Below are 57,671 nucleotides of genomic sequence, written 5' to 3' on the forward strand. Positions count from 1 at the left end.
GCAATGTTCTGGGAGTTGTCCTGACCTGCCTCAGCCTGGAAGTGCCTGAGGAAAAGATTGTCGGAAACATTAAAAACTATAAGGGAATCCCCGGAAGGACCAACAAGAGAATAATGGGAAATTCCATAATCATCGAGGAGATAAATCCCGGATTGAACACCCAAGCAATAAAAGAGTCCATCAACATGATCGACGACATTGACGATTACTACATATCTATCGGAGGGGACTATGGAATCACCTGTGAGGAGATTGATGAGGAAAAGCTGTCTGAATTCCTAAACACCCTCAACAGGAACATCATACTGACAGGGGATTTGGGGCTCTCACTATCCAAAAAACTCGATGTCAGTCATGATTATTTCAAAGACTATCATGAAGCCTATGACATGGCCCTGAAAAACGATAAGAATCTTCTTTTCATATATCGTTCAGACTACCGCAAAGTTTCACAACGATGATTTTTTTAGAAAAATTGAAACATTTAATAAATATTACTTGTAAAAATTAATAATGTAACAAAATGTTGTAAGTTAGAACTTACAATATTATTTTTAAAACTTGGAGACATTAGATGATTGTTGGAACACGCGGAAGTCAATTAGCTTTAGCGCAAACAAAGCAAGTTTGTGCAGATTTATCCAAAATAACTGGCGAATCAATAGATGTGGAAATTATCAAGACCAAAGGAGATAAGATCACCACATCACAACTATACAACATGGATTCAAAGGGCCTTTTCACAAAAGAGCTTGACATTGCTCTTCTTGAAGAGGAAGTTGATTTTACAGTGCATAGCTTTAAGGATTTGCCTACCGAATTGGACGAAGACTTGGAAATTGTAGCTGTTCCAAAACGTGAAGCTCCAAATGAAGTTTTAATCTCTAAAAAAGACTGGAATGAACTTGGACCCGGGTCAAAACTTGGAACAAGCAGTCTTAGAAGAGAAGCTTTTTGTAATCATTACAATAAGGAATTTGAACTCAAGCCTATCAGAGGAAACATTGAAACCAGAATTCAAAAAGCCTTGGAAAGTGATCTTGATGCCACAATCATGGCACAGGCAGGCCTTAAAAGATTGAATCTGACAAAATACATCAAGAATGTATTTCCGCTGGATTACATTACCCCTCCTGCAGGTCAGGGGGCATTGGCCATCATAACAAGGAAGGACTCTGATATCAAGGGAGTCATTTCCAAATTAAATGATTACGTCTCAATGCAGGAAGTGCTTGCAGAGAAAAAAGTGCTGGAAGAGCTCGGAGTTGGCTGTCAATGGCCGATTGGAGCGATAGCACGCATGAATGATAATGAATTTAATATTTATTCAATATTATTAACCAAAGAAGGTGAAATCCTTAAAGAGCAAACCGAAAAGGGCTCCATCAGAAATGCAGTTGAACTTGGAGGTCGTATCGGAAAGCTTTTCGGTGATTATGTTTAAACGGAGGAATCAAATTGAGAACTATTAACGTAGGAGTTGTCGGAGTAGGAGCGATGGGTGAAAACCATGTTCGTGTCTACCATAAAATGGAAGAAGCAAATTTAGTTGCTGTAAGTGACGTAAGCGAAAGAGCGCTTAAAAAAATCGAGAAGAAATATGGCGCTAAAGGTTTCACAGAATATAGTGATCTGCTCGAAGATCCAGAAATCGAAGCTGTGAGCGTATGTGTGCCAACCACATTCCACCACGCTGTGGTAATGGAAGCCATCAAACATGGAAAACATGTTTTAGTTGAAAAGCCAATAGCATTCACAGTCAGTGAAGCTGAAGAAATGATTGCTGCAGCTAAGGAAGCTGGAGTGTTGCTTGCAACCGGACACGTTGAAAGATTTAATCCTGCTGTTCAAAAGGCTAAAGAACTTGTTGACGACGGAGTCATTGGAGACATCGTATCCGCATTCGCTAAAAGGGTAGGTCCTCTCCCACCAAGAATAAAAGACGTCGGTGTATCAATAGATTTAGCTATTCACGATTTAGATATCATGAACTACCTGTTTGAAGAGGAAGTCACTCAGGTTTACGGTTCAATGAACTGTAGTTTTGATGACAGCGAATTTGAAGACCACGCTGAAATCATGGTTAATTTCAACAACGAATCCACAGGAATCGTTGAAGTTAACTGGTTAACCCCTTACAAACGTAGAGAACTCGAACTTACCGGTACCGCAGGAATCATCTCTGTCGACTACATCAAGCAAAGCATTGAGGTATACGGTAAATTTGCTCAAGACATCCAAATCAAACATGAAGAACCTCTTAAAGGTGAATTGAAATCCTTCTTAAATGCAGTGATGAAAGGAGAAGAGCCAGAAATTACTGGTGAAGATGGACTTAAAGCTCTTAAAATGGTTATCGCTGCAAACAAATCATCCCAAGAACATAAACCAATTAGTTTTGAAGAACTTGAATAGGTGATAATGTGAAACAAAAATTAATTGCAAAGGCTCAAGAACTCAGACAACATGGATTTACCACCGGTGAAATCGCTGACGAACTTAACGTCAGTATGGACACCGCCAGATGGTTAACACTCCAGAAAGCAACTGAAGAAAAAACTGAAGCACCGGTTGATTTTGCTATCAACTGGAAAAGTATCGGTGGAAATGCAACCCGTTTAAGTTACGTTTCCGGCGCTTTAAGCGACATGGCATTATCACATGGGGAAGTTGATACTGTAGTTGGTATTGCGGTTAGCGGAGTGCCGTTTGCAACAGTGATGGCTGATTTCATTGAAGACATGACCGGATTGGACACTTCCATAGCAATCTTCCACCCAAACAAGCATAGGAAAGATGCTGACTCAACAGATGACGAAGGTACCATCAGTACCAATTTCGGAAGCGTTGAAGGCAAGAAAGTGGTCATTGTCGATGACGTTATCACAAGTGGAAAAACCGCAAAAGAGGTTATCCATACCGTAAAAGACCTTGGCGGAGAGCCAACTTGTGTTGTCGTATTGATTGACAAAGCAGGACTCTCTGAAATTGAAGGAATTCCTGTAGAATCATTAATTAAAGTTAGTAGATTATAAATCTACTATAATTTCTTATTTTTTACCAATCAACCATTTTGAAAAATACCTAATTTTAAATAGTTCAACACACAAAATATGCACAAGGTGATAATTTTGTATATAACAGTACTTGCATCCAACAAACTTCACGGACAAAAACCATTGGCAATAGACGGCATTGTCAAGTTAGTAAAGGAACCAGAGAACAAATATGATACAGAAGCGATAGCCTGTGAAATGAGATATTTTGGAAAGATAGGCTATGTTGCAAACAGCACTCATACTGTAGTTAAAGGATGCATGAGTGCAGGAAGAGTTTACGATAAAATCAACGATGAATACTTTGCAAAAATCAAATTCATCAAGGACACAATTGCAATAGCAAAGATACTGGATTCCGATGAATTCATAGCTGAAATAGAAGATCCTGAAAGTGATGTGCATTACCTAAGTGAAAATCCATCAGAACTTAAATTCAACTACTGAGGGGATTGAAAATGATAACTCTTGGAAACGATGTAACTATTAACCCAAACATAGAACTGTTATCTCCGCAAACACACAAGAACATAACTGTCATACCATTAAAGACAGAAAGGACTTATATCGATATTCTGACACTTAAAAAAGGCCTGGAACTGGGTCTTGTCAAAGTCAGTGAATGCCCCCAATCACAGGTGAACACACTTGTCGTCACAAACGCCTCCGTAACCCCACTAATCCTGATTGACGGGGAGGAGATAGTTGGAGGAGACCAGAACAGGATAGTCAATTCGACAGTAGTGATTGATGCTCGAAGCAAAATGAAAATTTCTGTAAGCTGCACTGAAAAAAACAGGTGGGCATACAAAAGCGAATTCAAGCAATCCGATTACATGGCAAACCACAGGACTCGGGTGGCAAAGGAATATGCCTCCAGAGACTCCGAACATTTCCAGAATGTGATCTGGTCATCCATCGATAGGTTGGAACATGAAAATTCATTCTCATCACCTACAGCGGCAATGGAAGAAAGCTATGAAAACCTTAAGATTAACCACAACAAGATTATTAAGGAATTTGACATAGTCAAAGACCAAAACGGCATTATAGTAATCATTGACGGCAAGATTGAAGGTTTTGAAGTCTTTCTAAGCTCAGAAATCTATAAGGAATTTCACGAAAAGATACTGAAGAGCTATCTCATTGATGCCGAAATCAATGAAAACCAATATCCTGTAAACATTGATGCTGCACAGGATGCCCTTGATAATGCATATGATTCCTCATTTACCGAAAAGGAAACTAAAGGACTTGAAAAGGCATATACATTTGAGAACCAGGACGGCCTTGGAACCTTATACGCATACAATGACAAAATAATACATTGGTCCTACTTTAAAAAAATGGAAGAAATAATAAAGGATGAAATCATTGAGAATACAGCATTAGAATCTGATATCTAACTCTTTCATCATTTTTTCAATTTTCAGATTGAGATTTTCAATATTCTCATCTATTTCTCTTTTTTCAACTGTCAGATCATCCAATCTGATGAAGTCTTCCTCAAAAGTATCGACATAACGGGATACAGATAAATTGAAATCATTCTGAGCAATTTCATCTAATTTTATGACATTCGAAAACTTGCTGATGGTCAGCTTGTTGATGAACACGTCCTTCATCTTGTTAATTGTTTCATTGGCCAAAATGAGATTTCTTCTAAAGAGTCCAGGAAACAGTTTAGCGCTTTTTTGTGTCTTGAACTGTTTTGATATGTCAATGAAAAGGATGTCGTCGTCAGTTCTGTTCTTCTTAAACACTATTACGACTTCGGGCCTTCTTCTGCCCAATTCCTCAGGAATGCTTATTATTGTATCGATGTAGTTTTTCTCATGGGTCAGGTATTTCCTGAGTGTCTGAAGGGAATTCTTGTATAGGAAGTTCTGTGAAATGCTGACAGCCATTATTCCGTCATCCTTGAGTGAATCAACAAGATTGATCAGGAATAAAAATTCGTTGTCCTTTAGAGATCCGTATTCTCCTGTGAACTCCTCGTTCGAATCCTCCTCAACATCGATTTTCTGAAGGAGATTTTCCATCGCAATGTTCCAGTCTGCATCCTGTGATAATGAATCGCTCTTGATTCCGAACTTTTCAATCAGCACATCCTCCAGTTCGCCACGTTTGCTTCTTTTGGCAATCTCGAAGCTTTGGTTCTTATTGGCTGAATGATAGTTCTTTATGGACACCGGAATTTCAGACAGGATTGCATCGAATGACGCGCCCTCAATATCGATTGATTGGGTCGCATCCTCATTTTTAAAGACCACATGATCAAGATAGAAGATATTTATGAAGAATCTGGCTATGGTGTAGAGATAGGTCAACTTGTCCTCTTCCTTGCCGTAATATGTCACTCCTGTCTCGCAAAGGTCTGATAATTTCATCAGGGATGTTCCGTCCTTCATGAACGGATCATATGCGCTTTTAATGGAGGTCTTTTCACAGGATATCAATGTTGAGAGTATCTGTGAGACATATTCCGGATTGGACTCGACATTCATCAGTCTTGAGTATGAAATCACATCAAAAACCCTTCTGAATTCAAAGGCATTGTCAAAAAGGTCCAACTTGGAAATGGAAAAGATTATTTCCTTTATGGCAAGATTCATCTCGTTGTCAAATTCAAAATCCTTAACGGATATCTCCTCACGTATTGTCTTGAACAGTAACTTGAAGTATTCCCTGTCCTTGCTTTTTTCATCGAATGTGATGTTATCCGGAAAGACCCTGAAGAAATCTGTCAGGAAAAATCTGTCGGAATAGTTCTTGTTTATTACCTCGTCGATGAATGCCTCAGGGTTTTCGAAATGGTATCCGAACAGATGCATTGCATCTTCTCTCAGCGATTCGCGGTAATATCCGTCACGGTATGCCTCATCCAGTGTGATTTCCTTATCCTGGATTGCCATTAGAAAATGATCCTTAAGGCTGTCGGAACAATATTTGTATAAAAAAGTGTAAATGATTACATAATCTATTTGGGGCGGAAGGTTGAATCTCCTTGACTTTGATATGAGGTTTCTCAGGATCTTATAATTTGTTGAATCATATTTCATCGGCGTCCCCCCATAGGTCGTTCAATATCGCTTCCTTGAGATTGCGGTCATACTCGACCTGACGCAGGTCCTCATGAATCTTATGGTTGATGGTGTTCAGCAGTTCCCCGTATTTTACTTGAGTATCAAAATCAGGCACTATCAGTTCAAGCTGCTTTATTTCCTTAAGGGATGTGTGAGGTATCTTCTCGCTGCTTCCCAGTTCATAAAGCTGTTTTCTTATATGAGCATTGGTGAGTAAATGTGTTATAAAGTTAGGGTCATAGCCTTTTCTAAGCCGTATAATGGCTATTCTGTCACTTACGACCAATCCCTCTTCTTTAACACACACTACATCATAAGGATAGGGCATTTTCATCAATACATCATTTTCTCTTGTGAAAAATCTTTCTTTAATGTTGCTTTTAAGGCTCAGTTCTTCAAAATCGGACAATATTCCATCTTTTTTTATGGATCTTTGAACTACAACCTTAAACATGTCTCCATTATCATCCAAATAGCGTCTATAGGATAATCCGGAGAATATTTCAGCCATATCTCCTAATTTTACTTTTTTCATTTTAATCCCCTTAAAAAGAAGGTTTGGCTTTGTTAAAAGCCATGTTCAATTGTTATGTATGGTGGGTGGAATGAGCATTAGTTTTTGGTGGTGAGCCAAAAACTAACTATTGGTATAGGCCTGCAACATCGTCGAGAAGTGCGGGTTCGTCTGGAATTTCTGATGGGTCAACCTTTTCTGCGGAAACTCCACCGATTACTCCAACGCTTTGGATGTTGTCTTTCAAGACGGCGGTTGAGGTTATTCCAGGTCCTTGCGGTGAAAGGACAAACAGGTCTAAAAACAATTCATCTTCGCCAACAATAAATGCAGGTTCGATAGGTTCTGCAGATTTTGTTTGGACCTTGATTAGAATATGTTTTGCCTCATTATCATCATCAATACCAATTTCTTGTCTGATAGTTTTATCTAAATCTTTTACTTTTTCGCTCCAATTGATTTTTCCGTTCATATTATTACCTCTCTATTCTTTTTTCACCTTAAAATACAATGGTGTGGATTTTTAGTGAGTGCATTTTTTTAAAGATTATGCACATTTGCAATCTTATTTTAGATTTAATAGTATATAAACTTAACTGTTTTATTTATCTTTTCTAAAAAATTACAAGTAACCGACTGCAAATAACTATTTATTTTAGGTATTATATAAATGTTTTGTATTTTTTAAAAAAATACAAAAAAGCAGAAATGTGCGAAGGTCCTCCCGCACTGACTTTCAAAAACATCAAACAAAAAAAGTCGCCCATATACAACAGGCAAAAAACAGCAATTAAAAAAAAATAAATAAGCTGAGACAGAATTATGCCTCAGATTCCTCTTCTTCTTTCTTCTCGTCAGCAATAACCAATTTTTGGTTTTCCTCATCGACTTCCATAACAATAGGATCTTCTTCAAGAGCTCCAGGGTCCTTTTCCACACATTCGTTGATTTTTGATTGAATTGCTCCAATGTCCTCTGTATCAATCAAATCAACAATCTCCAATTGTTGCTGGAATCTTTCAATACCTTCAAGAGGAACATTCTCTACGAAAGGAATAGCACCGGTTGCGCCGATGATTTTTTTCTTATCAGGGTCTGCGCCGTTATCATATAACGCCTGAATGCTCTGACCGGTAATGTGGCCTTGCACTTCTGCGCCAGCCAATATCAAGAATCTTATATTCGGATTGGATATGATATTCGCAACTACCTTTTCGATACCTAGGTTTTCTGTCTTACATGGTCCTGCAATAGCTGCTCCAGACAATTCCGCCTCGATGTGGGAAGCAAGAGTAGTTACTGCAACTGGACTTTCCGGATCCCCCACAATATAGTCCCCACTGATTACGGGCCAACCATCTGCAGGAGCTTTTTTATCAGCCATACTTGATTCCTCCTAATGTTTAATTAAGATTATATATAAAAGTTATTTAAATATTTTGTCTAATAATACAGTTCTGAAGGTTTACCGATGTATTCAAAATCATCCTTGTTCTTCAGATACTTGACGCCTATCACCTTGCCATCCGGGAACTTGGTGACAACGCTCATGCCGTCAGTCACATCAATGACAATCAGTTTTGTGTTCTTTTCTCCAACGGTCTCGATTTTTATAATCTCATCATTTTGAAGAAGTTCAGCATCCTCAAATTCATTGCTGACGTCTGTTGAGTACCAGTGCTGAGGCAACTTCACTCTTATACCGAAATAATCCAATATGTCTTTAACATGCATTTTCTTTCCCTCTGCTAATCTATAATAAAAGTTTATTTAAATGACATATAAACATTCTGTAACTTCTCAAGGGTGTTAAGTGACTAAACGAGAAAATGAATCTTGGTTTTGTCTATGTCGTCCATGGTGTGCGGACTTGGAATGTCATCGGAATGGCCCAATGCAAGGATTCCAACAATCCTATAGTGGTCATCTATTTTCAGTATGTCCCTGACGACTCCTTCTGAATCAGTGCCGTCCCTGCTTCTTAGGTGTATCTGTACCCAGCAGCTGCCCAAGCCCAATTCGGTTGCCATAAGATGCATGTATGTCATGGCGATTGATGAATCCTCAATCCATGTGTCGGCAATTAGAGTGTCAGCAATGACAACAATCGCCTTGTCGGCACCATTTATCAATTCTGCGCCATGGTCCTTTGATCTTGACAGCTCCTCCAAGGTCTCCTTTCTCTCAACGACCATGAAGTTGCATGGCTTTCTGTTCATGCTGGTTGGCGCCAGGAGCGCCGCAGCCAATATCTTATCCAGTTCAGATTTGGATACCGGCTCATCGTTGAATTTTCTTGTACTTCTTCTTTCAAGCATCACGTCTAAAAGTTCCATTTCAATCACTGGAATTATCTTTATCGTAAGAAATATTTAAAAAATAGCATACCTATGTAGATTTGCCGATTCTGTTTTTATGAAAAATGACAGGTATTGAAAAATTAAAAAGATGCGAACAAATAAAAGAGATGAAACATTGGAAAATGTCATTTAATTGGAGATCCATTTAAGATAATGAAAGAAAAAATCATTGCAAAAAATCAGTGAAATTTCTGCCCACATAATTGTTTACACTCGCAACAATCAGTAATGTATAAAAAAATTCGAAGCCACGGCAGTGAAACTTCGAATTGACTTTTTTTCACGACTTGTTAATTAGTCACTTAATAATTATTACGTTCATAGTTTATAAAGTAAATGGTTTCATTAGGATTACACAAAAAATCAAAGCAAATCAAAACAATTATTTTTAAAAATTACCAACTATTTAACAATATTTTAATCCAAGGAACTACTAAAAAGATTACAGATTGAAATGAAAGGAAATATGACTGTGAAACGACAAGCAGTACATTTTTTCAAATCACTTGATTGACCTGCCAAAATGAAAAAAGTAATACGCCTGACCATCACAAAAACAATATTCAATTCAGCTTAAATCACCAACAGACCAATATGATTTTTGCATCAATTAAATACATAGATTTAAAAACGAATAATCCAATATGAACTAATCAACAAAGATTAGGAGAAAAAATATGCAATCTAAAAGCAATATTGATGCTAAAAATATTATCCGAATGATGGAAATAGCTGAAATCTATGCCCTGACCAAACAAACCCAAAAATCCGAAAGATACCATCAAATCATAATCCTGATTTGCGACAGATATCCGAAAAACGAAATGATGCTGATTTTTAAATTGGAATCTCTTAATTGCCTGAACAGGACATACAAATCACTGGAAACAACAAATGACCTGTTAAACCTGAATCCTTACAGTTCAGCAGCATTGATTAACATTGCAAATCATTTGAAAGAGGAGAAACATGCTTTTTAAGAACAGATTTGATAAACTTCAAAAAAGGGCGGCACGTGCGGTTAAGAACAGGGAATACGTAAAGGCTCAGAACACATATCTGGAATGCCTTGCATTGGATCCCAAGGATATCGGTACGGTGAATAACCTTGCACAGCTTTCCCATGTCCTGGGAGAGGATGATAAGGCAAGAGGATATAACGAGATGCTCCTGGAGGCTTGCGATGAACGGCTGAAAAATGAAAGGACAGAAGAGCTTTTGATTTTAAAATCGAATGCACTTGTTTCACTTAAAAGAAACGATGAGGCCATCGAAGTGATTGATGAACTTCTGGAAATATCTCCAGACCATGTTCTTGGACTCTTTCACAAGGCACAGTACCTGGAATCGAATGGAGAATATGAAAAATCGCTGCACTACATCAATCGTGTTCTGGCCAATGACTATTGCAATGTTCCGGCATTACTTTCAAAAGGTAGAGTTTTAACTGAATTGGACCAATTTGAAAGGGCCAGAAACTGCTATGATTTTGTTTTCAAGCTTGAGACAAAAAACAAGGCGGCGATAAACTTGAAATCCCAATTGATTAAAAAACAGAACGGCTACGTGATCACATCACATGACCTGATGCTTAAGGCAATCGAGTCCTGGGACAGGGAGGACCTCAAATCCGCTGAAAAATACTTTAAAAAGGCATTGGACATCGATTCCAGTCATGATGAAATCTGGTTTGCCCAGGGAGAGCTGTTCATCAGGATGGGCAAAATCACCGATGCGATAAGCTCATTTGAAAAAGCGTTTGAATTGAATTCCATAAGCGGAGGAATATCCAAGAAAAAGGAGTTCTTCAAGATGTTGAAGGTTATGTTAAAAATAAATAGGTTATTGGGATATGAAAAAGAGTGATGGACTCTTTTCTATAATTTAAACCCAGTCCCAATGAATTGGGCGATGTCACGTCCTGTGTCATCTGAAATATCGACATTGACAATGGAGGATGTCCTGCCACTTTTGCGGCATGTCGCCTTGGCTATCAATCTGTCACCTTTCGGAGCGGAGAGATAGTGAATGTCAACTTGCTGTGCAACGGTCAACTGATGAATCTGGTTGGAAAGAACAGCGAATGCGAAATCGGCCAATGTAAATATTACGCCTCCCATCACGCCGCCATAGGCATTTCTATGTTCATCTGTCAGGTCCAGGGAACAGATTGCCTCATCTTCAGTTAATTCATCCAATGTTATTCCTGTGTTTACCGCAAATTTGTCCTTGTAAAAAAATTCTCTTGCACTTTCTAGTGAATCAAAATTAACCATAATATCAACCTAATTAAAGGTTAACCCTAATAGAATATAAAGTATTCTAAAGCCTGATTACTCGTTTTTACAACAGCCGAAAAAGAAGTTTTTGACTTTCATCTTTTTGGATTTGCTGTCTTTTTTGCGTTGCTCTTCCCTTTCATGCATATGTCTTCTAGCTTCCGCCATATCACTCATAATTATCACCTTTTCATAACTATGAATATCATTATGACTTGAGAGAATATAAAACTTTCGAAAAATTAAGGTATGCCTAAAAATTAGTGCATCTGCAATATGCCGTGAAATTATTTGTCTTTAAGATAGCCGTTTTCCCTGAAATGCTCTTCCATTTTAGTATAGAACTCATCGATTGTGAAATCAAAATTGGTGTTGAAGGACTTATGCGCCAATTCGCAGTCCTTTTTCAAATTAAATCTGAAATCGGGACAGGTCTTGAAAAACTTTTCAAAATTGATCTTGGAATTTTCAGGGAACGGAACCTCCTCAAAGGGAATCTTTTCTATTGACATAGTCATTGCGCATGAGAGAACAGTCAGCTGGATAGCAGAAGCATAGGCATCATAATACTGACCATAATCAAGATTGACATTGAAGTATATCATGAAATTGAGCATCACATGGGAAACCCAAATTAGAGAATTGGGTTCAAACTTTTCAAGCTGCAAATCGGTGAACTTGAAAATCTTATCCTCAAAATTCCCTTCATCACTCTCCTGACAGAAATCCGCAAACTCCTCGAATGCATAATTAGTCAAATATTTGGTGTAAGCATCCTTGATTTCATCATCGCAGGGATATTTGGAAATCTTTTTCAAATCTTTTTGCCTTAAAACTCTTGGATAGGAAAACATCAAAATCAATTAATATATTGGATTTCATTAAATTAATAATTTCCTAAATGTTAAAAGTGAAATCAATTTATATATCAAATTAAAATGAATGGCATCTATTTTATACTATAATGGACAAAAATTAAAAATGTATAAAAAAATGGAGGAAAAATATTGAAATTTCTTAAGATAAGCATAGTCTTTCTATTCTTATTGATAATGACAATGGGAGTTGCCTGTGCTGAAGATGCAAATCAGACAGTTTCAGACACATTGGAACTCGACGACACACAGGACGTTATTTCCGACGCTTCCGAACTATCATATGATGATTTATCAAAAAATATAAGCGAATCATCTGGTTCAATAACGTTAGAAAGCGATTATAAATATAAGGATACTGACAGTGTCAAGCATATAGAGTTTACAAAAAAAGTTTTCACCATTGATGGGAACAATCATGTAATCGATGCCGACGGAAAAACCGTCATATTTAAAGTGAATGGCGGAAACATAACATTGAAAAATCTTGTATTGAAAAACACCAATGACACCGCAATAGACGTGAGGAACGGTGTATTGAACACTATCAACGTCACATTCATAAATGCCAATTCTCAGGACTACGGAGGCGCCGTATATCTCGGCAACAATAGTAAATATTACAGTACAAACGATAAATTTACCGACAATTCCGCTAAAACTGCCGGATCATCAATATTCACATTATCTTCAACAATAGATATAAAAAATGCAACATTTACAAACAGGAATCCTATAAGATGGGGCCTGATTTATGGATCAGATAGTATTATTAATGTTTCAGACACCACTTTTGCAAACGCCACCTCAAGATATGCAACAGCAATATATAATTTAGGAATCACACAAATCACAAGATCAAAATTCATTAACTTAAGGGCAAATGCAACTGGAGGAGCCATTGCAGTAAAAGGAGAAGATGAAAAAGGATTTGCCGAATTATTAATTACTGACTGCGAATTTACAAACGTCAGCGCCGGAAGAAACGGCGGAGCCATCTTTGCAGATATCGCAGCCGACAGTGATACCCGAGGCGAAGGAAAGGTTATAATCACTAATACTGCATTCAACAAAAACACCGCCGAATTTGGAGGGGCAATACTCCAGCTTGGAGGAACACTTGCCCTGATTAACTCCACTTTCACTAACAATACCTCATCTGAAAACGGTGGAGCCGTCTACACATCAAGGGCAAATGTAGTCATTTTACCTGGCACATTTACAAACAACCGTGCACAAGAAACTAACGGATACGGTGGAGCCCTATATCTTGATCATGGAGAGGCAATTATTGTCAATTCCACATTTACAGATAATTCTGCAGACAACGGCGAAGCCATTTACTGTTATGAGATGATGTACATAATCAAAAATACACCGTTCAAAAACAATACAATCTACACAAGATTCGATGATGAAGGAAGCAGCATAACAAACTGCGGAGAATACACCGGCAAAATTAACGACACCAATATGACTTATGTCATAAGATACAACGGTGAAGAAATCATATTAAACCCACAGCATATTGATGGCTCCGCTAAAGATTCATACTTCAATCTGAATGATTTGGGATTGGTTACTCGTGTTAAAAACCAGGGCTCAATGGGTTCATGCTGGGCATTTGGAGCAGCAGGAGCATTTGAATCATCATACCTAATTGCAACAGGAATAGAACTGGACGTTTCCGAAAACAATATTAAAAGCCTCTGTCTGCCTTATTCAGAATACGGGCAAACCAGCACAACCGAGGCTGGAAACATGGTTATCACTGCCGCATACTTTGTAAGCTGGTTAGGGGCAATCAACACAACCGATGATATTTACGATGAGCTAGGAAAAGTTTCTGGCCTACAATATGGTCCTGATGCAGTCCGCACAGTAAATGCCGTTTTCATAAACATAAAGGACAAAAATGCCATCAAGGAATATCTGACAACACATGGTGCAATGAACATGTTCCTATATGGTGCAGATTCAAGGGATCCATCCTACAGTCAAATATACAAATCAGTGTACAACAACAAGTACGGGGGAAACCATTACGTGACATTAGTCGGATGGAATGATAGCTTTTCAAAAAACCATTTCTCTACTCCGGCTCCCGGCAACGGCGCATGGATCTGTAAAAACAGTTGGGGAAGCGAATGGGGAGACGGAGGATACTTCTATGTCTCCTACTACGACAAATCATTAGTTGCAAATGCTGTGGGATTCACATTTGACAATGTGGAGCACTACGAGAAACTTTATCAGAATGGAATCATCGGAATGCACGAATTTGACGACGACTACGATACATACGGACAGATATTTACCAGCGAAAACGGAGACATAATTGCCGCTGCTGGAACCTACTTTGAAACTGCAGGCAGCCCATATACCATTTCAGTGTATGTCGATGGCCGTATGGTCTACAGCCAAAGTGGAAAATCAAGCCATGCAGGATATGAAACAGTTAAATTGAATAGATACATTGCAGTGGATGCAAACAGAACATTTGAAATCAGAATAAAATCCGCTTCAGTGCCTATTGTTAAAAATTCAAGAAGCATTACCCAAAAAGATGTGAATTACGTAATAAGTGAAGGTAAAAAAATTGACCTCGGAAGCAGAAATTATTATGCACCAATTAAGGCGTACACCTATCACAACAGCGAGATTACCAAAAACGTTGTAAACTATTATGATAACGCAACTGAAACAATATTTACAGTTTACAATATTCTTGAAGGCGATACCATTCAAGCCAACTTCAACAATAAAAATTACACCATACAACTCAACAATCATACAGGCAGCATTTCATTGGGAATTTTACCTACCGGAGAATACATTGTAACCCTAACCTACAACAATATGACTCTCTCAACTCCTGTATTGATAAAAACAACCATTTTCAGCGATGACCAAAAAGATATGACTTTGGCATACAATGCAGGCGGATCTTTTGCAGTGCAGTTCCTTGATTCAAATGGAAAACCTCTCGCAAATACTAAAGTTTCTGCCAAATTTGATAATCAAGAACTTTCCGGTGCAATAACAAACGAAGAAGGAATATTGAGTATCAACATCCATCCTACTAATCCAATCGGAAAACACTACATTGACTATGTAAATCCAAAAAATGGTGAAACATTAAGAGTTACCATCAATATCGTTTCAAGATTCTCTGGAAATGCAAACGTCAACATGTACTATTACGACGGACACACATACAAGGTACGTGTAAAAGGCAACGATGGCAAATTTGTGGAGGAAGATCAAATTGTAACCATTAAAATCGGCAAACACACCTTCAAGGTAAAAACCGATGAGGATGGATATGCAATCCTGAAAATACCTTCTAAAATCACTCCAGGAAAATACACAATTTCTGCAACATACAAAGGCCAAACCGTTAAAAACACATTAACAGTGAAACAGGTCTTGAAAACCAAAAAATCAGTTAAAGTCAAAAAGTCCGCCAAAAAACTTGTATTGAAAGCTACCCTCAAGAAAGGAAAAACAGCTCTTAAAGGTAAAGTCATCAAATTCAAGGTCAAAGGCAAGACTTACAAGGCAAAAACCAACAAGAAAGGTATTGCTAAGGTAACCATCAAAAAATCAGTCATCAAAAAACTCAAAGCAGGCAAGAAATACACAATCAAAGTGAGCTACTTGAGTGATGTTGTAAAAGCAACCTTAAAAGTTAGACGTTAGAGATTTAATCTCTAACCACTTATTTTTTTATATTTTTAACCAATCGATTAAAAAAAACATGTAAATCTATACGAGTCCATGTGCGGAAAACATGAGATGCCATTATACTTTTTAAGAAAAAAATTAATCCCATTTTTTATAGATGGCTCTTCTAGGGCCGATGTCAATTATTTCAACCTCTTTAGTTGATTCCTTAATGAAATATATAATTCTATAATTTCCCACTCTTGTTTTTTTACATTTGGGACATTTTCTACTTTTAAATGAACTTTCTGCTTCATTATATGGATCACAAGCCAACAGACAATATTTGTTATAAATTCTCCTAAGCAACTTTTCATCATCAGAATGTTTATCCATGAATTTTATTGCCCGTTTATCCTCAAAAAGTTCATAGTTGACATTAAGACTATTTGATGGCATCTAAATCAATTTTTCTTGTGCCTCTATAGTCCCCGTTTTCAAAATGTCTGATTCTTTCATTATAGTAATCTGCATCTTCATCACTTAATTCTTCAAAATACATTCTTTCATACACCTCAATTAATCTAGCTATAATATCATTGTATGTTTCGGATTTTAAACCTAAATGAGCTAGTTTTGTATGAACTTCTTCAGTAACACGAATTGTTTTCATTGCCATAGTGAACACTCCAGTATATTAAAGTTAATTAGATACATTTATTATATTAGATATATTATTTATAATTATTGTAAATTGATACATTATATTCTGAACATTCCTGTAAGGTAAAAAAATGAAGAAATTCTATCTAAGAATATATTTTTAAAAAATATGAAACTTTTGGAAGTGCGATTTTACACAAAAACACGCAAAATAACTTAATGGCCAATAAAAAAAATAGTGTAGATGAGAAAATTCATCTACTTAATAGTAATTTTAACTTTTTTAGAGCTTTTAAGGTAGTAAGCATTGCATTTAAATTTAATGGTTGCTGTGTGTTTGCCTTTTTTGGTTAATTTTTTGATCTTAAAGGTTGCTTTACCTTTGGCATTGGTTTTGGCAGTATAGGTTTTTCCTTTAACCTTAAGTGTGACTTTTACTTTTTTAACCGCTTTGCCTTTGCTGTTTTTAAGGGTTATTGTGTATTTTTTAGTCTTTTTGGACTTTTTGAATTTCTTGTTTTTGGCAGTTATTTTTGTTTTTTCCTTGTTGATTGTTATTTTTACGGCTTTGGCGGTTGCATTGTAGTTGTCGCTTGTTAATGTTACGGCCATGTTCTTTTTACCTGCCTTTGCTGATTTCAATGCATTTGCAGACAGGAAAATACTTGCAACACCCGCAGCATTTGTGGAAGAAGACCCAATAACCTTGCCGTTAAATGTGAATGTTACCTTTTCACCAACGACAGCATTACCATCTGAATCCTTAAGGGTTACGGAGTATTTGCCTCCATAATTAATGATGTATGCTGCATCCTTAGCAGTTATTTCACTATTCTGCTTGGTTATAATCAACTCATAATAATCTTTATCACTGCGGTAGCTTGAATCATTAGAGGTATATGATAACCATAACTCATAGATTCCTATCTTTAAGTTTGGAATTTGGAGTGTCGCAACTCCATTAACTACACTGGCATTGTAGGTAACATTGTTAACAACTGTTGATACATTACCTCCATTTACAGGTTTGCCGTTACTGGTTATATTGACATTGATTTTAGCGATTTTTCCATAAACATTATCCTTCGCATCAATATCGAAGTTCACAATGTATTCTGCAGAACCACTGCCTGCAATGTCATTATTTCCATCAGAGGTGGTGTTGTTGGTAAATTTAGTGTTTCCGGCAATTATTGAACCATTGTTGTATATTGCTCCTCCTGAAGCGGCAGTGTTATTGGTGAATTGTGAATATGCAATTTTTCCATTAGTTCCATTAAAGTATAGTGCCCCGCCGTTTTCAGTTGCATTGTTGTTTATGAATGATGATACAGTGATACTTCCATCGGCTCCGCTATCCCAGTATATTGCTCCTCCATTCAAACTCGCAGTATTGTTTACAAAATCTGAAGTTGTAATGTAAAACTCCTTTGCGTTGTTTACGTATATTGCGCCACCGATTGGCGCACTGTTATTAATGAATTTGGAACCTCTGATGGTACCGTTTTCCTTTTTAACCCAACCAAGAGCACCTGCACTTTCTGTTGCCACATTGTTGACAAATATAGATTTATCCATAATTCCCTTTATGCTGTCCATATATAAAGCGCCATAATTCTTAGCCCTATTGTTGGTGAAATTGGAATCAACAATGATTCCCTCACTACCTTTGAGATATATGGCCCCTCCATCTTCAGAAGCGGAATTCCTATCAAATGAAGAATTGGCAATTATTCCATCACCACCAGTCAAGTAAATGGCTCCCCCTATGCTTGCATTGTTCTTGATAAATTTAGAGGCCTCTACTGTTAAATTGTTTCCTTCATTAACGTAAATGGCTCCGCCAAACGGCGCAGTGTTATTGATAAAATAGGAATTGAAAACTGTACCATTTTGTTTTTTAACCAAACCGAGAGCTCCGGAACTGTTAGTGGCCACATTGTTGGCGAATAGACAATCATCTACAGTTCCATTCAGACTGTTCATATAAACGGCACCGTTAAAGTAAGCCCTATTGTTGGTGAAATTGGAAGCATTGATAATTCCATAATCTCCCTTGAGATATACTGCTCCCCCATCATAATCTGCAGAGTTGGCAATGAATTCTGAATTAAAAATTGTTAATTTATCGCCATTGAAAAAGATAGCTCCCCCTTGGGAATTATCTCCTGTTGCATGATTATTTGAGAAAGTACAGTTAATAATTGTCAAATTGCTATCTTTACAATATAGCGCCGCTCCCATGCCTTCCAGTTTACCGTTGATGAACTTAATGTTCTGTAGGGTAACAGCAGCACCGGTGATATTGAATATTCTTGCACTGCCATTAGCATTGATGGTAAATCCATTTCCGTCAATTTTTAGGTTTTTGTTAATTGAAATTCCGTTTTCTGTAAATCCGCTTTCAAGAAGATAATTGTTTGGCAACACTACAGTGGAATTATCTCCAGCATTGTCAATCCTTTCCTGCAATGCAGCAAATGATCCATTATCCTCAACAAATTTATCTTCGATTACCTGATTTTCAGCAATACTTTTTAGGTCATCCCCTGCATCATTCAATTCAAGTTGTGAATCATCTTCACTCGCAGTTAAGGTATCATTCACATCACCAGCGCAAACGCCGGCTATGCTGAATAACGCCAAGAGGATTAATGTGAGAATTATTATCTTATTTTTCATAACTTGTCTCCATATTCCCGCAGGAATTTTTCTATATGTCAAATAAATTGTTAAAAACCATTGGTTTTATGTAAAATATATCTGATATGATTAAAGTTTTATCAAAGAACTTATTTATATGTAAGTATTAATGGAAATGATTATGATTGTAAAAAAAGAATTTAATATAATCCAATAAATAAAAAAAGAAAAAAGAAACAAGGAAATCTATACGATTCCTTGTCAGGAATTAGGCGATACCACCCGACCTGTCTAAATTTCATCATCCAATAAGAAATCAATAATGTTTTTATGTTTAATTCCATTCTGAGACATGTCGAATTCGTCCATGCTTAAAACATAAGCATCATACTTATCCGGAACATCCATTAACGGTGAAAATTCTCTTTCGATTGTTTCAGGTGACGACAAGAGATATGCTACTTGAACATATATCTTATTGTCATGTTTTTCACAGACAAAATCTATTTCCTTATTGCGTATCTTTCCAATCTTTACAGAATAGCCCCTTCTCACCAATTCGTTGAAAACAACATTTTCCAAAATCCTTCCTAACCAGTTATTGTTATTGTCAACCAATGCATGGTGGAATCCTTGGTCTGTCAAATAATATTTCTCTTCAGTTTTTAGTATTTTTTTGCCTAAAATATCCTGGCGCCTTACCCTTTTGCAGAATAGGGAGTCTTTAAGATAATCAGTGAAATTTGAGATAGTGTTGCGTGTTGTTGTTTTGTTTTCACTTTTCAGATAGTTTGTAATGCTTGTTTTGGAGAAGGTTTGTCCGGTGGAATTCATCAGGTAATGTGAAAAGCGTTTGAACAAGTCAATTTCATTTATGGTGTATCTTGAAAGAATATCATGAACAATTATTGAATCATATATGTCTTGAAGAGCATTGACTTTTGTATCATCATCTCTTATCGGAAGCAATCCCGGCATCCCCCCAAATAACAGGTATTGATTAAACTGTTCTTTTACTGATTCATTGTTTAATTTCACATTGTCAATTTCTTGACGGTATTGCAATACCTCTTTAAATGAAAACGGATACAGATTGATTTTAATGTATCTGCCAGCAAGAAGGGTAGCCAGCTCGTTTGACAATAGTTTTGAATTGGATCCTGTAATGTAGATGTCACAGTCAAATGATGCCCTATATGAATTGATGGATGTTTCCCATGATTCCACCTGCTGAATTTCATCAAAAAGAAGGTATACTTTACCATCAAGATTTTTGGTTAAATTCAATACGGTTTCATCCAACTGTTCGGAAGTGAAAATATTTTTATATTCAACCAACTCAAAGGAGATATAGATTATGTTTTCTTTATTGATTCCCTGATTTTGAAGCTCTTCCATGATGCTTTTTAGCAAAGATGTCTTTCCACACCTGCGCAGTCCCACAATTACTTTTATGAAATCTGTACCAATAATTTGGCGAATCTGGTCTAAATACATTTCCCTTTTAATCATCTGTTCCACCTTGAATGATATTTCTATATGAATATTATATTACTTCAGTATATAATGCTTTCTATAGAAAGCATTGTTAATTTTTTAATAAAGAATGGTTTCTATATAAATCATTATTGTAAAAATTATTTAATAATGCATTGGATAAAAATCACGATATTCCAATAAATAATATATCTTAAAAAAATATTAAAAATTTTGGAAGTGCGACTTTACACAAAAACACACAAACACAAAAAAATTACCCAATTTAACAAAAAATTGTATATAAAAAAAATGAATCTAAAAAAGAAAAAAGAAACAAGGAAATCTATACGATTCCTTGTGCGTTCATAGCGTCAACTACTTTCTTGAATCCTGCAATGTTTGCTCCTGCGACATAGTTTTTGTCCATGCCGTATTCTTCAGCAGCAGCTGCAGCATTTTCAAAGATGTTTTCCATAATGGTTTGGAGTCTGCCGTCAACTTCTTCGAAAGTCCAGGATAATCTTTCTGAGTTTTGTGACATTTCTAGTGCGGAAGTTGCTACTCCACCAGCGTTGGAAGCTTTACCTGGTGCGAATAATACACCGTTTTCCTGTAAGTATTCAGTTGCTTCAATAGTGGTTGGCATGTTTGCTCCTTCAGCAACAGCTAAAACACCGTTTTCAACTAAGATTTTAGCATCTTCTAATTGCAATTCGTTTTGGGTTGCACATGGTAATGCGATGTCACATTTGATGGTCCATACACCTTTGCCTTCGTGGTATTCAGCGGAAGGTCTTGCTTCAGCATAAGCGGTTAATCTTTCACGTCTTACTTCTTTTACTTCTTTTAATAACTCTACGTCGATTCCTTCTGGGTCGTAAATCCATCCGGTTGAATCGGAACAGGTTACTGGGTTACCGCCTAATTGTTGTGCTTTTTGGATAGCGTAGGTAGCTACGTTACCTGCACCTGATACGACAATGGTTTTTCCTTTGATGTCGATATCATTTGCTTTTAACATTGCGTTTGTGAAGTATAATAATCCGTATCCGGTTGCTTCGGTTCTTGCAAGAGATCCTCCAAAGGATAATCCTTTACCAGTTAATACACCTTCGTATAATCCTCTGATTCTTTTGTATTGGCCGAATAAGAAACCGATTTCTCGGCCACCTACTCCGATATCCCCTGCAGGAACATCAGTGTCAGCTCCGATGTATTTGCATAATTCAGTCATGAAACTTTGACAGAATGCCATGATTTCCCTGTCAGATTTTCCTTTAGGATCGAAGTCTGATCCACCTTTACCTCCACCGATTGGAAGTCCGGTTAATGAGTTTTTGAAGATTTGTTCAAATCCTAAGAACTTGATGATTCCGAGGTTTACGGATGGGTGGAAACGTAATCCGCCTTTGTAAGGTCCGATTGCTGAGTTGAACTGTACACGGTAACCGGTGTTCACTTGCACTTGGCCGTTGTCGTCAATCCATGGTACACGGAATTTGATTTGTCTTTCTGGATTTACCAATCTTTCGAGAAGAGCGTTTTTCCTGTATTCTTCTTCGTTTTCTTCAATCACTACCCTTAGAGATTCCATTACTTCGCGTACTGCTTGGTGGAATTCAGGTTCTGAAGGGTTTTGTTCTATTATAGTTTCAATTACTTCATCTACGTATGACAAAATTATTCCTCCAAATCGAAATTTGAATAAGTTTTATATTGTACATTGAAAGTTTTAACAATACAGTTAATTATATGCCACTTCTAGTATTTAAATATTTTTCAATTTTTAAGATAAATATATTAATATTATTCATAAAAATTAAGATATACATTATACAAATTATACAAAAATATAAAAAAAGTGTTTAATTTTATAAATGTTTCAATGTATTAATCTACAAATAGCAACAAAAATTATCAAATCATAAACAAATGTCGGAAAGTATCTTCCAGCAAAACCTTGGCGGTGGAAAAACCCGACAGAAATTAAATAAAAAAAATAAGTGAAAATAGCTTAAAAGCTATTTAAATTAATATTCAACGTAATATCTGAGTATTGCACCGATTCCACCGAATGCACGGAACAGCTGCATACCCTCTTCAGTTTCAGTGGAAATAAACTCAACATCAGTGTTCATTTCCTCTGCCTTTTCCACAAACTCCTCGGCCAAATCCATTGAGGATTCCTCTTTTAAAACTTCATTACAGTTAGGACATCTTTCCTCAAGGTTATCAGCTTCGGCCTGTGTTTTGACTGTGATTTCCTTTTGAGTTCCGCAGCTAGGACATGTGAATGTCTTGCGCATGCTGGTCAGATCCTCGGATAAAAGCAACACGTCAACAGCACCTATGGTCAGGTTGTTTCTAACCTCATCCTCCCCATAGGAGTAAAGACCCTTATCCTTTCTCAATTCATGGATGAACCTTTGAACAAGTTTCTTTTCCTGCATAACATCAAGATTTGCCAAATCATCTGCGGATTTTGCGATAACCTCACGAATGCCCTCTTCACCAGTGTAGGAAGTGTCGACGACAGACATGACCTTATCCTTTAATTCATATTGGAGGTAATCCCCTTCATAGAAATCCTTTTTGGTGAAACCAGGCCCTCCAATGATGATTCCTTTCAAATCATCCTTGAGTGGGAGGAATGCCTCATTCATATGGTCCCCAATACGTTTCAGGAACTGGTGAGCAAGATCCTCAATGACACGGTCAAACCTCCTTTGTGACTGACCCCCTGCCTTGTGCTTTCCAGGAACACCACTGGTCAGGTGACCGAGAATGTTTTCCTTTTTACCTTTCAATGTAGCATAGGTGGCCTCATTTCTGTCAATAACGGCAACGCCGTAGACATCATGCTCCTCAATCATGTATTCCAAAGGCTCCAGGAAGAACTCATTGTTACACTTATACCAATAGGTTGTAACCGGTTCAGGTGGCTCTATGATATATTTCTCCATCTTTTCGGTACCAGGACCGCCCTTAGGAATCATACCTACAAATAAAACCAAACCTGTTTCAGGAGGTTGCCTGTATAACTTGATGCTTTCCAATATTACCGCAATTGCAGACTGTACATTTTTTCTTGTTTGTTTACTCTTGATGTTAGCACTCTGACCCATTTCGTCTCTCATGTGCTTACCGACATCACTCAACTGTTTGTTTGGTGGAATGTAAACGGAAACAAGCTCAGTACCTCTGCCTCTCTTATTTGCTAATTCTTTTAATGTCTTTTTAAATTCATATAATTCTTTTGATGATACTCCAGCCATGTTATCCCATAAAAATTAAATTAATATAATAGATATAATTATATAAATACAAATATAAATAATTAATGAAAAAACACCAAAAAATCAATAATCTTATGTGAATTTTATGAAATGGAAAATTGGCAATGTCAAAATAGACAATCAGGTGGCACTTGCACCGATGGCAGGAATATGCGATTCGGCATTCAGAAGGATTGCAAAGTCCATGGGCTGCGGTTTGCTGTCGACCGAAATGGTATCTGACAAGGCATTGATGTATAACAACTGGAAAACCCAGTCAATGCTTTACATGACAGACTCAGAAAGGCCAATTTCCCAACAGATATTCGGATCAGGAGCCGAATCCTTCAAGATAGCTGCCGCATACATTGAAGAGAACATGAAACCCGACATAATCGACATAAACATGGGATGTCCCGTCACCAAGGTAGCAGTCAAGGCCCAAGCAGGAAGCGCACTTCTAAAGGACCCTGATAAAATCAGGGACATCATCAGTGCGGTCGTCGATACTGTGGACCTTCCCGTGACCGCCAAAATCAGAAGCGGATGGAACAATAAATGCATCAATGCGGTCGAAATAGCCAAAATTGTGGATGATTGCGGTGCTTCAGCAATTACCGTCCATCCCCGCACACGCGAGGAGCGCTACGGCATCAGGGCAAACTGGTCCATCATCAAAAAGGTCAAGGAAAACGTTTCAATACCCGTAATTGGAAACGGGGACATATTCACATGCTACGATGCAAAAAGAATGATTGATGAAACCGGCTGTGATGCGATAATGATTGGCAGGGGAGTCCTGGGCAACCCTTGGCTAATTAAACAATGCATCGAATACCTGGATGAGGGAATCGAACCTGAGAGGGTCACGTTGGAAGAAAGGATTGAAATGATAAAAAGACATGCAGAGCTATTGAGCGACATAAGGCCTGAAAAGGTTGCAATGCATAAGATGAGAACCCATGCCGCATATTACCTGAAAGGGCGCTACCGAAGCGCTGAAATAAAGCCAAGACTGTTTAAGATGAATACGAAAGAGGAACTCTTTGACTTGCTTGACGAATATGTCGAGTTAGTGGCCTATTAACTCATATAGGTTTATCAAGCAATTCGCTGCCAAATTTTTCATACAGTTCCAAATCAGCACTTGAAATGGTGTTTATCTCCATCAGGTCCATTCCAGTAATCTCCATCACTTCACGAGCCATATGAACATAAGTGTCAGGGTAGTCATTGTAACCGAATATGTGCCATATGACATCATTTTCAAAGACCATCTCCAGGTACCAGTCATATCCCTCCAAGTCATCGGGATCACGAGTCCTGGACTTATTGTGGTATTCGTCAAAAATCCACGTGTAAACATGATACTTTTCAAGCAATTCCAAAATTAAGCTTTTATCATTAGCAGTCAAGTCCTTCTCGACATATCCGTCAATCTTATTTTTCTCAAAATTAATAATCAACCGTGGATTCGGAAGCTCATAGGGATATGTGCGGTAATGTCCGAATTCAATTGCCTTGATTGCTAACCTGTCAGGGCCATAAACGCCGTCACGCCTGATGTCATAGTACAGAGGAGTTGCCAATTGCCTTTGGTAATTCAGGTGAAGCACATCAAAACCGAAGAGATTGCTTAAAATCTCCCCAAATCGAATCCAGTTAAGCGGATAATTGTTTTTAAATGCATACTCCTCAAAATTATCTGTGGAATAGATTATGACCTGGCAGGAATAGACCAGCTCAAGCTTTTCAAAATAGGAGAACTCTTCTGATTGAAAACCCTCAAAAAGGTTCAATTCATTGAAATCATGGATAAAATCATCAATTTGCTCATCAGTCAGTCTATGGATTTTGCTTGTCATCCTGCGCCTTAAATCGACAAGTATGCCAACCCATGAATCATCACAAATCGGATTTTCCTTAACGAATTTGTCGCCACTGCCACGCTCTGAAATTTTATAATAGGCATTCCTGTTCACCAAATCAATTGTGAAACACTCATAATGGCGATTTAACCGCTTGAAATTAAACCTTTGTGTGATTTCAATTTTTTCAATCATGATATCCTCAATCTAATTATATCATCTAAGTTTAATATAACTATCCAAAACAATACATTTATTAATTATTATTGGTTAATTAATTAACTAAGTGATAGTATGATTAGAAGATGTCCTCAATGCGGAACAACAAGCGATGACATGTATGGATTTTGTATAAAGTGCGGACACGAATTTCCAAAAATCCCCACTGATTCAAGCATATGTCCACTATGCCAGTATCCAAACCCGGATGAAGCGGATTACTGCGTGAAATGTGGAACCCCCCTTGTCTTCAAAAAACAATTTGAAGGAGACCCAAACAGCTCCCTAAATCCGATTGTGATAAAAAAAGAAGTCATCAGGGATGCTCAGCAATACAAATCCAACAGAACCAGCAGACTGTTGATAGTCTTCGGATACATCTTCTCAATTCTTGGAGGAATCCTCGGATTGATCATTGCAATTTACCTATCCACCAGAAAGGATCCGGTTGCCCGAAAGCACGGACACATACAATTGGCAATATTCGGATTCTACATTGCGTTGATTGTGATTTTATTTGCAACAGGACACATGCCTGCAGATGCCATATCACAGTATCAGCAAATGCTAGGGGGAAACTTTACCTCCATTTAATGGAATGTACATTATTATAGCCCCATCACCGTTCTCGTAGTATCCCGGAACCACACGGTCTATCTTAAAATTAAATGTCTTGTAAAACTCAACTGCACCAGTGTTGTTTTCGTTCACTTCCAGATATATTGCACGGATATTCAAAAGGGACAGGATTGAAATCGCCTTTACCAACAATTGCGTTCCGGCGCCCAAACGGCGATAGTTCTTATCGACGGCTATCGATATGATGTGACCCTGATCCTCGTATTTAATCCAAAAAATGACATAACCGATGACATAGCCATCTTCTTCTGCCACCAGAAAACCCACACCCATCTCATATAGCTGTTGAACCATTTCTATCCCATAAGATTGGTTAAAGGACATGCTTTCTATTTCAAAAACTCTTTTTAAATCGTTTGGTGTGAATTTTCTAACAATCATGCTAAACTAAAATTTAAAAAACAATGTATTTAATATTTTGGATACTAATATTAATTAAGGGATTGAAAATGTGGAATGATTTTGCACAATACATAATGAATGAAGTCGGAGATGAACCCGTCACAATAGCCGAAATCGCCGTTGGAAAATTTGATAGGATAGCGGATGAATTGTCAAAAAAGGACAATATCACCCTTATCAAGACAGACATCTCCCCAAAGGATTCCACTGTAATCATGGACGACATAACAAATCCAAATTTAAAATTATATGAAAATGTGGACCTCATATATTCAATAAGACCGCCAAGTGAATTGCAACCCCATTTAGTCAATCTGGCTTGCGAAATCGACTCGCAACTCATCATCAAGCCCCTCACAAACGAGGACTTGAACACCGGCAAGGTCAAAATGAAGCTGAAAAATTTCAACAGGGCAAGTTTCTACATTCTAAAGTGATACGATGAAAGGCAACGATAACTCCATTCAAACGGGCCTGACCACAGAAGAGGTCATTGAAAGACAGAAGAAATACGGTTTGAACAAGCTTGACGAGAAAAAGGCAACCCCCCTGATAATACTCTTTTTAAGTCAGTTTGTCGACATTCTGCTTGGCCTGCTCATAGTGGCTGCCATTGCTGCATATGCTATTGGGGACATTATCGACGCTGGAGTCATTCTTCTTGCAGTCCTATTGAATGTCATAATGGGATTCATACAGGAATATCGCTCACAGAAGGCAATGGAAAGCCTCAAGGATTTGATTGTGAAAACTGCAGTCGTCAAGCGGAACAATGAAATCCACGAGATAAACTCAGAGGAGCTTACCGTTGGAGACATCGTCATTCTGGAAGAGGGAGGCAAGGTGCCTGCCGACTTGATACTGATTGAAGCCAATGATCTGAGCTTTGACGAATCATCAATGACAGGAGAATCAGAGGCAATCCACAAGAGCGTTGACGATGAGGTCTACATGGATTCAAACATCCTTTCCGGAAACGGAATGGGAATAGTCAAGAACATCGGGATGAAAACAAAAATCGGCGAAATCGCACAGATCGTTCAGGAGGATGATGAGGAAACCCCGCTCAAGACAAAGGTGGGAAATCTTGGAAAGACACTGTCAATCATTGCAATCATTGTCTGTATTGCAGTGTTCATTTTGGAGCTCTTTAAGGGCGTTCCGCTTGTAGAGACATTCATGACTGCCGTTTCACTTGCTGTTGCAGCCATTCCTGAAGGATTGCCTGCGGTCCTGACATTGACATTGGCGCTTGGAATGTCACAAATGGCCAAATCCGATGCGATTGTCAGAAAACTCCTGTCTGTTGAAACCTTGGGGTCCTGTACCATAATCTGCAGTGACAAGACAGGCACACTTACCGAAAACAGGATGACCGTTGTTGACTCATACTTCACAAATGAGGAGAAAACCCTAAAGATAGGAAAACTCTGTAACAATGCAATCATCGCCAACGAAGAGGTTATAGGAAACCAGACCGATGGAGCAATCTTAAAATACTGCAGGGACGTTGAAATCGAGCTTGAGAGGATTGATGAAATTCCTCTTGACAGTAATCGTAAAATGATGACCACTACACATATCCTAAACGATAAAGACAATATTGTTTTAACAAAAGGTGCTCCAGAAATAATTCTAGGCAAATGCAAATACATAGATAATAATGGAAATATCGAAATAATTAACGATGAATTCAAGGAAATCATAAGTAAAAAAATTGATGAAATGAGCGACAAGGCTCTGAGAGTAATCGGGTTTGCATACAAAATCGAAGATGACGCACCTCTTGAAGAGGGACTGGCATTTACAGGATTGCTCGGATTGATAGACCCTCCTAAAAAGGATGCCAAAAATGCCGTGGATGCATGTAAAAAAGCTGGAATACAGGTAAAAATGATTACCGGAGACTACAAGAAAACAGCATGCGCAATAGCTAAGGAATTGGGAATCCTGACAGACGGCATGGTCATAACCGGTGAAGAGCTTGAAAGCATGACCCTGGAGGAGTACCATAAGATTGCAAACGACATTCAAGTTTATGCCCGTGTGAAACCGGCACAGAAAATGATGATCGTTGAGGCCCTTAAGGATACAGGAAACATAGTTGCAATGACCGGAGACGGCGTCAATGATGCCCCTGCACTCAAAAAGGCATCAATCGGTGTTGCTATGGGTGACGGAACAGATGTTGCCAAGGAATCCGCAGACATGGTCGTGCAGAACAATGATTTTACAACAATCGTCAAGGCCATTAAAGAGGGACGTAAGATTTATGACAACATCAAGAGATTCGTCAAGTTCCAGGTATCCACCAATGTGGGTGCAATACTTACCATTGTTGGAAGCTCATTATTGTCCCTACCGTTACCGTTCAACCCGGTGCAGCTTCTATGGCTGAACATAGTGATGGATGGACCTCCTGCCCAGACATTGGGTGTTGAAGGCGCCGAAAGGGATTTGATGGAGCGTCCTCCAGAAACAGGAGACATCCTGACAAGAAAAACATTGGCTGAAATCCTGATTTCAGGAATTGTGATGGCAATAGGAACAATAGCCGTGTTCGCCTATGAGTTCAGCATCAATGCCACAGAGCAAAAGGCCATGACAGTCGCATTTACCCTGTTCGTAATGTATCAGCTCTTCAACGCATACAACAGAAAGGCCGATTCTGACGCATCAAGCAAATACCTATACCTGGCAATTGTCCTTTCATTCGTGCTTCAGGTGCTGATCATATACATTCCGCAACTGCAACTCATATTCAGAACAACCTCACTTAATCTGATGGAATGGGTGATGATTATAATCGTTGCTTTAACAATAGTTGTTGCAGATAAACTGATGACCAGAGTGATAAAATGAAAGTATTCCTGCTCGGCGGAACCAAAGATTCCATAAACATAATACAGCACATCAAGGAAAATTATGATTATTACATTTTAACAACCACCACCACAGAATATGGTGGAAAACTGGCCAAGGAAGGGGGAAGTGACGATACAATAACCAGACCATTGCTGAAGGACGAAATAAGGGAAATCCTCATCAATGAAGACTTCGACCTATTGATTGACGCCACACATCCATTCGCAGAACACATCACCCAGACAAGCGCAAGCCTTGCCAGGGAACTGGGCATGCCATATATCCGCTTTGAAAGGCCAACAACAAACCTTGAAGGCATAGACACCTCAAACATACATTACGTGAAATCATTTGATAATGCGGGAAAGCTGATAGCCGATGAGTTCAACGAGGGAAACATCCTTCACTTTGCAGGCGCAAACACCATGGCAGACATCCTGAATCACGTTTCAGTGGACAGGTTCTACCCAAGGATCCTGAAGGTTGAAAGCTCCATCAGGAAATGTGAATCACTGAACGTCGACCCAGACCACATCATACCAATGACTGGCGCCGCAACGGTTGAGGAGAACCTTGAGCTGATTGAAAAATACGATGCGAGCGTGATGATTACCAAGGAAAGCGGCGAAGTCGGCGGAGTCATAGAAAAGATCCATGCGGCAAACGAAAGGAATGTCGCAATCGTGATGATTCAAAGACCAAAAATAGATGAATTAAATAAAAATGATATAGTATCTAATCTCGATGAATTAGATATCAAATTAAAAAACTTTTTTTAAAAAATAGATAGTATAAAAACGCCGAGACTGGGATTTGAACCCAGGCGAGGATGACCTCACAGGATTTCAAGTCCTGCGCCTTACCAGACTAGACTATCTCGGCATATGAAAAGGAATATTTAGAAAGGAATCTAAATATTTATCCTTTAAGTTCAATTTCAATACTTACATTATCAGGAACATTGACTTTCATGACTTGTCTCATTGCACGTTCATCAGCTCCAATACCGATTAAACGTTTGTGAATCCTGAGTTCCCATTTTTCCCAAGAAGCTTTACCTTCTCCATCTGGAGATTTTCTTGTTGGTACAACTAATTTTTTAGTTGGTAATGGAATAGGACCAGATAAGTCAACACCAGTTCTTTCAGCAATTTTTTTAAGTTGATCACATACGTATGCTAATTTTTCTGGGTCAGTTCCAGTAAGTTTAATTCTTGCTTGATTCATGTATTATCCTCCAAAAAAAACAAAATAAAAGAAAGTAATAAATTACTTTCCCATTAATTGTTTAGAAACTTATTCTGCTGAGGTAACTTTAAGACATAAACCTGCAGCAACAGTTTGACCCATATCTCTGATAGCGAATCTTCCCATAGGAGGTATTTTTTGAGCTTCTTCCATAACCATTGGTTTAGTAGGTTTGATTTGGACGATAGCTGCATCACCAGTTTTGAGGAAGTCAGGGGTTCCTTCTTGAGGTTGACCGGTAGCAGGGTCAAGTTTGGAAGTTAATTCTAAGAAAGTACATGCAGTTTGTGAAGTGTGACAGTGGAATACAGGAGTGTATCCAATGGTGATTACACCAGGGTGTTGTAATACAACAACTTGTGCAGTAAATTCTTTAGCTACAGTAGGAGCGTCATTAGTGTGTCCAGCTACGTCTCCTCTTCTGATATCGTTTTTACCTACACCTCTTACGTTGAATCCGATGTTGTCACCAGGTTCAGCAACTTCAAATTGTTCGTGGTGCATTTCAATAGATTTTACTTCACCAGTAGCTCCGTTAACATTTGAGGATGGTAAGAAGATAACGTTGTCACCTTTTTTCATGATACCGGTTTCAACTCTTCCTACAGGTACGGTTCCTACACCAGTAATGGAGTAAACGTCTTGAATAGGAATTCTTAATGGTAAGTCTACAGGTTTTTCAGGTGGAGTTAATTTGTCTAACTCTTCCATGAGTGTTCCGCCTTTGTACCAGGTCATGTTGTCACTTTTTTCTTTGATGTTGTCCCCTTCAAATGCAGAGAGAGGGATGAAAGGTACGTCAGCAGGGTTTCTACCAATAGATTTGAGTAAAACGCCAACTTCTTCTTTAACTTCGTTGAATCTGTCTTCAGCGTAATCAACCATATCCATTTTGTTGATAGCAATGATGATTTGTTTGATACCTAAAGTCATGGATAAGAACATGTGTTCTTTGGTTTGAGGCATTACACCATCTTTTGCATCTACTACTAATACAGCTGCGTCAGCTTGGGATGCACCAGTGATCATGTTTTTAACGAAGTCTCTGTGTCCTGGGCAGTCTACAACAGTGTAGTCGTATTTGTTGGTGGAGAATTTTTGGTGAGCTAAGTCGATAGTTACTCCTCTTTCCCTTTCTTCTCCTAATTTGTCCATAACAAATCTGAATTTGTTTTCACCGTCATCTAATTGTTGTTCAGCGATTGCACCAGCTTTTAATAATAAGTGTCCAACTAAAGTGGATTTTCCGTGGTCAACGTGTCCAATAAATGCTAAGTTAATATGTTCTTTTTCTTTTGCCATTATATAACCTCTTTGTAATATTAAAATACAATATCTATAAGCTTAAATGATAGCTTAAATTTATTATATATTTTTCAACATATAAATAGATAATGTTTTTTTCATGAATTTTTATAAAAATATAAAAAATTAAAAATTTAAATTTTAATTTTATAAATCTCCTAAGTAGTGGCTTGCAGGGAATGGTTCTGCGGATAAGCCTTTTCTTTGTCTGATTTCTCTTACGATTTGATTTTGCATCTCACGTGGGAGTGGTTCAAATCCTGCAATTTCAGTAGACCATAAACATCTACCTTCAGCAGCGGATCTGATGTCTCCAGCGAAACCGAACATTTCAGCTACAGGAACTTTGGATTCGATTCTTGCCATGTCTCCTTCTTGACCCATGTTTACGATTTGACCTCTTCTGTTTTGGATTTCACGAGTACATGCACCCATGTAATCATTTGGAGTGTCAATAACTACTTTTTGCATTGGTTCAAGTAATGCAGGTTCAGCAAGCATCATGGAACCTAAGATAGCGTTTCTGATAGCAGGCAATACTTGTGCAGGTCCTCTGTGAACTGCGTCTTCGTGAAGTTTTGCATCATGGAGTTTGAATTTTAATCCCATGGAGATTTCTTCACCTAAAGGACCGCTTTCTAAGGTAGCTTCAAATCCTTCAAGTAATAACTCTTTAACTTCATCCAAGTATTGAATACCACGAGTCATGTTAAGGAAAATGCTTCTGTTGTGAACAGCCCAAACTCTTCTAGCTTCTTCTTTATCTAAACCATGTTCCATAAAGTCAGCAGCTGCTTCTTTACCTTTTACTCTACCTTCTTTAATGTCTCCTTCTTGGATTGCATTGTAGAGTTCAGGTTCGATAGGTTCAACAGTGATATAGAATCTGTTGTGTTTGTTTGGAGATTTACCTTCAACTTGTGGAGATAATTGTCTTACGGTTTCCCTGTATACAACAATAGGTTCGGAAGTTGTGATGTCCACACCTTTCTCGTTGATTCTGTAACCGATAACTTCTAAGTGAAGTTCTCCCATACCGGAAACTAAGTGTTCACCGGTTTCTTCGTTAATATCGATTTTAACGGTAGGGTCTTCTTTACCGGTTTGTCTTAATACTTCAATCAATTTTGGTAAGTCTTTGGTGTTTTTAGCTTCTACAGCTACTGTAACTACAGGTTCTGAAATGTGTTCTAAACCTTCGAACTCTTTGATTTTGTGGTCAGGAGAACATAAGGTTTCACCAGCGATAGCTCCTTTTGCACCAGCAACATATACGATGTTACCTGCAGGAACTTTGTCAGTGTTAACTCTTTCAGGACCGAAGTACACACCTACTTGTTGTACTCTGGATTTTCCGTGAGAACCGACCATATAAACTTCTGTACCTTTTTCGATTGCTCCACCGTATACCCTACCGGTAGCGATTTCACCAGCGTGTTTGTCTACAGATACGTTGGTAACCATTACAGCTAAAGGTCCGTCAGGGGAGGTGTTGATCATACATTCACCAGCAGGAGAGTCGATGTCTCCATCCCAGATGTTAGGTACTCTGTATTCTTGAGCAACTTTAGGTGAAGGTAAGTGTTCTACTACCATACCTAATAATACATCGGATAAAGGTACTTTTTTAGCTAATTCTTTTTCATTTTCAGCATTACAGTAATCAATAATATCTTTAAAGTTGATTCCAGTTTCTTGCATGGTTGGAACGTTGATAGCCCAGTTGTGGTATGCTGAACCGAATGCTACACTACCGTCAGTGAAGTCTAATTTCCATTCTTCTTTTTTGTCTTCAGGAGCCATGTTTCTGATTAACTTGTTAGCTTCCATGAAGATTTTCAAGAATCTGTTTTGTAACTCTTCAGGTTCTAATTTTAACTCGTTGATTAATCTGTCAACTTTGTTAATGAATAAAACTGGTTTTACGTTTTCTTTTAATGCTTGTCTGAATACAGTTTCAGTTTGAGGCATAATACCTTCTACAGCACATACTACAACTACTGCACCGTCTACAGCTCTCATAGCACGAGTTACGTCCCCACCGAAGTCAACGTGACCTGGAGTATCGATTAAGTTAATTAAGTATTCTTTCTCTTTGTAATCGTGAACCATAGATACGTTAGCTGCGTCAATAGTAATACCACGAGCTTGTTCTTGTTCGTCAAAATCCAAGAATCTTTGGTCTCCAGCAAGTTCTTCGGAAATCATTCCAGCACCTGCTAAGAGATTATCAGATAAAGTGGTTTTACCGTGATCGATGTGAGCACAGATACCAATATTTCTGATTTGTTCAGGTTCGTACATCAATTCTTTGATTTTTGCAATCATTTTGTCTCTTCTACTCAAAGTAACCACCTAAATAAATATTATATGATTAGTGTGCTGCTTTAGCAACTCTTTCTTTCTCTTCAGCTTTTTGTAAAGCAAAACTTCTTGAATCTTCTTCAGATGCAAGAATCAATTCATCAGCTAAACATTCAGCAACAGATTTTCTGTTTTTGAATGAAGATTGTAAAGTACCTCTGGTTAAGAAACCTAATGAAAGGTCAACCCTTCTTTGTGGAGAAATGTCCACAGCAACTTGGTAACCGATACCACCGTATTTGATACGGGTGGTTTCTTCACGAGGTGCAGTGTTTTCAACTGCAGTAACTAAAACTTGAACTGGATTCTTTTTAGTCCTTTTGTTAATAATTTCTAAAGCATCTTTAACAATGTTGTAAGCTTTGTTTTTCTTACCTGAGTTGAGATGGGTTCTCATGATTTTGTTCATTAATCTTTCAACAATTGATACTTTAGATTTTGCGAATTGTCTTTTTACATGTCTACCAGAAGTATGTGGAACTAAAGTTTCGTCTAAGCAGATATATTTGACTAAACCTAAGTCCTCAACTTTTACTTCATCGAGATCCCATTTATCGAATAATTTACTCATAAATATAACTCCTTATCTTACAGGTTTTTCAATTTTTCCACTTACCATTTCTGATAAAGCTACGTTATTCACTTTGGAAACTTTCCAACGAACCCCTGGAATATCTCCCATGGATCTTCCGGATGGTCCACCGATTCCTTCAATCATTACTTCATCGTGCTCATCGATAAAACCAATAGCTCCGTCACCTGGTGCGAAAGCAGTTAATTGTTTACCGTTTTTAATCAATTGAACACGTACACATTTACGAATAGCAGAGTTAGGTTGCTTTGCTTCTATCCCTACTTTTTCGATTACAATTCCTCTTGCTTGAGGAGCTCCTTCTAAAGGATCAGCTTTAACATCTAATCTTAAAGCTCTTCTTTTGTAATCTACATCTTTCCACTTAAAATTTTGTCTATTCTTTTTAAGTTTTTTTGCAGCAAAAAGTCCTGGCATATTTTCTTCCTCGAATTTTTTGTTAAAACGCATATCTTAAAATCCACCGCTGCGATTTATACCATTTGCATAGTACAATCTAAATTTTAAGATATAAATCAGTATAAATAATATAATCAGATAACTGAGTTATCTAAGAGAAGATATCTTGAAATAAGATTAAACAATGACAAAAAGCACACATAGTCATGTTGTAAAAAAGTACAGATATCTTATGTTAAATATATATACATACCCCTTTATAAAGGTATTTATTTTTACTAGTAAAATTAAAATAAAAAAAGTTTTTTAAAAAAAACAAATGAAAAAATTAAAATAGCCCGAAAGCTATTTTAAAATAATATTATCAATATTATGCTGTCTATCGACTAATAGTTTAGCTCTTTCAATATTGATTCCACTTTTACCGATAGCGATACGTTTATTGGTATTATCTGCTGTAACAATAGCTATTTTCTCGCCTGATTGCTTTTGAGAAATTTTAACAGATTGTAACGTTGCGGGAGATAGGCAATTCTTAATGAATTGAATCGGATCTTCATCTAATTCAATGATTTCAACGCCCTTATCCACTGCCCTTTGAACTTTAGATACAGAACTTCCACCTTTACCGATAGCGAGTCCCATATCCCCATTCTTAACAACGAATGTTACTTTACCATGTTCATCATCGATAATGCAATCCTTAACCATTGCTCCAGTCATATTTTCGAAAAGAGCTATGTATCTAATTTCATTTGCACTAAATTTAATAGACACTTAAATCTACCTCAAATCGTCTAATATTGTAGAATCTCCTGGATCGTTTACGATTAATGTAGCAACAGTGAAAGGTTTACCACAAACAGAACCCAAATCTACACTAGTTCCATCATATACAACGTATGGAATTTCGGAAAGATTTGCATAATATTCAACATCTTCAAGAATTTCTTTAGGAGCGTTAGCAGCAACAACTGCAAGTTGTCCTTTTCCTAATTTTAAAGATTGAATTGATTTTTCAGAGCCTAATGTCACATCACCAGTGTCAACAGCAACCCTGATTCCTCTATCTACGTCCATCATCTAGCCTCCTATTCATTTTTATAATCCATTTTGACACCGACTGAACCGGTACCAAGAGGTATTGGTTGTCCAATAATAATATTTTCGATGATACCTGTTAAATCATCCACTTCACCGCGAATACTTGCGTTAAGTAAATGTTTACCGGTTTCTTCAAAAGCTGCACGAGCTAATACACTTGATTTTTCACCACTGATACCGTGTCTTCCAATGGACTTGACATGTCCTTCGGAGGTCATAATATCAGCAACTAACATGATATGTCTTACATCAACACTAAGACCTTGTTCAGAAAGGGTTTTTTGAGCCTCATCAATAATAGCCTGACGAGCCGCTTCAATACCTAAAACCTCACCGATTTCATGAATGTTGTTAGTGGTGGTTCTCACATGGTCGATACCGTCCATATCGAGGATTTCCTTGAGGTTTGAACCTTCAGTGTGGATAATCCATTCCCTATCATCCTTACGGATAATAACTTTACCGATACCTTTTATACCACTGATTTGTAAATCACGAACCTTGTCCGCCAATAGACGGAGTTCACGAATTTCAAACTTAGATTCTGATTTGTCGGATTTAGCAGAGGAAATTGTAATTTCATCGCCATTGATAACAGCCTTTTTGAAAGCCTTTCCAATAGCTGCATCAATTTCATCCCTATCGAGTCTTTTCTCTTCAATTTTCTTAGAATCTAAAACCGCCTCAACTTCCATGGTACCATAGTTTAAATTGAAATCCTTGAGGATATCATTTACGGTACTCTTACCGATTTGGTTAGCTAAGGTTCTAACAAATTCTTCATCGTTGCGTCTTTCTTCATCAAAATAAATGTCCATTGTTGGAGTAGCAATATCTTTTCTTGCGTCAACGATCTCAATAAGTCTTGGAAGACCTAATGTTACGTTTAACTCAGTTACCCCTGCATAGTGAAAAGTACGCATGGTCATCTGAGTACCTGGTTCACCTACAGATTGTGCAGCCACTGTTCCAACAGCCTCGCCAGCTTCAACGTGAGCTCGGTCATAGGCCTGTTTAAGTTTCCTGATAAGTTTTTCTAATTCATCATCAGTCAAGTCGTTTTTGACATAAGCTTTTGATAAATCACTGATATAACTATCTGGAAAATCGATATTCTGATTTTCTTCCTCATTGAGTTGAGCAATAGTTTCTCTTACTTTAGTTTCAATTTCATCCATAGTTACACCTACTTACCTTCCATTCTTATTTCGTCAATAAGTTTGTTTAGATCTGCTGGTTTACCAAAGTCAGATTTTGCAGGATCTACTCCATCTTCTCCAAACATAGTTTGGATAACATTACCTTGGTTGTCAGTAACAAGTCCGGATGGTTTAACTTGCAAGTCTTGTAATGCGTTTACGAGTCTTCTCTGCATGTAACCGGATTGAGCTGTACGAATCGCTGTATCTACAAGACCTTCCCTTCCTCCCATAGCGTGGAAGAAGAATTCAATTGGGTCAAGACCTGATTTGTAACTTGAGTGCACAAATCCTTTCGCTTTAGCCCCTAACTCACCTTTCTTGAAGTGAGGTAATGTACGGTTCAGGTATCCCCTTTCGATACGTCCACCCCTAACCGCTTGTTGTCCTACACAAGCAGTAATCTGGGTAAGGTTCAACATGGATGCCCTTGCACCGGTACGTGCCATTACTACAGAGTGGTTTTCAACTGCCATTACATGGTCATATGGGTCATCATCGGATTGTTTACCCATGGTAAGGTAGTTTTCCGCAATGCTACCGGACATGTCCCTAGCTTCCCCAAGAACTTGCATGATTTTCATCTCTAAAGTCTCTTCTAAACTTCTACCAGGTAAAGCTTGGAGATATCCTTCCTCATATGCCTCTACAAGTTTATCTACTTCATCCATCTTTTTATCCAAGTGCTCGTTAATACGGTCTTGAGCTTCTTCAGGAATTTCCTCATCGTTTAATGATGTGGTGATTCCTGTTTTCATGATTCCACAGATAGCTAAATCAGTGGAACGGTCTAAGAACTCTTTAGCCCTTCCAGGACCATATTCCTTAACGATTTTATCCAAGATTTTACCTGAGAATGAACCGTAAGCGGATTCATCTATTACACCTTGCACGAGAATACCGTCCTTGATTACAACAGTAGCGTCTTCAGCAGGGTATACTACAGGACATTTGGAAATTTCGGCACTGTAGGATAAGTTTAAGTCATTAGGTAATAATAAAGAGAACAATTCCTTACCAGTCCACATATCTCCCTCATCCTTGAAGATGTATGACTCTTCACCGAATTCAGGGTCGTCTTTCAATACCCATTGTCCTCCTTTGAAGGTTGGGAGTTTCAAGTGTGATTTTCTGATAATTTGTAATGCTTGTTCTTCTGTGAATTCGACACCGTCACGGGTCAGGAGGTATGCTCCACTAATGTGGTCGTGAATAGCACCGATAATAGGTCCTCCGAACCTTGGAGACAAGATGTGTTCCTGTACACGCATCAATGATTTTGCTTCAGCACGGGATTCGTCAGTTTGGAATACGTGCATGTTCATTTCGTCCCCATCGAAGTCTGCGTTGTATGGAGGACATACACAAAGGTTTAATCTGAAAGTCTTGTAAGGTAAGACTCTTACTTCGTGTGCCATCATACTCATTCTGTGCAGTGAAGGTTGACGATTGAATAAAACCATATCTCCATCTTTCAAGTGTCTTTCAATGATAAATCCTGGTTCCAATTGTTCAAGAATCAATTCCTTGGTTTCTTCATTACGTACTCTGATTTTTCTTCCGTCGTTTCTGATTACGTAGTTTGCACCAGGATGTATGTCAGGACCGTTTTGGATGTATTTGACCATTTCATCCATGTTCCATTCGTTAACATATACAGGCACGGTAACTTCTTTTGCAATCATTTCAGGTACACCGACCTCGTTAATACTAATGTTTGGGTCAGGTGAGATTACTGTACGTGCGGAGAAGTTTACACGTTTACCGGATAGGTTGGAACGGAAACGTCCTTCTTTACCTTTTAACCTTTGGGTTAAGGTTTTAAGTGGTCTACCAGACCTGTGTCTTGCAGGTGGCACTCCACTTGCTTCATTATCAAAGTAAGTTGTAACGTGATATTGTAATAATTCCCATAAGTCCTCAACGATTAGTTGTGGAGCTCCAGCTTCCATGTTTTCAAGTAAACGTTGGTTGATACGGAGAATGTCTACAAGTTTGTGAGTTAAGTCGTCTTCTGATCTCTCACCAGTATCAAAAGTGATTGAAGGTCTTACAGTTACTGGAGGAACAGGAAGAACAGTCAATACTAACCATTCAGGTCTAGCTACTTCAGGGTTAACACCTAAGATTAATGAATCCTCATCACTGATTCTTTCAAGCCTTTCACGCACTTCGGAAGCAGTCAACTTGTAATCACCCTGACGGATAGTTACAGGCTTGTCTAAAATAATAGCTTCTTGAGGTGCACCACAGTGAGGACAACAGTGTTTAGGGTCAACTTCCTCATCATCTTCAGGTAATTTTTTGGTTTCGATTTTTGCAATCCTATAAACCTCTTTCAAGATTGCATTTAAACTTTCCCTGTTATCCATTGCGTCATTGATTTTTTGGGTGTATTCCTCGATTTGGCTGTCGTTTAAAAGGATACGACCGCACTCGTTACAGGTTGAACGTAAAATCTTGTGAATGACATCACCAAAACCAATGTGAATAACCGGTCTTGCAAGTTCAATACTACCGAAATGGCCTTGACAATCCCCACCTCTGAAACCGCAAGTTCTGCAAACTAAACTTGGGTCGATAACACCTAAACGAGGATCCATTAGACCTTTTTCAATAGGGAAACCATCATCTTCATAGGTATCTGGAGTTTCAACAGTAACAACAGACATGTCACGAATGTTTTCAGGAGACATTAGCCCGAAGTTGATTCTTTCTATCTTTTTTATAAATCCTTTCAATGTATTGGCTCCTTTATAACTGTAATTATGCTTTATCTCCTAATTTTAGTTTAGGGAAAATACATAAACTCTTAAGTTCGTCTAACAATAATTTAAATGCGTATGAAATTTCAACTGGATATGTTTCCACATCTCCACAGATAGGGCAGTATTTCTTATTTCTATTCTTATCGAATACTGCTAACATTCCACAGTTGTCACAAACAATTGCTTCATATTTATCTGATTCATCAAGAAGTCTTTCTTTTAAGGTTAATGCTGCACCGTGTGCAATGAGGCAGTCTCTTTCCATTTCTCCGAATCTTAAACCACCTTCACGTGCCCTACCTTCTGTAGGTTGACGTGTGAGCACTTGTACAGGACCTCTTGAACGAGCGTAAACCTTATCAGTTGTCATGTGATGTAATTTTTGATAGTATGCAACACCGACGAAAATCTCTGCATCGATTCTTTCACCGGTCACACCACTGTATAATGATTCGCATCCTGCGGATTCAAATCCATTGTCGATGAGTTGCTGTTTGATTTCATCTTCAAGTGTCTGGTTGAATGGAGTTGCGTCAACACGTTGACCTTCAAGACAACCTGCTTTACCTGCAACCATCTCTAACACCTGACCAATGGACATCCTGGACGGAATCGCGTGAGGGTTAACAATCAAATCAGGCACAACACCGAATTCTGTGAATGGCACATCTTCAGGGGACAATATCAAACCGACAACCCCTTTCTGACCGTGTCTTGATGCGAATTTGTCACCAAATTCAGGTTGTCTGGTATCCCTTACTCTGATTTTAGCCAATCTTGAACCTTCAACAGTTTCGGATAAGAGCACTGCATCAACAATACCCTTTTCACCGTGTCTTACAGTTACGGAAGTTTCCCTTCTCTTTTCTGTAAGTCCTGATTCAAAGTTTTCTTCCAAGAATCTTGGTGGGGAAGTTTTACCGATTAACACATCACCGGATTCCACATATGATTCAGGGTTTACCACACCGTCCTCATCGAGGTTTCTGTAAGCTTCCTCTGACCTGTATCCTTTGATGTTCTTATCAGGAACTTCAAATTTGTCCACTTGACCACCGGCGTATCTTTTCTCGGATGTGTCATAAGCCCTGAAGAAGGAAGATCTTGCAAGTCCCCTTTCGAGGGAACCTTTGTTGATAACCATTGCGTCTTCCATGTTGTATCCTTCATAGGACATTAATGCAACAACGAAGTTCTGACCGGATGGTCTTAAATCATAATTGGTTGAATCGATAATACGTGTTTTAACAATAGGAGTTTGAGGATGGTGCAATAGGTGTGCCCTTGTATCGGTACGTAATGCATAATTGGATACATATAAACCTAATGCCTGTTTTGTCATACCTGCTTCCATGGTATTCCTTGGAGAAGAGTTGTGATCTGAGAACGGAATAATGCCTGCACAGATACCAAGCATTGTGGCAGGGTCGATTTCCAAGTGAGTGTGTTCATCATTCAAATCTGCGAAATTCATTGCAATGTATGAATTTTCCTCTTCTTCAGCATCCAAATACTCGATGAGACCACTGTTGATTAAATCATCCCATTTAAGTTTGCCGTTAGCAACCTTGTTCATGTGTTCTTCTCTTAAAAGAGGAACTCCATCTTCAACAATGATTAATGGTCTTCTGGCCCTTCCAGGGTCATTGAAAATGTATATCTCATCATTGTCTTCATAATAGGTAATGTTCATTTCATGTGAGACTTCACCGTTTCTTCTTTTCTCTCTCATTTCTTGGGTGAAGTTAACAGGGTCTTCACAGTAACCTAAAAGCTCACCATTGATGTAAATCTTGGTTTTGTTAGGTTTAGGTTCAATGTGAAGCGGTTCACTGACTACAGGTGCAATTTCACCGTCATCATCATCAATATCTTCATCAGCGGATTCAATTTCACCTACATCTTCAATGTCATCATCATCAACGGATTCAATTTCTCCTGCATCTTCAATAATCTCTTCCTCTTCAGCTTGGGAATCCTCGACTTCAATTGATTCGATTTCACTATCAAAGATATCTTCAGGGAAATCATCAGTATAATGTTCCCAACTTTTTCTAGGTTCTCCTTTAGCAAAAGCTACAGGGAACTCGGTACTTGCAACTCTTTTCTCATTTTCAAAATATTCTGCGATTTCATCAGCATATTTATTTACTTTGACGACAACAGCTTCGTCAGCAGGAATTCCTTTTAAGTGTTCAATTTTACCTTCAGCCTCTTCATAAGGAATGACCTCTTCAAAACCAAAGTAATGATATGCTCTTTTTAACGCTGCATTAATCTTCTTAGACAACCTTTCACCTCCTTGAAATCAAATCAACATCCATAGTTTCAATAACATCAATAATCTCTTGCTCATCGGAACCTTCTGAAATGTTACACAATAAAGCCAAGTTCTTTACCAAACCACAGTTAGGTCCTTCCGGAGTTTCGTTAGGACAGATCTTACCGAATTGGGTTGGGTGCAAATCTCTTGCTTCAAAGTGAGGTTGGCTTCTTGTCAATGGAGAAACGACACGTCTCAAGTGAGAGAGTGTACCCATGTAACTGGTTCTATCCAGCAATTGGCTTACCCCCGCTCTTCCACCTACCCAGTTTCCGGTAGCGATAGCGTGCTTGATGTTTTCAGTTAAAACATCACTACGAACAGCCTGTTTAATGGATAGTTCCTTACCCCTGGAAAGGCTTCTTTCAAGTTGGTAGCTCATGTCCCTTGTAAGGTTTGTGAAAGCTACTCTGAACAAGTCTTCCATTAAATCTCCAGATACTCTGAGCCTTTTGTTAGTGTAGTGGTCCTTGTCATGAGGTTCTCTTTTCTGTTCGATGACCTCTAACAACATTTCAGTCATTTCAGCCAAGTAAATAGCTTTATCATAACATCTTTCTTCTTCAGTACCCATATGAGGTAATAAGTAACGGTTAACAACGTCTTTTGCACGTTTGATACGATAATCCTTAGGCATGTTCTTAGCTACTCTGTTACCTATGTATTTGATGGCAGCATCTCTCATGTATTCTCTTCTTTCATCAAGGGTCATGCCTTCCATTTCCCTTTGGTCTAATTTCAATGATTCGGAAGATACTTGCAAGTCATCCGCAACCATCATTTGGAAATTATTATCATCGGAGATTGCTGTAATAATTTCTTGGTCAGTGCATAATCCAAGAGCTCTCAACAAGATAACTAATGGAATTTCACCAGGAAGGTATGGGAAAGAGATTCTTAAGAACACTCCATTTTTACGAGGTTTTTTGTATTCTAGAGTAATTCTAGCTCTGAAACCACTTTTAATTGAAGTAACAACAGCTTTTGCATGTCTGTCTTCAGGTTCATCAATACGTTCAAGAATGATTTTATTCGGAGCGATTTCTTCCATTGTTACAACAGCCCTTTCAGAACCGTTTACAATGAAATATCCTCCTAAATCTTGAGGGTCTTCATGTTTTTCAATTAATTCCTCAGCAGTAAGGCCGTTGAGATGGCAAATGTCAGATTTGAGCATAACCGGCAATTCACCGATATATACTTCTTCCAATTCGTTTTCTTCTCCATCTTCATTTAACGCCATTTCAAGATACATGTCTGCGGAATAATTCAAGTTTCTAAGTCTTGCTTCAGTTGGATCAATTTCACTACGTGAACCGTCTGCCTCTTTATTTGAAGGTTTTTCAATACGAACTTTACCAGTTTTTAAAGTGTATTTACCATCATCTAAGGTAATAGGTTCTGTAATATCAATGATATTCTGAATCCTATTGTTCACGAAATCATTGTATGATTTAATATGATGATCCACTAAATCATATTTGTCAAAAAATGCATCAACTAATTTCCAATTATTCTCTGTCATGGATATCCTCCAGCATTACGTAACACAATAAAAATAATTAACTAAATAAAAATAAAATGTATTAGGCTAAACCTAATTTAACTAATTCATTTAATCATTATTTCTTAATTTACTCCTAACTATCCTCTAAAGATAATTCCTCTCAAACTAAGTTCAATTTATTATAATGAATTTCTTAAAAAAACAAAAAATACAGAAATTATACTATATTAAACTTTACACATCTAAATTTATATTTAAGTATTAATCTTCTACAATCCTATAAGTCACAAATTTGCCTGCTGTTTGACTTTCACGGGTTATTCTTAAAATATTTCCAGGTTCTGCGCCGATAGCTTTTGCAACCGGATCCCCAGATTTAATTTTAGGAAGGTTTTTAATATCATAATCCGCATCACTAAATTCAACTGAAATTTCTTCTTCAGTCATGATTTCATGCTTTGGTACAAGCTTATGGTCTTGAATATCAATTTGCAAATTTTTTCCTCCGAATAGAAAAGTTAAAATATAAAATTAGAAACAGGCCTGACGGGAATTGAACCCGCGGCCGCCTGGTTAAAAGCCAGGCGCTCTGCCAGACTGAGCTACAGGCCTATATGATATATCTAACTACTTAAGCAGTGAGCGCCCTGGCCGGGATTTGAACCCGAGTCGCGGGCTCGACAGGCCCACATGATAGCCCCTACACCACCAGGGCACATGACCTAAATAGTAAGTATACACTACAAATTAATTATAATTTTCATCATATATAAATGTTTTGATAAATCAATGATATTTCAGAAAAATATATATGATTTTTTAATAATTAAATTGAAATCCCGCCTGCCGGACTTGAACCAGCAACATTTGGATCTACAGTCCAACGCTCTGCCAAATTGAGCTAAGGCGGGAAGGATGGGTCCGCCCGGATTTGAACCGGAGTCTCAGGCTCCCAAAGCCCAAAGGATCGACCAAGCTACCCTACGGACCCACATACAAAAATGTATGTAGATAACATACTAATAATAATATTATATTACAAGTATATAAAGGTTACTATAATACCACTATATTTTAAAAATTTTCATAATAAAATATTAAATTAAAAGCCCCGGACGGGAATTGAACCCGCGACCACGAGATTACAAGTCTCGCGCTCTACCAGACTGAGCCACCGAGGCAAGTAGTTAATATTATAGAACAATATAAATTATATTAAAAGTCATTTAAATACTTTACTATAAAACAACAGAAATTGAAAAAAATATAAATAACAACAAATTTATAATTAATAATCATGATAAATGACGAAAGCGATTTGCTGAAAAAAATCGATGAAACCTTAAAAGACATAAGAGAAAAGAATGCTTTAACACACTGCATAACCAATTCAGTGACAATAAACGATTGTGCAAATGCCGTTCTTGCAATCGGAGGTTCCCCATTCATGGCAGAAGATGCCGAAGAGCTTGAAGAAGTTGTGACAATAGCGGATGTATTGGTTATCAATATTGGAAAATTAAGTAAAGAACAGATTGAATCAATGCATATAAGTTCAAAAACCGCAAATAAAACCAACACCCCAATCATACTGGATCCTGTGGGAGTTGGAGTTACAGAACTTAGAAACAAAACAACCATGGACTTAATCAATGATTATGATATTACCGCAATCAGAGGAAACATCACTGAAATCAAGGCCATTGCAAAATTGGCAGGAGTTTTAGATGAAAGCAATACAGCAAAAGGCGTTGACGTTAATATTGATGACATAATCACAGAAGAAAACTTAAAGGACAATGGAGAATTGATTTGTGAGCTTGCATCAAAACTAAACACCACCATATTGGCCAGCGGACCGATAGACATTTTAAGTGACGGCAATCTCACAGTGGCAATAGACAACGGTGACGACATGATGCCCCTAATCACAGGCAGTGGCTGTATGCTGTCATCCATCGTCGGAAGCTGCATTGGCGGATCAAATCCTTTTGATGGAAGTCTTGTGGCAATCCTTGCCATGAACATTGCCGGTGAAAGGGCAAGAGCAAAAGTAGATGAAAAGGATGAAGGAACAGGGTCATTTAGAACCTACCTGATTGACTATCTCTACAAAACAGACAGTGAAACATTAACTGAAAAAGCAAACATCAAGATATTATGAAGAATCTAGACCTATCCCTCTACCTCGTCACAGACAAAAGTGATGATGTGGAGAAATTCTTAAAAACAATTGAAGAAGGAATAAAAGGCGGAGTCAGTGTCGTTCAGATTAGGGAAAAAACAGCTGAAACCCTGGACTTCTACGATTTGGCCTTGAAAGTTAAAGAAATTACAAGAAAATATAATGTCCCTCTAATCATTAACGATAGGGTTGACGTTGCACTTGCAATCGATGCCGATGGAGTCCATGTCGGTCAAACTGACCTGCCGTGTGATGTTACCCGAAAATTAATAGGAGACGATAAGATTTTGGGCGTTTCCGCATCAACCATTGAGGAAGCTAGAAAAGCCGAAAAGGATGGAGCGGATTATATCGGTACCGGAGCAGTATTCCCTACTGCCACTAAAGATGATGCACCTAAAATTACAAAAAAAGATTTAAAAGATGTTGCGGATTCCATAAATATTCCTGTTGTCGCAATTGGAGGAATAACACTCGAAAACGCACATGAACTAAAAGACACAGGTATTGCGGGATTATCTGTCGTCAGTGCAATAATGAGTGCTGAGAATCCTAAAAAAGCATCAGAAGAGCTATTAAATATTTTTAATAGCTAATCTTTACAATTTTTTAAAGCTTCAACTGCAGCTAGTTTTTTACCGGCGAGCATGCTAATGCAAGCACCACCACCACTGCTTAAGTGACTCATATGATCTTCCAAGCCAAGACCAGCGGTAGCCGCCGCAATGTGTCCTCCTCCGATAAGTGAAAATCCTTCAGAACTTGCCATTGCGTTGATTAAGTCTTCAGTTCCCATTGCAAATTTAGGGTCTTCAAACACTCCGGCAGGACCGTTTGCGAATATTGTTTTGGCATCCCTGATTTCTTTTGCATAATATGCGATTGTCTTAACTCCAATGTCGAAAATAGGTTCGTTTGGAATTTCAGTGTAGTCAATATCAACACGTTGACCATCAATTTCACATGCCACATCAATAGGATATTTGACCTTATCTCCAAATCTTTCAATCAGTTCCTTGGATTTGGCAACCATGTCCTCATATCCTCTGCTTGCTATGAAATTACGGTTCATCTCACCGATATCATATCCTGCAGCCCATAAGACAATATTTCCAACGATTCCTGTGGTCAGGATTGAATCGGCCGTACCGTTACTCAATACGTTTTCCATCACGTCAATTGAATCGTCAGGTTTCATTCCGCCAAGAAGGAACACACATGGGTGTTCAACATTGTCCAATGCGTTTTGGATAACTGTCAATTCCTTTTCCATTACACGGCCTGCTGCGGAAGGGGTGTTGACTGTGAAACCAACGAGGGACGCGTGTGAACGGTGTGCTGCCGCAAATGCGTCATTCACATAATAGTCGATTAATGGGGTCAAGTGCCTTACGAGCAATGTTTTTGATTGCTCTTCAGGAGTTCTTGAAAGTGATTCCTCTGAGAAAAATCTTGCGTTTTCAAGCAAAAGTATTTCATGAGGCCTTAAGTCTTTTATTGCCTCTTTTGCAGAGCTTGAAAACAAGGAATCAACATATTTTACTCTTAAGTTCAATAAGTCTGATAATGCCTCTGCATGTTGGGATAATGTGGTGAAATCCTTTTTACCCGGACGGCTTTGGTGAGCTAAAAGAACAACCTTTGCTCCCTTATTGGATAGCTCCTTAATGGTTTGGGCATGTAGCTTCAGCCTTGTGTCATCCAGGATTATTCCTGAACCCGGATCAACCGGGGAGTTGACATCAACCCTCACAAGCACGGTCTTGTTTTCAACGTCGAAATCATCAATTGTGTAAAAATCTTTAGCCATTTTCTCACTCTATAATTTACTTACTAAATCAAGCAAAGCTTCTTTTGGACTTTCAGCCTTGATAATTCCTGATGCAAGCAATACTCCATCTGCGCCCAAGTCCATTGCCGCTTTCATGTCATCGCCAGTTGTGATTCCTGCACCGCACAATACTTTAATGTTCTTGTTGATTGCCTTTACTTCCTTTACAGTGTCTTCAACGACTTCAGGCTGTGCTTGGGACACTGGTATTCCTGTACCGATAAGTTCCGGCGGTTCAACTGCAACGGCATCTGGTGCAAGAGCTGCCACCGCCTTTGAAGTTTCGATGTTGTTTGTGCATACGCAGGACTCGATTTCATTGTCTCTGCATAACTTTATGACTTCATCAATGTCTGCCAATTTCATTCTGTTTTCTGAATGGTTAATTAGTGATCCGCTTATTCCGGCTTCAATCAAGGTATTGATAAGGCTTGAGCCTGTGTGGCCTCCCGGTGATATCGGATCGATGTGTTGAGCAAAAATAGGTATGGAAGCTTCATCACTAATCCTATAAATATCTGCTGCTTGAGGCGCTGCGACCATGGTAATTCCAGATTCGCTTGCAGCGCTTTCTAAGTCATGTGCAAGCTTTAAAGCGTTTGCACCACTTGATTCCAAATAAGTTTTATAGTTTAATATTACAATTGGAGTGTCCATAATAATCCCACAATTTCTTTTTATAATAATATTTATAGAACATTATTAAATAAATTTTTGATTATCAATCCTTCTTTTAGACAGTTCAATGTATTCCTCTTTAATGTCATATCCTATATATCTGCGATTATTCCGGATTGCCGCTATACAGGTGCTTCCGCTTCCGCAAAATGGGTCCAGAACAACATCGCCCTCATAGCTGTAGAGGTTTATCAGCCTGTGGGGCAGCTCTACAGGAAACGGTGCCGGATGACCTATCTTTTTGGCGTTTACAGCAGGGAATTTCCATACGCTTTGTGTCCATTGGATGAAATCGTCATGGCTTATTGTGTCTCTTTTCTCCTGCTTTTTGTTCTTTGAATAGGAGTCCTTTGAAAAAACCAGTATGTATTCATGATAATCCCTTAAAACCGGATTTGAAGCGGACATCCAGCTTCCCCATGCGCATGACCCTCCTGCACTTGCGGATTTGTCCCAGATTATCTCGCCCCTCATGAGAAATCCCAAATCAAGCATTATCTCAATCACCATTGCGTGAAGGGGAATGTATGGCTTTCTTCCTATGTTTGCAATGTTTATGCAGGCTCTTCCCCCGGTTACCAGCTTCCTGTGCACCTCTCTAAAAACGCCTGTCAAAAGCTCCAGGTACTCATCCAGCGTCAGGTCGTTGTCATATTCCTTTCCCACATTGTATGGCGGGGAGGTGATCATCAGATGAATGCTGTCGTCAGGTATCTCATCCATCCTTTCGCTTGACTTGCAGTATAGCTTATCCAAGTCCTTTACATCGATTTTCGTTTCCCTATATTCAATGTTCTTCGGAATTTCAAATCCCTTGAACAGTTTTGAACTGTAAAACTTCTTTGAACTGTGTGATTCCCTTACAACCGAACCGAAAGTTGTTGTCTGTGTTTTTCTTGGCAAGTTATGACCTCTTTAGGAGATTGATGAATTTCAATCCCTTTTCCTGATAGGTTTTTTCTCGATTGGCCAATTCGATTAACTGGCCCAGTTTTTTGGGGTTCTGCATTCCTGAGAAAAAATTCAATTCCTGATTAAATAATTTGTCTAAACTCATATTAAACTCATCTATATTGTCCATCCTGAGAAACCCATTTTTATGACTCCTCTTTCGGGTGTTGCCATGGTTCAGGGGAAACGGGTTCAATGACCAGAATCCCTGAATGATTCCTGCCTTTTTGAGGTAGTCCGCCTTTTTGCAGAAACCGTTTGACAACGGAGCATTGCCCAGGACTATCAGCGGGATTTTTGAGGACTTGAAATTGGACACCCTTATGTCGATGCATTTTCCTATTGCCTTGAGAATCGAGTCGGAACGTGTGAAGCTTGGCCTTCCCTGGTGTGTCCTGTAGTCTCCAATCTCCCTTATGTGGGATGTTTGAACATCATATTCCCAATTCCAGACCAGAGACATTTTCACCTCAAATATCAGTTTCACCTCATCAGGCATTAGGACCTTCTTGTTTTGTGTTGCAATTGCGATGTCCGCAGGAGATTTTCGCGATATTCCGATTGCAGGAATCTGGGCCTGCTGAACCACATAGAGGTTCTTGTCTTCCAGGACATATTTTATCAGGTCACTGACCCATTTTTCCGTGTAGTTACCTATAAGCGAATTTCTGGCCTGAAGGGTTGATTTTGGCCCGTCATATCCCTTTGGCCAGTATGCCACATATCTCTCATCACTTGTCCTGTAGAACAGTTGGTCATAGGATGCGAAATTCCTTGACTTTTCAAAAAATATTTTTTCCTGATTTCTGCCCCATAATCTCATAAAACATAGTATAATATCTAAACATATAAATAATTTTTAGAATATTTAATATCAATTTGTTTAATACAATGCAATATTGGTCCGAGTGTGTAAAAATTAAATACTATCATGACTAAAAATAAATTTGATTTCATGTCATTCAATAAGGAACAAATAGAAAAACTGGAAAAAAGCGGATATAGATTCGTTGGAACACATGGCCATGCGGCAGTAAAGACCTGCCATTGGACTCGTCAAAGCATATCTGACAAGGGAGTTTGCTATAAAGAGAAATTCTATGGTATCAAATCCCACAGATGTCTTCAAATGTCCCCATCCGTTCCAAACTGCCAACAGGAATGTGAATTCTGCTGGAGGGACCTGACCTACACCCAAACCAGTTGGGAAGATGACGAATACGATGATCCCAAAACAATTGTGGACGAAGCGATAAAGGCTCAGAATAACCTGATGTGCGGTTTTTATGGAAACCCTAATGCCAACAAGAAAAAGCTGGAGGAAATGAAAAATCCGAACAACGCAGCGATTTCACTGGCCGGAGAGCCAACCCTCTACCCCAAGATTGACGAACTGATTGGTGAATTCAACAGGCGTGACTTCACAACATTCGTTGTCAGCAACGGCCAATGCGTTGACAGATTGCGTAACCTGGAAAATGATCCATATCAACTTTACCTTTCCTTAGATGCACCTTCAAAGAAAATATTTGAAGAGGTGTGCAGACCAAGAATAAATGATGCTTGGGACAATTTAAATGAATCACTTGAAACACTTGCTAGTTTTAACTCACGCACATGCATACGAAATACCTGTGTTCGCGGAAAAAACATGGAAAATCCTGAAGAGTATGCGAAGCTAATCAAAAAGGCAAACCCAGATTATGTGGAAGTGAAGGCGTATATGTACGTCGGATCATCACGTGAAAGATTGACAATGGACAACATGCCATCCTTTGATGAGGTTAAGGAATTCGCCAAAAAAATCGGTGAAAACTGTGGAAAAGAAATAGTAAACGAATCTCAAGTTAGTCGTGTCGTTCTCCTTGAGTAAACTAAATCTAAAGGAATGTTAGTTAAATCTATCCCAAATGGAATAGACTTAATTTCCTTTAAGAGATTTTCTAAATTTTAGCAAAGAAATTATTTGCCTTCGGCTTTTAATTCTTCACAAAGTTCAACGGCCTTTTTAGCAGCCTTTTCCATTGAAGTTTCAAATGGAATTCCTGCTTCCTCTAAAAGTCTCTGACCTTCCTCCTCATTGGTACCGGTCAATCTGATAACAATGTGGACCTTACGGTCTGCCTGTTCTAAAGCCTTGATTACACCACGTGCAACATCATCAGCTTTAGTGATTCCTCCTAAAACGTTGAGGAATACCACTTTAACAGGATCATAGTTTAAAACAATGTTTAATGCCTGATTGATGATATGTTCTGAAGCTCCACCACCAATATCCAGGAATGTGGCCGGTTCTCCACCATTGAGCTTGATCATATCCATTGCTGTCAATGTTAAACCCGCACCGTTACCGATTACTGCAATGTCACCGTCCAATTGGACAAAGTCAACAGCTTTCTTCTTATAATGGAGCCTGTCAACTAAATCCTGGTGTCTGAATAGGGAATCATTTTCAACAACCATCTTGGCGTCAGCGGCAATCAATCCTTTTGGAGTCAATACCAATGGATTTATCTCGGCGGTATCAGCGTCATATTTTGTGAATACATTGTATAATTTCCAGATGATGTCTCCCATTGGGGAAATCAATTCGGATGGAACTTCCATTTTACGTGCGATTTCACGTGCTTCGTATGGCAAGAATTCAAGCAAAGGATTAGGATAGTACTTGATAATCTTTTCAGGATTGGTCTTTGCCAGATTTTCAATTTCGACCCCACCATCCTTACTTGCAAGAATGACAGGTCTTCTGGCACCCCTATCAACTGATACGGTTACAAAGAACTCGTTCAAGATATCTGCTTTTTCTTCAATTAAAAGGTGTTTTACCTTTTCACCTTTAATTTCCATACCTAAAATTTCTTCTGCAACTTTTAAAGCTTCACCAGGGTTATTTGCAAATTTTACACCCCCTGCTTTACCTCTACCTCCGGTCAACACTTGAGCTTTGACAACAACCGGAATGTCCATTTCGGAACATACGGACATCGCTTCTTCCGGAGAGTAAGCCACGTGACCTTCTAAAATTGGAATTCCTTCATCGTTAAAAATTTGTTTTGCTACATTTTCAAAAAATCTCATTATAACACCCTTTATTCAACTAAAGCATATCCTGCTTCAAATGCGCTAATGTTCTTCTCTTCAGTTCCTGCCGGAACGCTTGCCTCAATAGCTTTCATAGCTGCCTCTTTGGATATCACTTCAGTAATTTTTGTTATTGCTCCAACCATCACAATGTTTGCTACGATCTTAAGTCCGATTTCATCGATAGCTGTTTGTGTTGCAGGAGCTTCATAAACCTTAATATTATGCTCTTCTATAAATTCTTTGACATCCTCAACATCGGTTGTTCCAGGATCAACTATTAAAGTTCCGTTATCCTTCAAATCCACGATATACTTGATTAACGCTTCGTTGGACATTGCTACCAAGATATCAGGATTTTGAACTTTTGGATAATCGACTTCAGTGTCGCTGATTACAACTTCACATTTGGAAGCTCCTCCACGAGCTTCAGGACCGTATGATTGAGTTTGAACAGCTTCTTTATTGTCAAAAAGACTTGCAGACTTACCTAAAATGATACCTGCAAGAATTATTCCTTGACCACCAAATCCGCAAATTCTAATTTCAGTTCTCATTTTATCCCTCATAACTCTGATTCATATGCAGAATTAATAACAGTCTTTTTGCCTGATTTTTCCACACTGATCTTATCAATATTATCTGTAAATTCGTCTTTTGTGTAATTAGCAAATTCGCCAACCACAATCTTGCCTTCCAAATCCCTTGCATTCATTCTGTCTGCAGCTGATTTGTATACTGTATTTGCCTTCATCACTGCGGCCATTGCAGTAGGTGTTTTGAGCTTGTTCTTACGGCCAAAGTAAGTTGGACATTGGGTTGCAACCTCAATGAATGAAAATCCAGGATTTTCCAATCCGTCTTTGATTGCCAATACGAGGTTTTCAATTTGCACGGTAGTCCATCTTGCTGAATATGTTGCGCCTGCAGCTGCAACAAGTTCTGCCAATTTGAACGGAGTGTCTTGGTTACCGTATGGAGCGGTTGTTCCAAAACTGCCTTTCGGAGAGGTTGGACTGATTTGACCACCGGTCATACCATAAATGTTATTGTTGATACAAATTACAGTTAGATTAATGTTTCTTCTTGCAGCATGAATCAGGTGATTTCCACCGATAGAAGCTGCATCACCGTCACCTGTGAATACGACTACATCAAGGTCCTTGTTTGCGGTTTTAAGACCGGTTGCGAAACTTAATGCTCTACCGTGAGTGGTGTGCAATGAATCGCATTTCAGGTAACCCGGAATTCTTGATGAACAACCGATTCCTGAAACCATTGCGATGTTGTCGAAATCCATTTCAGCCTTTTCCATTGCGGCTAAAAATGCATTGATGATAGCTCCGTTTCCACAGCCTGGGCAAAATATATGAGGTAATCTATCTTCCCTTAAATACTTAAGAAACCTGTTTTCCTTATGTTCTGACATTTTAGTTACCTCCCATTTTTGAAATTTCATCTAATATCTCATCAGGAGTTGGTAATAATCCTCCGATGACTCCCATCAAGTGAACATTGGCATCGCTTCCAAGCACACGGTCAACTTCATAATACATTTGACCCAGGTTCATTTCAACCACAAGCACATCACTTGCGTTCTTGGTGATTTCCTTCAATTGTTCATCTGGGAATGGCCATGGAGTGTCGATTTTAACGTAACCCACTTTCTTGTTGTCTTCCCTTGCCTTTCTGACAGCCTCGACGGCGGACCTTACAGGAGCTCCATAGGACACGATAATGATATCTGCATCTTCACATTCTTCACTTCTAACTGAGCAGATCTTGTCTTTATTGTTCAATACCTTGTCACAGATTCTTTGTACGAGTGCCGCATGGGTTTCTGGAGTGTTTGTGTCCGGATAACCTCTTTCGTCGTGAGTCAATCCTGTTACATGAATGTTAAATCCGTCACCGAATGCAGGCATTGGAGTTGTTCCGTTTTCAACGTTTTCGAATGGTAAGTAATCATCAGTCTTTTCAGGCCTTTTTCTTGGGACGATTTCAATGTCGTCTCCAACAACTATCTTCTCTCTCATGTGCCCGATTATTTCATCAGCCATTACAAACACTGGGCATCTGTATTCCTCAGCCAAGTTGAATGCCTTAATAGTGAAGTCAAAGAATTCCTGAACGCTGGATGGAGATAATGCTATCGGTTCGTAATCCCCGTGGGAACCCCAACGGGCTTGCATCATGTCACCTTGTGCTCCCATGGTCGGTTGAGCGGTTGAAGGTGAACCCCTTTGAACGTCAACGATGACGATTGGAGTTTCGCTCATGAATGCGTAACCGATGTTTTCCTGCATCAAGGATATTCCCGGACCTGATGTTGCAGTCATTGATTTGGCTCCTCCCCAAGAACCTCCAATAATTGCACCTGCAGAAGCAATCTCATCTTCCATTTGAACAAATGAACCTCCAACTTTAGGCAAATCACGAGCTAAGGTTTCTGCAACCTCAGTAGATGGAGTAATAGGATAACCGGCAAAAAATCTGCAGCCTGCAGTTATTGCTCCTTTAGCGCATGCTTCATTTCCTTGAATAAAAAATTCTTCAGCCATTTTATACACCTACTTTTTCCCCTTTGTGAAATTAGGATTAAAATTCAACTCATTGTCATCTTTCATCCACCAATTTTCCGGCAAATCTACAGTGATTGCCTGATCAGGACATGCAATTTCACAAGTACCACACTTTGTACATCTGTCTTCAAACTTGACAAATGGTAATTGGACTCCCTTTTTGTTGACATCAGGAGATATTGCATATACGTTCTTATAACACATAAATAAGCAAAGATGACATCCTTTACATAGTTCTTCATCAATTATAATCAATTTTAAAATCTCCTTATAATTCTATGATAAATAAATATAGAATGTATATTATCTATGTTATTAAACATTTAAATATCTTCGTGAAATCGTGACGAATTAGAAAATTTTTTAAAAATTAAAAATAAAATAATGAGTAATGATTGACTTGCAAACACCGATTAGCGATGATGACTTGGACAGGTTGGATGTCGGTGACAAAATCACCATATCCGGAACCATCTATACCGGCCGTGATGCGGCACTGCCACAACTGGTTGAACTGATTAATGAAAAAGAGGTGCCGTTTGATTTGAACGGCAGCGTCATAATGCACACCGCATTCAGTGATGCCGGAATCGCACCTACAACCAGCAGCAAGGTCGAAATAGAATCAACAATAACTCCATTAAGCGAATCAGGCGTTAAAATTCATATCGGAAAGGGAATGCTTAATGACGATACGCTAAAAGCATTGAATGAAAACAATTCCATTTTTGTGATAACACCGCCTGTGGCGGCGCTGCTGACAAGCAAAGTGCTGGAAAAGAAGTGTGTCCTGTTTGAAAATGAAGGCATGGAAGCCATGTTCGAACTGAAAGTCGACAGGATTCCCGGAATTGTAGCCATCAAGGATGGAAAACGGATTTAAAGCTTGATGTCCCTGATGTACCTTGCAGGAACTCCCGCAACAATGGTGTTCTTTTCAACATCCTTTGTAACGACCGCACCAGCCCCAACAATTGCATTGTCCCCAATGGAAACTCCTGGAGTTATTGTGACATTGGATCCAATCCATACGTCATTACCTATCTTAATTGGGCCCGGAATCAAATTTCCTCTTTTTTCAGGATTCTCATCATGGTTTAATGTTGCCAAAACGACATTATGGCCAATCAGAACATTATCCCCTATGTAAATTCCGCCCTGGTCCTGGAACCTGCATCCTGAATTGATGAAAACGTTCTTTCCCAAGTGAATGTTCTTTCCGAAATCCGTTGTGAAGGGTGGGAAAACCCTGAAGTCCTCGCTGACTTCCTCACCAATCAGCCTGGAGAACAATTCACGAATCTCTTCAAAATCATGATATTTGTAATTTAGCTCACAGGTTATCCTTTGCGCCTCTTGTGAATAGTAATTGCAGGCCATTGCAGCCTCTTCATCCATCTCCAAGGCAATTCCCTCATTGAAAATCCTTAAAAGTTCATCCAATTCTAACATGGATAAAAGATATGTAAAAAATAGTATATTAAATTGTTGTTAATTGTAAAAAAAAGAGTTAAAAGAGTTATTTTAAATAACTCTGAAATTTTATCTATTCTTCAGCTTCTTCTTCATCATCTGAGTCTTCATTTTTTTCAAATGAATCTACGAAATTGACTTTGTTGATTTCGTCGATGTTGTCCCAGATGTCTTTAGCTATTCTGAATC

The 57,671-nt window shown here is 38.4% G+C and carries 56 protein-coding genes, 6 tRNA genes and 2 pseudogenes (2 of these 64 cut by a window edge); 18 read left to right on the forward strand and 46 right to left on the reverse strand.

The window, feature by feature from the left end; translation table 11 throughout:
• The 6 genes from cfbE to MBBTH_RS06485 form a co-directional block, all read left to right on the forward strand.
• Positions 1-461, forward strand: partial view of a coenzyme F430 synthase gene (cfbE, locus tag MBBTH_RS06460; RefSeq protein ID WP_116592243.1) — the final stretch only. Its footprint begins 958 nt before the window's first position; 461 of the gene's 1,419 nt are visible here — the last part of the coding sequence; the start codon falls outside the window, past its left edge; the stop codon is at positions 459-461.
• Between the two features lie 113 nt (positions 462-574).
• Positions 575-1,444, forward strand: coding sequence for a hydroxymethylbilane synthase (hemC, locus tag MBBTH_RS06465; protein WP_116592244.1), 870 nt, complete (start codon positions 575-577; stop codon positions 1,442-1,444).
• A 14-nt stretch (positions 1,445-1,458) separates the two neighbouring features.
• Entirely contained in the window at positions 1,459-2,415 is a 957-nt protein-coding gene (locus tag MBBTH_RS06470; protein WP_116592245.1) for a Gfo/Idh/MocA family protein, read from the forward strand.
• An 8-nt stretch (positions 2,416-2,423) separates the two neighbouring features.
• Positions 2,424-3,035: an orotate phosphoribosyltransferase-like protein gene (locus MBBTH_RS06475; protein WP_116592246.1), complete on the forward strand. Its 612-nt coding sequence runs from the start codon at positions 2,424-2,426 to the stop codon at positions 3,033-3,035.
• Positions 3,036-3,131: 96 nt separating this feature from the next.
• Positions 3,132-3,503, forward strand: coding sequence for an HIRAN domain-containing protein (locus MBBTH_RS06480; RefSeq protein ID WP_243409754.1), 372 nt, complete (start codon positions 3,132-3,134; stop codon positions 3,501-3,503).
• Positions 3,504-3,514: 11 nt separating this feature from the next.
• Positions 3,515-4,462 (forward strand): ARPP-1 family domain-containing protein, encoded by a 948-nt coding sequence (locus MBBTH_RS06485; RefSeq protein WP_116592248.1) that lies wholly within the window; start codon positions 3,515-3,517, stop codon positions 4,460-4,462.
• Here the strand turns inward: MBBTH_RS06485 and MBBTH_RS06490 are convergent.
• From MBBTH_RS06490 to MBBTH_RS06515, 6 genes and pseudogenes are all read right to left on the reverse strand, one after another.
• Positions 4,445-6,118, reverse strand: coding sequence for an N-6 DNA methylase (locus tag MBBTH_RS06490; protein ID WP_116592249.1), 1,674 nt, complete (start codon positions 6,116-6,118; stop codon positions 4,445-4,447). The two genes, MBBTH_RS06485 and MBBTH_RS06490, sit on opposite strands and share 18 nt — an antisense overlap.
• Positions 6,108-6,677 carry a restriction endonuclease subunit S gene (locus MBBTH_RS06495; RefSeq protein WP_116592250.1) on the reverse strand — a complete coding sequence of 190 codons (570 nt, stop codon included), beginning with the start codon at positions 6,675-6,677 and terminating at the stop codon, positions 6,108-6,110. The genes MBBTH_RS06490 and MBBTH_RS06495 overlap by 11 nt, the downstream gene beginning before the upstream one ends.
• Positions 6,678-6,783: 106 nt before the next feature.
• Positions 6,784-7,128 carry a hypothetical protein gene (locus MBBTH_RS06500; RefSeq protein ID WP_116592251.1) on the reverse strand — a complete coding sequence of 115 codons (345 nt, stop codon included), beginning with the start codon at positions 7,126-7,128 and terminating at the stop codon, positions 6,784-6,786.
• A 354-nt stretch (positions 7,129-7,482) separates the two neighbouring features.
• Positions 7,483-8,040 (reverse strand): annotated as a pseudogene (mtrA, locus tag MBBTH_RS06505) (tetrahydromethanopterin S-methyltransferase subunit A); the annotation flags it as partial.
• Positions 8,041-8,099: 59 nt separating this feature from the next.
• Positions 8,100-8,390 (reverse strand): hypothetical protein, encoded by a 291-nt coding sequence (locus MBBTH_RS06510; RefSeq protein ID WP_116592253.1) that lies wholly within the window; start codon positions 8,388-8,390, stop codon positions 8,100-8,102.
• An 83-nt stretch (positions 8,391-8,473) separates the two neighbouring features.
• Positions 8,474-8,992 carry a nitroreductase family protein gene (locus tag MBBTH_RS06515; protein WP_116592254.1) on the reverse strand — a complete coding sequence of 173 codons (519 nt, stop codon included), beginning with the start codon at positions 8,990-8,992 and terminating at the stop codon, positions 8,474-8,476.
• 701 nt (positions 8,993-9,693) lie between these two features.
• Here MBBTH_RS06515 and MBBTH_RS06520 point away from each other — a divergent pair.
• A complete protein-coding gene (locus tag MBBTH_RS06520; protein ID WP_116592255.1) occupies positions 9,694-9,996 on the forward strand; it encodes a hypothetical protein in 303 nt (100 codons plus the stop codon).
• The gene (locus tag MBBTH_RS06525; protein WP_116592256.1) at positions 9,986-10,882 is read left to right on the forward strand and encodes a tetratricopeptide repeat protein; all 897 of its coding nucleotides are present in this window, start codon (positions 9,986-9,988) and stop codon (positions 10,880-10,882) included. Before MBBTH_RS06520 ends, MBBTH_RS06525 begins: the two co-directional genes overlap by 11 nt.
• Before the next feature lie 11 nt (positions 10,883-10,893).
• On the opposite strand, the gene MBBTH_RS06530 is transcribed toward MBBTH_RS06525, so the two are convergent.
• From MBBTH_RS06530 to MBBTH_RS06535, 3 genes are all read right to left on the reverse strand, one after another.
• Positions 10,894-11,292 (reverse strand): PaaI family thioesterase, encoded by a 399-nt coding sequence (locus MBBTH_RS06530; protein ID WP_116592257.1) that lies wholly within the window; start codon positions 11,290-11,292, stop codon positions 10,894-10,896.
• 57 nt (positions 11,293-11,349) lie between these two features.
• The gene (locus tag MBBTH_RS11195; RefSeq protein ID WP_279305944.1) at positions 11,350-11,472 is read right to left on the reverse strand and encodes a hypothetical protein; all 123 of its coding nucleotides are present in this window, start codon (positions 11,470-11,472) and stop codon (positions 11,350-11,352) included.
• A gap of 110 nt (positions 11,473-11,582) precedes the next feature.
• Complete coding sequence (locus tag MBBTH_RS06535) at positions 11,583-12,149, reverse strand: hypothetical protein (RefSeq protein ID WP_116592258.1); 567 nt, start codon at positions 12,147-12,149, stop codon at positions 11,583-11,585.
• A gap of 153 nt (positions 12,150-12,302) precedes the next feature.
• Here MBBTH_RS06535 and MBBTH_RS06540 point away from each other — a divergent pair, with 153 nt between their 5' ends.
• Positions 12,303-15,872, forward strand: coding sequence for a C1 family peptidase (locus MBBTH_RS06540; protein WP_116592259.1), 3,570 nt, complete (start codon positions 12,303-12,305; stop codon positions 15,870-15,872).
• A gap of 123 nt (positions 15,873-15,995) precedes the next feature.
• On the opposite strand, the gene MBBTH_RS06545 is transcribed toward MBBTH_RS06540, so the two are convergent.
• From MBBTH_RS06545 to prf1, 6 genes are all read right to left on the reverse strand, one after another.
• Positions 15,996-16,295: a type II toxin-antitoxin system RelE family toxin gene (locus tag MBBTH_RS06545; RefSeq protein WP_116592260.1), complete on the reverse strand. Its 300-nt coding sequence runs from the start codon at positions 16,293-16,295 to the stop codon at positions 15,996-15,998.
• Positions 16,282-16,515, reverse strand: a complete 234-nt coding sequence (locus MBBTH_RS06550) for a DUF7557 family protein (RefSeq protein ID WP_116592261.1) — start codon at positions 16,513-16,515, stop codon at positions 16,282-16,284. Before MBBTH_RS06550 ends, MBBTH_RS06545 begins: the two co-directional genes overlap by 14 nt.
• Before the next feature lie 242 nt (positions 16,516-16,757).
• Complete coding sequence (locus tag MBBTH_RS06555) at positions 16,758-19,181, reverse strand: hypothetical protein (protein WP_116592262.1); 2,424 nt, start codon at positions 19,179-19,181, stop codon at positions 16,758-16,760.
• Between the two features lie 252 nt (positions 19,182-19,433).
• Positions 19,434-20,654, reverse strand: coding sequence for an ATP-binding protein (locus MBBTH_RS06560; RefSeq protein ID WP_116592263.1), 1,221 nt, complete (start codon positions 20,652-20,654; stop codon positions 19,434-19,436).
• Between the two features lie 310 nt (positions 20,655-20,964).
• Positions 20,965-22,299 carry an NADP-specific glutamate dehydrogenase gene (gene gdhA / locus MBBTH_RS06565; protein ID WP_116592264.1) on the reverse strand — a complete coding sequence of 445 codons (1,335 nt, stop codon included), beginning with the start codon at positions 22,297-22,299 and terminating at the stop codon, positions 20,965-20,967.
• A 352-nt stretch (positions 22,300-22,651) separates the two neighbouring features.
• On the reverse strand, positions 22,652-23,896 hold the full coding sequence (prf1, locus tag MBBTH_RS06570; protein WP_116592265.1) for a peptide chain release factor aRF-1: 1,245 nt from the start codon (positions 23,894-23,896) through the stop codon (positions 22,652-22,654).
• A 106-nt stretch (positions 23,897-24,002) separates the two neighbouring features.
• Here prf1 and dusB point away from each other — a divergent pair, with 106 nt between their 5' ends.
• A complete protein-coding gene (gene dusB, locus MBBTH_RS06575) occupies positions 24,003-24,983 on the forward strand; it encodes a tRNA dihydrouridine synthase DusB (protein ID WP_116592266.1) in 981 nt (326 codons plus the stop codon).
• Between the two features lies 1 nt (position 24,984).
• On the opposite strand, the gene MBBTH_RS06580 is transcribed toward dusB, so the two are convergent.
• Entirely contained in the window at positions 24,985-25,959 is a 975-nt protein-coding gene (locus MBBTH_RS06580; RefSeq protein ID WP_116592267.1) for a hypothetical protein, read from the reverse strand.
• 99 nt (positions 25,960-26,058) lie between these two features.
• Here MBBTH_RS06580 and MBBTH_RS06585 point away from each other — a divergent pair, with 99 nt between their 5' ends.
• A complete protein-coding gene (locus tag MBBTH_RS06585) occupies positions 26,059-26,577 on the forward strand; it encodes a zinc ribbon domain-containing protein (RefSeq protein ID WP_116592268.1) in 519 nt (172 codons plus the stop codon).
• Here the strand turns inward: MBBTH_RS06585 and rimI are convergent.
• Entirely contained in the window at positions 26,551-27,003 is a 453-nt protein-coding gene (rimI, locus tag MBBTH_RS06590; RefSeq protein WP_116592269.1) for a ribosomal protein S18-alanine N-acetyltransferase, read from the reverse strand. The genes MBBTH_RS06585 and rimI overlap by 27 nt on opposite strands.
• A gap of 68 nt (positions 27,004-27,071) precedes the next feature.
• On the opposite strand from rimI, the gene MBBTH_RS06595 reads away from it, so the two are divergent.
• From MBBTH_RS06595 to cobK, 3 genes are read left to right on the forward strand one after another with little or no spacing between them, the layout of a single operon-like run.
• Positions 27,072-27,461, forward strand: a complete 390-nt coding sequence (locus MBBTH_RS06595) for a UPF0146 family protein (protein ID WP_116592270.1) — start codon at positions 27,072-27,074, stop codon at positions 27,459-27,461.
• A 4-nt stretch (positions 27,462-27,465) separates the two neighbouring features.
• Positions 27,466-29,886 carry a calcium-translocating P-type ATPase, PMCA-type gene (locus MBBTH_RS06600; protein WP_116592271.1) on the forward strand — a complete coding sequence of 807 codons (2,421 nt, stop codon included), beginning with the start codon at positions 27,466-27,468 and terminating at the stop codon, positions 29,884-29,886.
• On the forward strand, positions 29,883-30,668 hold the full coding sequence (gene cobK / locus MBBTH_RS06605; RefSeq protein ID WP_116592272.1) for a precorrin-6A reductase: 786 nt from the start codon (positions 29,883-29,885) through the stop codon (positions 30,666-30,668). The genes MBBTH_RS06600 and cobK overlap by 4 nt, the downstream gene beginning before the upstream one ends.
• Before the next feature lie 19 nt (positions 30,669-30,687).
• Here cobK and MBBTH_RS06610 read toward each other — a convergent pair.
• From MBBTH_RS06610 to MBBTH_RS06695, 18 genes are all read right to left on the reverse strand, one after another.
• Positions 30,688-30,771 (reverse strand) — tRNA-Ser (locus MBBTH_RS06610).
• A gap of 36 nt (positions 30,772-30,807) precedes the next feature.
• Positions 30,808-31,116, reverse strand: coding sequence for a 30S ribosomal protein S10 (gene rpsJ / locus MBBTH_RS06615; RefSeq protein ID WP_042691424.1), 309 nt, complete (start codon positions 31,114-31,116; stop codon positions 30,808-30,810).
• Positions 31,117-31,185: 69 nt separating this feature from the next.
• The gene (gene tuf, locus MBBTH_RS06620; protein WP_116592273.1) at positions 31,186-32,439 is read right to left on the reverse strand and encodes a translation elongation factor EF-1 subunit alpha; all 1,254 of its coding nucleotides are present in this window, start codon (positions 32,437-32,439) and stop codon (positions 31,186-31,188) included.
• A 150-nt stretch (positions 32,440-32,589) separates the two neighbouring features.
• On the reverse strand, positions 32,590-34,788 hold the full coding sequence (locus MBBTH_RS06625; protein ID WP_116592274.1) for an elongation factor EF-2: 2,199 nt from the start codon (positions 34,786-34,788) through the stop codon (positions 32,590-32,592).
• A gap of 28 nt (positions 34,789-34,816) precedes the next feature.
• Entirely contained in the window at positions 34,817-35,377 is a 561-nt protein-coding gene (locus MBBTH_RS06630; RefSeq protein WP_116592275.1) for a 30S ribosomal protein S7, read from the reverse strand.
• 12 nt (positions 35,378-35,389) lie between these two features.
• The gene (locus MBBTH_RS06635; RefSeq protein WP_067044341.1) at positions 35,390-35,815 is read right to left on the reverse strand and encodes a 30S ribosomal protein S12; all 426 of its coding nucleotides are present in this window, start codon (positions 35,813-35,815) and stop codon (positions 35,390-35,392) included.
• A 327-nt stretch (positions 35,816-36,142) separates the two neighbouring features.
• Positions 36,143-36,574 carry a NusA-like transcription termination signal-binding factor gene (locus MBBTH_RS06640; RefSeq protein WP_116592276.1) on the reverse strand — a complete coding sequence of 144 codons (432 nt, stop codon included), beginning with the start codon at positions 36,572-36,574 and terminating at the stop codon, positions 36,143-36,145.
• Between the two features lie 6 nt (positions 36,575-36,580).
• Positions 36,581-36,880 (reverse strand): 50S ribosomal protein L30e, encoded by a 300-nt coding sequence (locus MBBTH_RS06645; RefSeq protein WP_116592277.1) that lies wholly within the window; start codon positions 36,878-36,880, stop codon positions 36,581-36,583.
• An 8-nt stretch (positions 36,881-36,888) separates the two neighbouring features.
• A complete protein-coding gene (rpoA2, locus tag MBBTH_RS06650) occupies positions 36,889-38,079 on the reverse strand; it encodes a DNA-directed RNA polymerase subunit A'' (protein WP_116592278.1) in 1,191 nt (396 codons plus the stop codon).
• A gap of 8 nt (positions 38,080-38,087) precedes the next feature.
• Positions 38,088-40,841: a DNA-directed RNA polymerase subunit A' gene (locus MBBTH_RS06655; RefSeq protein ID WP_116592279.1), complete on the reverse strand. Its 2,754-nt coding sequence runs from the start codon at positions 40,839-40,841 to the stop codon at positions 38,088-38,090.
• Positions 40,842-40,866: 25 nt separating this feature from the next.
• Positions 40,867-42,687: a DNA-directed RNA polymerase subunit B gene (gene rpoB / locus MBBTH_RS06660; RefSeq protein WP_116592308.1), complete on the reverse strand. Its 1,821-nt coding sequence runs from the start codon at positions 42,685-42,687 to the stop codon at positions 40,867-40,869.
• Positions 42,688-43,162: 475 nt separating this feature from the next.
• Complete coding sequence (locus tag MBBTH_RS06665) at positions 43,163-44,716, reverse strand: DNA-directed RNA polymerase subunit B'' (protein WP_116592280.1); 1,554 nt, start codon at positions 44,714-44,716, stop codon at positions 43,163-43,165.
• Positions 44,717-44,959: 243 nt separating this feature from the next.
• Entirely contained in the window at positions 44,960-45,193 is a 234-nt protein-coding gene (locus tag MBBTH_RS06670) for a DNA-directed RNA polymerase subunit H (protein ID WP_116592281.1), read from the reverse strand.
• 43 nt (positions 45,194-45,236) lie between these two features.
• Positions 45,237-45,310: transfer RNA gene (locus MBBTH_RS06675), tRNA-Lys, on the reverse strand.
• Between the two features lie 31 nt (positions 45,311-45,341).
• A tRNA-Asp gene (locus MBBTH_RS06680) sits at positions 45,342-45,413 on the reverse strand.
• 122 nt (positions 45,414-45,535) lie between these two features.
• Positions 45,536-45,609, reverse strand: a tRNA-Tyr gene (locus MBBTH_RS06685).
• A gap of 5 nt (positions 45,610-45,614) precedes the next feature.
• Positions 45,615-45,689, reverse strand: a tRNA-Pro gene (locus MBBTH_RS06690).
• A 116-nt stretch (positions 45,690-45,805) separates the two neighbouring features.
• A tRNA-Thr gene (locus MBBTH_RS06695) sits at positions 45,806-45,879 on the reverse strand.
• Positions 45,880-45,995: 116 nt separating this feature from the next.
• On the opposite strand from MBBTH_RS06695, the gene thiM reads away from it, so the two are divergent.
• Positions 45,996-46,862, forward strand: a complete 867-nt coding sequence (thiM, locus tag MBBTH_RS06700; RefSeq protein WP_116592282.1) for a hydroxyethylthiazole kinase — start codon at positions 45,996-45,998, stop codon at positions 46,860-46,862.
• Complete coding sequence (gene thiE / locus MBBTH_RS06705; RefSeq protein WP_116592283.1) at positions 46,859-47,479, forward strand: thiamine phosphate synthase; 621 nt, start codon at positions 46,859-46,861, stop codon at positions 47,477-47,479. Before thiM ends, thiE begins: the two co-directional genes overlap by 4 nt.
• Here the strand turns inward: thiE and MBBTH_RS06710 are convergent.
• From MBBTH_RS06710 to MBBTH_RS06725, 4 genes are read right to left on the reverse strand one after another with little or no spacing between them, the layout of a single operon-like run.
• Complete coding sequence (locus MBBTH_RS06710) at positions 47,476-48,693, reverse strand: phosphoglycerate kinase (protein ID WP_116592284.1); 1,218 nt, start codon at positions 48,691-48,693, stop codon at positions 47,476-47,478. The genes thiE and MBBTH_RS06710 overlap by 4 nt on opposite strands.
• Before the next feature lie 9 nt (positions 48,694-48,702).
• Positions 48,703-49,371 (reverse strand): triose-phosphate isomerase, encoded by a 669-nt coding sequence (tpiA, locus tag MBBTH_RS06715; RefSeq protein ID WP_116592285.1) that lies wholly within the window; start codon positions 49,369-49,371, stop codon positions 48,703-48,705.
• A gap of 45 nt (positions 49,372-49,416) precedes the next feature.
• Positions 49,417-50,295: a DNA-methyltransferase gene (locus tag MBBTH_RS06720; protein ID WP_116592286.1), complete on the reverse strand. Its 879-nt coding sequence runs from the start codon at positions 50,293-50,295 to the stop codon at positions 49,417-49,419.
• 1 nt (position 50,296) lies between these two features.
• Positions 50,297-51,166 (reverse strand): hypothetical protein, encoded by an 870-nt coding sequence (locus MBBTH_RS06725; protein WP_116592287.1) that lies wholly within the window; start codon positions 51,164-51,166, stop codon positions 50,297-50,299.
• Positions 51,167-51,298: 132 nt separating this feature from the next.
• On the opposite strand from MBBTH_RS06725, the gene twy1 reads away from it, so the two are divergent.
• Positions 51,299-52,216 (forward strand): 4-demethylwyosine synthase TYW1, encoded by a 918-nt coding sequence (gene twy1 / locus MBBTH_RS06730; protein WP_116592309.1) that lies wholly within the window; start codon positions 51,299-51,301, stop codon positions 52,214-52,216.
• A gap of 89 nt (positions 52,217-52,305) precedes the next feature.
• Here twy1 and sucC read toward each other — a convergent pair whose 3' ends face one another.
• The 5 genes and pseudogenes from sucC to MBBTH_RS06755 form a co-directional block, all read right to left on the reverse strand.
• Positions 52,306-53,424 carry an ADP-forming succinate--CoA ligase subunit beta gene (sucC, locus tag MBBTH_RS06735; RefSeq protein ID WP_116592288.1) on the reverse strand — a complete coding sequence of 373 codons (1,119 nt, stop codon included), beginning with the start codon at positions 53,422-53,424 and terminating at the stop codon, positions 52,306-52,308.
• Positions 53,425-53,435: 11 nt separating this feature from the next.
• Positions 53,436-53,984 (reverse strand): 2-oxoacid:ferredoxin oxidoreductase subunit gamma, encoded by a 549-nt coding sequence (locus MBBTH_RS06740; protein WP_116592310.1) that lies wholly within the window; start codon positions 53,982-53,984, stop codon positions 53,436-53,438.
• 8 nt (positions 53,985-53,992) lie between these two features.
• The gene (locus tag MBBTH_RS06745; RefSeq protein WP_116592311.1) at positions 53,993-54,856 is read right to left on the reverse strand and encodes a 2-oxoacid:ferredoxin oxidoreductase subunit beta; all 864 of its coding nucleotides are present in this window, start codon (positions 54,854-54,856) and stop codon (positions 53,993-53,995) included.
• A 1-nt stretch (position 54,857) separates the two neighbouring features.
• On the reverse strand, positions 54,858-55,988 hold the full coding sequence (locus MBBTH_RS06750) for a 2-oxoacid:acceptor oxidoreductase subunit alpha (protein ID WP_116592289.1): 1,131 nt from the start codon (positions 55,986-55,988) through the stop codon (positions 54,858-54,860).
• 84 nt (positions 55,989-56,072) lie between these two features.
• A pseudogene (locus MBBTH_RS06755) lies at positions 56,073-56,264 on the reverse strand (4Fe-4S dicluster domain-containing protein); the annotation flags it as partial.
• A gap of 136 nt (positions 56,265-56,400) precedes the next feature.
• Between MBBTH_RS06755 and MBBTH_RS06760 the strand changes: the two are divergent.
• Positions 56,401-56,892, forward strand: coding sequence for a fumarate hydratase C-terminal domain-containing protein (locus MBBTH_RS06760; RefSeq protein WP_116592291.1), 492 nt, complete (start codon positions 56,401-56,403; stop codon positions 56,890-56,892).
• Here the strand turns inward: MBBTH_RS06760 and MBBTH_RS11200 are convergent.
• Positions 56,889-57,461: a sugar O-acetyltransferase gene (locus tag MBBTH_RS11200; protein ID WP_116592292.1), complete on the reverse strand. Its 573-nt coding sequence runs from the start codon at positions 57,459-57,461 to the stop codon at positions 56,889-56,891. The two genes, MBBTH_RS06760 and MBBTH_RS11200, sit on opposite strands and share 4 nt — an antisense overlap.
• A 94-nt stretch (positions 57,462-57,555) precedes the next feature.
• Positions 57,556-57,671, reverse strand: partial view of a peptidylprolyl isomerase gene (locus tag MBBTH_RS06770; RefSeq protein ID WP_116592293.1) — the final stretch only. Its footprint extends 622 nt past the window's final position; only the last 116 of its 738 coding nucleotides appear in the window; its start codon lies off the right edge, out of view — the gene reads right to left on this strand; the stop codon is at positions 57,556-57,558.

It is taken from the genome of Methanobrevibacter thaueri (assembly GCF_003111625.1).
In the GTDB taxonomy this organism is placed as follows: Archaea; Methanobacteriota; Methanobacteria; order Methanobacteriales; family Methanobacteriaceae; genus Methanocatella; species Methanocatella thaueri.

What these genes read in the sequence shown, in the direction of transcription:
- MBBTH_RS06550 (WP_116592261.1), bottom strand. Translation starts at nt 16,515, where the DNA reads ATGGCAATGAAAACAATTCGTGTTACTGAAGAAGTTCATACAAAACTA.
- MBBTH_RS06555 (WP_116592262.1), bottom strand. Translation starts at nt 19,181, where the DNA reads ATGAAAAATAAGATAATAATTCTCACATTAATCCTCTTGGCGTTATTC.
- MBBTH_RS06530 (WP_116592257.1), bottom strand. Translation starts at nt 11,292, where the DNA reads ATGGTTAATTTTGATTCACTAGAAAGTGCAAGAGAATTTTTTTACAAG.
- rpoA2 (WP_116592278.1), bottom strand. Translation starts at nt 38,079, where the DNA reads ATGGATGAAATTGAAACTAAAGTAAGAGAAACTATTGCTCAACTCAAT.
- MBBTH_RS06635 (WP_067044341.1), bottom strand. Translation starts at nt 35,815, where the DNA reads ATGCCAGGACTTTTTGCTGCAAAAAAACTTAAAAAGAATAGACAAAAT.
- MBBTH_RS06560 (WP_116592263.1), bottom strand. Translation starts at nt 20,654, where the DNA reads ATGATTAAAAGGGAAATGTATTTAGACCAGATTCGCCAAATTATTGGT.
- dusB (WP_116592266.1), top strand. Translation starts at nt 24,003, where the DNA reads ATGAAATGGAAAATTGGCAATGTCAAAATAGACAATCAGGTGGCACTT.
- cobK (WP_116592272.1), top strand. Translation starts at nt 29,883, where the DNA reads ATGAAAGTATTCCTGCTCGGCGGAACCAAAGATTCCATAAACATAATA.
- MBBTH_RS06630 (WP_116592275.1), bottom strand. Translation starts at nt 35,377, where the DNA reads ATGAGTAAATTATTCGATAAATGGGATCTCGATGAAGTAAAAGTTGAG.
- MBBTH_RS06595 (WP_116592270.1), top strand. Translation starts at nt 27,072, where the DNA reads ATGTGGAATGATTTTGCACAATACATAATGAATGAAGTCGGAGATGAA.
- tuf (WP_116592273.1), bottom strand. Translation starts at nt 32,439, where the DNA reads ATGGCAAAAGAAAAAGAACATATTAACTTAGCATTTATTGGACACGTT.
- rimI (WP_116592269.1), bottom strand. Translation starts at nt 27,003, where the DNA reads ATGATTGTTAGAAAATTCACACCAAACGATTTAAAAAGAGTTTTTGAA.
- thiM (WP_116592282.1), top strand. Translation starts at nt 45,996, where the DNA reads ATGATAAATGACGAAAGCGATTTGCTGAAAAAAATCGATGAAACCTTA.
- MBBTH_RS06760 (WP_116592291.1), top strand. Translation starts at nt 56,401, where the DNA reads ATGATTGACTTGCAAACACCGATTAGCGATGATGACTTGGACAGGTTG.
- MBBTH_RS06580 (WP_116592267.1), bottom strand. Translation starts at nt 25,959, where the DNA reads ATGATTGAAAAAATTGAAATCACACAAAGGTTTAATTTCAAGCGGTTA.
- MBBTH_RS06645 (WP_116592277.1), bottom strand. Translation starts at nt 36,880, where the DNA reads ATGATGGACGTAGATAGAGGAATCAGGGTTGCTGTTGACACTGGTGAT.
- MBBTH_RS06600 (WP_116592271.1), top strand. Translation starts at nt 27,466, where the DNA reads ATGAAAGGCAACGATAACTCCATTCAAACGGGCCTGACCACAGAAGAG.
- rpsJ (WP_042691424.1), bottom strand. Translation starts at nt 31,116, where the DNA reads ATGAATCAAGCAAGAATTAAACTTACTGGAACTGACCCAGAAAAATTA.
- MBBTH_RS06500 (WP_116592251.1), bottom strand. Translation starts at nt 7,128, where the DNA reads ATGAACGGAAAAATCAATTGGAGCGAAAAAGTAAAAGATTTAGATAAA.
- MBBTH_RS06515 (WP_116592254.1), bottom strand. Translation starts at nt 8,992, where the DNA reads ATGGAACTTTTAGACGTGATGCTTGAAAGAAGAAGTACAAGAAAATTC.
- MBBTH_RS06750 (WP_116592289.1), bottom strand. Translation starts at nt 55,988, where the DNA reads ATGGCTGAAGAATTTTTTATTCAAGGAAATGAAGCATGCGCTAAAGGA.
- MBBTH_RS06485 (WP_116592248.1), top strand. Translation starts at nt 3,515, where the DNA reads ATGATAACTCTTGGAAACGATGTAACTATTAACCCAAACATAGAACTG.
- sucC (WP_116592288.1), bottom strand. Translation starts at nt 53,424, where the DNA reads ATGAGATTTTTTGAAAATGTAGCAAAACAAATTTTTAACGATGAAGGA.
- MBBTH_RS06745 (WP_116592311.1), bottom strand. Translation starts at nt 54,856, where the DNA reads ATGTCAGAACATAAGGAAAACAGGTTTCTTAAGTATTTAAGGGAAGAT.
- MBBTH_RS06520 (WP_116592255.1), top strand. Translation starts at nt 9,694, where the DNA reads ATGCAATCTAAAAGCAATATTGATGCTAAAAATATTATCCGAATGATG.
- MBBTH_RS06710 (WP_116592284.1), bottom strand. Translation starts at nt 48,693, where the DNA reads ATGGCTAAAGATTTTTACACAATTGATGATTTCGACGTTGAAAACAAG.
- thiE (WP_116592283.1), top strand. Translation starts at nt 46,859, where the DNA reads ATGAAGAATCTAGACCTATCCCTCTACCTCGTCACAGACAAAAGTGAT.
- MBBTH_RS06535 (WP_116592258.1), bottom strand. Translation starts at nt 12,149, where the DNA reads ATGTTTTCCTATCCAAGAGTTTTAAGGCAAAAAGATTTGAAAAAGATT.
- MBBTH_RS11195 (WP_279305944.1), bottom strand. Translation starts at nt 11,472, where the DNA reads ATGAGTGATATGGCGGAAGCTAGAAGACATATGCATGAAAGGGAAGAG.
- MBBTH_RS06510 (WP_116592253.1), bottom strand. Translation starts at nt 8,390, where the DNA reads ATGCATGTTAAAGACATATTGGATTATTTCGGTATAAGAGTGAAGTTG.
- twy1 (WP_116592309.1), top strand. Translation starts at nt 51,299, where the DNA reads ATGTCATTCAATAAGGAACAAATAGAAAAACTGGAAAAAAGCGGATAT.
- hemC (WP_116592244.1), top strand. Translation starts at nt 575, where the DNA reads ATGATTGTTGGAACACGCGGAAGTCAATTAGCTTTAGCGCAAACAAAG.
- MBBTH_RS06725 (WP_116592287.1), bottom strand. Translation starts at nt 51,166, where the DNA reads ATGAGATTATGGGGCAGAAATCAGGAAAAAATATTTTTTGAAAAGTCA.
- tpiA (WP_116592285.1), bottom strand. Translation starts at nt 49,371, where the DNA reads ATGGACACTCCAATTGTAATATTAAACTATAAAACTTATTTGGAATCA.
- prf1 (WP_116592265.1), bottom strand. Translation starts at nt 23,896, where the DNA reads ATGGCTGGAGTATCATCAAAAGAATTATATGAATTTAAAAAGACATTA.
- MBBTH_RS06545 (WP_116592260.1), bottom strand. Translation starts at nt 16,295, where the DNA reads ATGCCATCAAATAGTCTTAATGTCAACTATGAACTTTTTGAGGATAAA.
- MBBTH_RS11200 (WP_116592292.1), bottom strand. Translation starts at nt 57,461, where the DNA reads ATGTTAGAATTGGATGAACTTTTAAGGATTTTCAATGAGGGAATTGCC.
- MBBTH_RS06525 (WP_116592256.1), top strand. Translation starts at nt 9,986, where the DNA reads ATGCTTTTTAAGAACAGATTTGATAAACTTCAAAAAAGGGCGGCACGT.
- MBBTH_RS06495 (WP_116592250.1), bottom strand. Translation starts at nt 6,677, where the DNA reads ATGAAAAAAGTAAAATTAGGAGATATGGCTGAAATATTCTCCGGATTA.
- MBBTH_RS06585 (WP_116592268.1), top strand. Translation starts at nt 26,059, where the DNA reads ATGATTAGAAGATGTCCTCAATGCGGAACAACAAGCGATGACATGTAT.
- MBBTH_RS06490 (WP_116592249.1), bottom strand. Translation starts at nt 6,118, where the DNA reads ATGAAATATGATTCAACAAATTATAAGATCCTGAGAAACCTCATATCA.
- MBBTH_RS06665 (WP_116592280.1), bottom strand. Translation starts at nt 44,716, where the DNA reads ATGACAGAGAATAATTGGAAATTAGTTGATGCATTTTTTGACAAATAT.
- MBBTH_RS06740 (WP_116592310.1), bottom strand. Translation starts at nt 53,984, where the DNA reads ATGAGAACTGAAATTAGAATTTGCGGATTTGGTGGTCAAGGAATAATT.